Annotated in this window: 41 protein-coding genes and 1 riboswitch; of the genes, 22 read left to right on the top strand and 19 right to left on the bottom strand. The window is 42.3% G+C overall.

Annotation, left to right across the window (positions count from 1 at the left end; all coding sequences use genetic code 11):
* Nucleotides 1–102 precede the first annotated feature (102 nt).
* The 4 genes from F0227_RS17865 to mnmA all read right to left on the bottom strand — a co-directional run bounded on the left by F0227_RS17865 (nt 103) and on the right by mnmA (nt 3,995).
* Entirely contained in the window at nt 103–627 is a 525-nt protein-coding gene (locus F0227_RS17865) for a GNAT family N-acetyltransferase (protein WP_171754604.1), read from the bottom strand.
* Nucleotides 628–832: 205 nt separating this feature from the next.
* Nucleotides 833–2,203: an adenylosuccinate lyase gene (gene purB / locus F0227_RS17860; protein ID WP_171754603.1), complete on the bottom strand. Its 1,371-nt coding sequence runs from the start codon at nt 2,201–2,203 to the stop codon at nt 833–835.
* Between the two features lie 39 nt (nt 2,204–2,242).
* Nucleotides 2,243–2,860 (bottom strand): high frequency lysogenization protein HflD, encoded by a 618-nt coding sequence (hflD, locus tag F0227_RS17855; protein WP_171754602.1) that lies wholly within the window; start codon nt 2,858–2,860, stop codon nt 2,243–2,245.
* Nucleotides 2,861–2,885: 25 nt separating this feature from the next.
* The gene (mnmA, locus tag F0227_RS17850; protein ID WP_171754601.1) at nt 2,886–3,995 is read right to left on the bottom strand and encodes a tRNA 2-thiouridine(34) synthase MnmA; all 1,110 of its coding nucleotides are present in this window, start codon (nt 3,993–3,995) and stop codon (nt 2,886–2,888) included.
* Between the two features lie 190 nt (nt 3,996–4,185).
* Here mnmA and F0227_RS17845 point away from each other — a divergent pair, with 190 nt between their 5' ends.
* Nucleotides 4,186–4,455 (top strand): hypothetical protein, encoded by a 270-nt coding sequence (locus F0227_RS17845; protein WP_171754600.1) that lies wholly within the window; start codon nt 4,186–4,188, stop codon nt 4,453–4,455.
* A gap of 35 nt (nt 4,456–4,490) precedes the next feature.
* On the opposite strand, the gene F0227_RS17840 is transcribed toward F0227_RS17845, so the two are convergent.
* A complete protein-coding gene (locus tag F0227_RS17840; protein WP_171754599.1) occupies nt 4,491–5,165 on the bottom strand; it encodes a pseudouridine synthase in 675 nt (224 codons plus the stop codon).
* 306 nt (nt 5,166–5,471) lie between these two features.
* Between F0227_RS17840 and F0227_RS17835 the strand changes: the two genes are divergently transcribed.
* Nucleotides 5,472–7,694 (top strand): NADP-dependent isocitrate dehydrogenase, encoded by a 2,223-nt coding sequence (locus tag F0227_RS17835; protein ID WP_171754598.1) that lies wholly within the window; start codon nt 5,472–5,474, stop codon nt 7,692–7,694.
* A 144-nt stretch (nt 7,695–7,838) separates the two neighbouring features.
* On the opposite strand, the gene cspD is transcribed toward F0227_RS17835, so the two are convergent.
* Entirely contained in the window at nt 7,839–8,060 is a 222-nt protein-coding gene (cspD, locus tag F0227_RS17830) for a cold shock domain-containing protein CspD (protein WP_171754597.1), read from the bottom strand.
* Between the two features lie 398 nt (nt 8,061–8,458).
* Here cspD and clpS point away from each other — a divergent pair, with 398 nt between their 5' ends.
* Nucleotides 8,459–8,779, top strand: coding sequence for an ATP-dependent Clp protease adapter ClpS (gene clpS, locus F0227_RS17825; protein ID WP_171754596.1), 321 nt, complete (start codon nt 8,459–8,461; stop codon nt 8,777–8,779).
* Nucleotides 8,780–8,828: 49 nt separating this feature from the next.
* Nucleotides 8,829–11,099 (top strand): ATP-dependent Clp protease ATP-binding subunit ClpA, encoded by a 2,271-nt coding sequence (gene clpA, locus F0227_RS17820; RefSeq protein ID WP_171754595.1) that lies wholly within the window; start codon nt 8,829–8,831, stop codon nt 11,097–11,099.
* A 111-nt stretch (nt 11,100–11,210) separates the two neighbouring features.
* Here clpA and infA read toward each other — a convergent pair whose 3' ends face one another.
* The 3 genes from infA to aat form a co-directional block, all read right to left on the bottom strand.
* Nucleotides 11,211–11,429, bottom strand: a complete 219-nt coding sequence (gene infA / locus F0227_RS17815; RefSeq protein WP_001040192.1) for a translation initiation factor IF-1 — start codon at nt 11,427–11,429, stop codon at nt 11,211–11,213.
* A gap of 79 nt (nt 11,430–11,508) precedes the next feature.
* On the bottom strand, nt 11,509–12,213 hold the full coding sequence (locus tag F0227_RS17810) for an arginyltransferase (protein WP_171754594.1): 705 nt from the start codon (nt 12,211–12,213) through the stop codon (nt 11,509–11,511).
* A complete protein-coding gene (gene aat / locus F0227_RS17805; RefSeq protein ID WP_171754607.1) occupies nt 12,214–12,936 on the bottom strand; it encodes a leucyl/phenylalanyl-tRNA--protein transferase in 723 nt (240 codons plus the stop codon). It abuts the gene before it with no gap.
* Between the two features lie 172 nt (nt 12,937–13,108).
* Here aat and aroA point away from each other — a divergent pair, with 172 nt between their 5' ends.
* Complete coding sequence (gene aroA, locus F0227_RS17800; protein ID WP_171754593.1) at nt 13,109–14,389, top strand: 3-phosphoshikimate 1-carboxyvinyltransferase; 1,281 nt, start codon at nt 13,109–13,111, stop codon at nt 14,387–14,389.
* A 37-nt stretch (nt 14,390–14,426) separates the two neighbouring features.
* On the opposite strand, the gene F0227_RS17795 is transcribed toward aroA, so the two are convergent.
* Nucleotides 14,427–14,678, bottom strand: coding sequence for a YciN family protein (locus tag F0227_RS17795; protein WP_171754592.1), 252 nt, complete (start codon nt 14,676–14,678; stop codon nt 14,427–14,429).
* A gap of 391 nt (nt 14,679–15,069) precedes the next feature.
* Between F0227_RS17795 and topA the strand changes: the two genes are divergently transcribed.
* From topA to F0227_RS17770, 5 genes are all read left to right on the top strand, one after another.
* A complete protein-coding gene (gene topA, locus F0227_RS17790; protein WP_171754591.1) occupies nt 15,070–17,694 on the top strand; it encodes a type I DNA topoisomerase in 2,625 nt (874 codons plus the stop codon).
* A 279-nt stretch (nt 17,695–17,973) separates the two neighbouring features.
* Complete coding sequence (gene glgC, locus F0227_RS17785; protein ID WP_171754590.1) at nt 17,974–19,191, top strand: glucose-1-phosphate adenylyltransferase; 1,218 nt, start codon at nt 17,974–17,976, stop codon at nt 19,189–19,191.
* A 1-nt stretch (nt 19,192) separates the two neighbouring features.
* Nucleotides 19,193–20,647, top strand: coding sequence for a glycogen synthase GlgA (glgA, locus tag F0227_RS17780; protein WP_171754589.1), 1,455 nt, complete (start codon nt 19,193–19,195; stop codon nt 20,645–20,647).
* Between the two features lie 4 nt (nt 20,648–20,651).
* On the top strand, nt 20,652–20,804 hold the full coding sequence (locus F0227_RS17775; RefSeq protein ID WP_171754588.1) for a hypothetical protein: 153 nt from the start codon (nt 20,652–20,654) through the stop codon (nt 20,802–20,804).
* Nucleotides 20,805–20,816: 12 nt separating this feature from the next.
* Nucleotides 20,817–21,620: an alpha/beta hydrolase gene (locus tag F0227_RS17770; protein WP_171754587.1), complete on the top strand. Its 804-nt coding sequence runs from the start codon at nt 20,817–20,819 to the stop codon at nt 21,618–21,620.
* Between the two features lie 36 nt (nt 21,621–21,656).
* Here F0227_RS17770 and F0227_RS17765 read toward each other — a convergent pair whose 3' ends face one another.
* The 5 genes from F0227_RS17765 to torD all read right to left on the bottom strand — a co-directional run bounded on the left by F0227_RS17765 (nt 21,657) and on the right by torD (nt 25,657).
* The gene (locus tag F0227_RS17765) at nt 21,657–21,968 is read right to left on the bottom strand and encodes a DUF2007 domain-containing protein (protein WP_171754586.1); all 312 of its coding nucleotides are present in this window, start codon (nt 21,966–21,968) and stop codon (nt 21,657–21,659) included.
* 4 nt (nt 21,969–21,972) lie between these two features.
* Nucleotides 21,973–22,656 carry a TVP38/TMEM64 family protein gene (locus F0227_RS17760; RefSeq protein WP_171754585.1) on the bottom strand — a complete coding sequence of 228 codons (684 nt, stop codon included), beginning with the start codon at nt 22,654–22,656 and terminating at the stop codon, nt 21,973–21,975.
* 155 nt (nt 22,657–22,811) lie between these two features.
* The gene (locus F0227_RS17755; protein WP_171754584.1) at nt 22,812–23,402 is read right to left on the bottom strand and encodes a TfoX/Sxy family DNA transformation protein; all 591 of its coding nucleotides are present in this window, start codon (nt 23,400–23,402) and stop codon (nt 22,812–22,814) included.
* Between the two features lie 119 nt (nt 23,403–23,521).
* A riboswitch (cyclic di-GMP riboswitch) is annotated at nt 23,522–23,604 on the bottom strand.
* 177 nt (nt 23,605–23,781) lie between these two features.
* The gene (locus F0227_RS17750) at nt 23,782–24,798 is read right to left on the bottom strand and encodes a substrate-binding domain-containing protein (protein WP_171754583.1); all 1,017 of its coding nucleotides are present in this window, start codon (nt 24,796–24,798) and stop codon (nt 23,782–23,784) included.
* Between the two features lie 211 nt (nt 24,799–25,009).
* Nucleotides 25,010–25,657: a molecular chaperone TorD gene (gene torD, locus F0227_RS17745; protein ID WP_171754582.1), complete on the bottom strand. Its 648-nt coding sequence runs from the start codon at nt 25,655–25,657 to the stop codon at nt 25,010–25,012.
* 234 nt (nt 25,658–25,891) lie between these two features.
* Between torD and torR the strand changes: the two genes are divergently transcribed.
* Complete coding sequence (gene torR / locus F0227_RS17740) at nt 25,892–26,605, top strand: two-component system response regulator TorR (protein ID WP_171754581.1); 714 nt, start codon at nt 25,892–25,894, stop codon at nt 26,603–26,605.
* Between the two features lie 238 nt (nt 26,606–26,843).
* Here the strand turns inward: torR and elyC are convergent, their stop codons facing one another.
* Nucleotides 26,844–27,653, bottom strand: coding sequence for an envelope biogenesis factor ElyC (elyC, locus tag F0227_RS17735; RefSeq protein ID WP_171754606.1), 810 nt, complete (start codon nt 27,651–27,653; stop codon nt 26,844–26,846).
* 115 nt (nt 27,654–27,768) lie between these two features.
* Here elyC and cmoM point away from each other — a divergent pair, with 115 nt between their 5' ends.
* The 8 genes from cmoM to F0227_RS17695 all read left to right on the top strand — a co-directional run bounded on the left by cmoM (nt 27,769) and on the right by F0227_RS17695 (nt 41,363).
* On the top strand, nt 27,769–28,554 hold the full coding sequence (gene cmoM / locus F0227_RS17730; RefSeq protein ID WP_171754605.1) for a tRNA uridine 5-oxyacetic acid(34) methyltransferase CmoM: 786 nt from the start codon (nt 27,769–27,771) through the stop codon (nt 28,552–28,554).
* A 12-nt stretch (nt 28,555–28,566) separates the two neighbouring features.
* The gene (mukF, locus tag F0227_RS17725) at nt 28,567–29,904 is read left to right on the top strand and encodes a chromosome partition protein MukF (protein ID WP_171754580.1); all 1,338 of its coding nucleotides are present in this window, start codon (nt 28,567–28,569) and stop codon (nt 29,902–29,904) included.
* Entirely contained in the window at nt 29,885–30,577 is a 693-nt protein-coding gene (mukE, locus tag F0227_RS17720; protein ID WP_171754579.1) for a chromosome partition protein MukE, read from the top strand. Before mukF ends, mukE begins: the two co-directional genes overlap by 20 nt.
* Nucleotides 30,574–35,013, top strand: a complete 4,440-nt coding sequence (mukB, locus tag F0227_RS17715) for a chromosome partition protein MukB (RefSeq protein ID WP_171754578.1) — start codon at nt 30,574–30,576, stop codon at nt 35,011–35,013. Before mukE ends, mukB begins: the two co-directional genes overlap by 4 nt.
* 228 nt (nt 35,014–35,241) lie before the next feature.
* Nucleotides 35,242–36,357 (top strand): efflux RND transporter periplasmic adaptor subunit, encoded by a 1,116-nt coding sequence (locus tag F0227_RS17710; protein ID WP_171754577.1) that lies wholly within the window; start codon nt 35,242–35,244, stop codon nt 36,355–36,357.
* Nucleotides 36,354–39,458 carry an efflux RND transporter permease subunit gene (locus F0227_RS17705; RefSeq protein WP_171754576.1) on the top strand — a complete coding sequence of 1,035 codons (3,105 nt, stop codon included), beginning with the start codon at nt 36,354–36,356 and terminating at the stop codon, nt 39,456–39,458. Before F0227_RS17710 ends, F0227_RS17705 begins: the two co-directional genes overlap by 4 nt.
* Nucleotides 39,439–40,110, top strand: a complete 672-nt coding sequence (locus F0227_RS17700; RefSeq protein WP_171754575.1) for a response regulator transcription factor — start codon at nt 39,439–39,441, stop codon at nt 40,108–40,110. Before F0227_RS17705 ends, F0227_RS17700 begins: the two co-directional genes overlap by 20 nt.
* Complete coding sequence (locus tag F0227_RS17695; protein ID WP_171754574.1) at nt 40,107–41,363, top strand: HAMP domain-containing sensor histidine kinase; 1,257 nt, start codon at nt 40,107–40,109, stop codon at nt 41,361–41,363. Before F0227_RS17700 ends, F0227_RS17695 begins: the two co-directional genes overlap by 4 nt.
* Before the next feature lie 192 nt (nt 41,364–41,555).
* Here F0227_RS17695 and F0227_RS17690 read toward each other — a convergent pair whose 3' ends face one another.
* The 3 genes from F0227_RS17690 to F0227_RS17680 all read right to left on the bottom strand — a co-directional run bounded on the left by F0227_RS17690 (nt 41,556) and on the right by F0227_RS17680 (nt 43,613).
* Complete coding sequence (locus F0227_RS17690) at nt 41,556–42,404, bottom strand: NAD-dependent epimerase/dehydratase family protein (RefSeq protein ID WP_171754573.1); 849 nt, start codon at nt 42,402–42,404, stop codon at nt 41,556–41,558.
* A gap of 1 nt (nt 42,405) precedes the next feature.
* A complete protein-coding gene (locus F0227_RS17685; RefSeq protein ID WP_171754572.1) occupies nt 42,406–42,639 on the bottom strand; it encodes a TIGR02647 family protein in 234 nt (77 codons plus the stop codon).
* Between the two features lie 182 nt (nt 42,640–42,821).
* Entirely contained in the window at nt 42,822–43,613 is a 792-nt protein-coding gene (locus F0227_RS17680; RefSeq protein ID WP_171754571.1) for an ABC transporter permease, read from the bottom strand.
* A gap of 498 nt (nt 43,614–44,111) precedes the next feature.
* On the opposite strand from F0227_RS17680, the gene torE reads away from it, so the two are divergent.
* The 3 genes from torE to torA are packed head-to-tail and all read left to right on the top strand — an operon-like array spanning nt 44,112 to nt 47,996.
* Nucleotides 44,112–44,288 (top strand): trimethylamine N-oxide reductase system protein TorE, encoded by a 177-nt coding sequence (gene torE / locus F0227_RS17675; RefSeq protein ID WP_171754570.1) that lies wholly within the window; start codon nt 44,112–44,114, stop codon nt 44,286–44,288.
* Between the two features lie 41 nt (nt 44,289–44,329).
* A complete protein-coding gene (torC, locus tag F0227_RS17670; RefSeq protein WP_171754569.1) occupies nt 44,330–45,514 on the top strand; it encodes a pentaheme c-type cytochrome TorC in 1,185 nt (394 codons plus the stop codon).
* A 19-nt stretch (nt 45,515–45,533) separates the two neighbouring features.
* Nucleotides 45,534–47,996, top strand: a complete 2,463-nt coding sequence (gene torA, locus F0227_RS17665; RefSeq protein ID WP_171754568.1) for a trimethylamine-N-oxide reductase TorA — start codon at nt 45,534–45,536, stop codon at nt 47,994–47,996.
* Nucleotides 47,997–48,309 lie beyond the last annotated feature (313 nt).

Below are 48,309 nucleotides of genomic sequence, written 5' to 3'. Positions count from 1 at the left end.
AAGGAAGAAGAAGAGCGCCAGATGTTGTTAGGGCTCGATAGTTAAATAAGCCCCCTTATAGGGGGCCAGTCAAAGCCACCTGCTCTGCAGGTGGATTATTTACTAAAAGGTTGAACCTTCAAGCTTGACTGGAAAGGTATCCGGCCATGGACGAGTGATCTCTTTTATCATTGCTGGTTCAGGCTGCCAGAGTTCATTAACTGAGGTGGCCTCTTTGACATATAAGTTACTGACTTCGCGGTAGCCACTTGACTGATAAACGAATGTTTCGCCGAACAGTATAGAATAGGACATACCCCGGGATTCGATATCCTGATGTACATGATTGAGCAGTTTTCTGACGCAACCTCTCTGACGATAACTAGGATCAACACACACTTCCGCAATTCCGGCAATTGGAACAGGATTGTTATCAATCAACACTTGTTTATCGTGTACCGCGATATGAGCAATCAGTTCTGAGTGGTTGTTTACAATTAGGTAGCGGTGGGTGGGGACTTCTCGATAATACCGTTGCTGTTTGAAAATGGCTTCATCGCTATTGGTAAAACAGCGACTGAGTAGACGACGAATTTTTTTGTCGAGCAGCTCATCTACCTGATTGTCTTTTATATATTCAATATTCATTACAGCCTCATATGACGTACTCAAGTCATTTTACGGCAAGAATCAGTAACAGAGAGCAGGAGTCAAAATAACTCACTCTTTAAGAGCGCATCTTGAGGTCACTTGAGCATACGAATAGTAACCAAAAAAAAGGTCGCAAACATATTGCGACCTCACAGTTAATCAAGTTGTAGCGCTAAGTTTACTTTAGCTGGCTAAAGAACAATTACAGTTTGTCCGTTAACTCAATCGCTTGTCCGATGTAATTTGCTGGCGTCATCTGTTTTAGACGTTCCTTTTCTACCTCAGGAAGCTCCAGACCATCGATAAACTGACGCATAGCATCGCCATCAACACGCTTGCCACGAGTCAGCTCTTTTAGCTTCTCATATGGCTTTTCAATGCCGTAACGACGCATAACGGTCTGTACGGGTTCTGCCAGTACTTCCCAGTTCTTATCCAGTTCAGCCAATAATGCTTCACGGTTTACTTCTAACTTGCTAATGCCTTTAAGAGTCGAAGTATAAGCGATAATCGCGTAGCCACAACCGACGCCCAAGTTTCGCAGTACAGTAGAGTCAGTTAGGTCTCGCTGCCAGCGAGATACGGGCAGTTTTTGCGCTAAGTGAGCAAATACGGCATTGGCTAAACCTAGGTTACCTTCTGAGTTTTCAAAATCGATAGGATTGACTTTGTGAGGCATGGTAGAAGAGCCAATTTCACCTGCAATGGTTTTTTGCTTAAAGTGACCTAACGCGATGTAACCCCAAACATCACGATCAAAATCAATCAGGATGGTGTTAAAACGAGCAATGGCGTCAAATAGTTCTGCAATGTAATCGTGCGGTTCTATTTGAGTAGTGTAGGGGTTCCAGTTAACACCCAATGAATCGGTAATAAACTCTTCACTAAAAGCGTGCCAGTCTAGTTCAGGGTAAGCCGACAAGTGAGCATTATAGTTACCAACAGCACCGTTGATTTTTGCTAAGATTTCTACATTAGCGATCTGCTTGTATTGGCGTTCCATACGGTAGGCAACATTGGCCATCTCTTTACCCATGGTAGATGGAGATGCAGGTTGTCCGTGTGTACGAGATAGCAAAGGAATATCGCGGTACTCCTCAGCTAACTGACGTATGGCATCGATCACTTCTCTAATCTGCGGAAGAATAACGCTATCCCGTGCTTCTTTTAACATCAGCGCGTGAGAAGTATTGTTGATGTCTTCAGAAGTACAAGCAAAATGAATGAATTCATTTACTGCGTGCAGTTCGGGTATATCTGCCACTTTTTCTTTAAGAAAATACTCCACGGCTTTTACATCGTGGTTAGTGGTGCGTTCGATATCTTTGATTCGTTGCGCATCCGCTTCATTAAACTGATCGGCAATATCGTTTAAGTATTGATTTGCCTTATCACTAAAAGCAGGAACTTCCTTTATTGCATCCGTTGCTGAAAGCTTCTGTAACCAACGGATTTCAACGATAGTGCGATACTTTAGTAAACCATACTCACTAAAGAATGAGCGTAACGCAATCGTTTTACTTCCGTAACGACCGTCTACCGGTGAAACAGCAGTCAATGCTGACAGTTCCATGTTGATTCTCCTGAATTAAATAAATGGGGATTGTTGAGTTTAAAGTCTTGCGAGTAAAATTTGGGCTTGTTCAACCATTTTCTTTCTGCCAAACACCATATGACGACGTTTGCCGCCAACTTGACGCCAAAGCACAGTGCTTCGAATTCCGGATAACAGCAGGGCTCGAACCTTGTGTTGATTGGAGGTTTGTTGCAAAACAGATGGGGTGCCTGTTACTTGAATGCGAGGACCCACTGGGCTAATAACATCTAAATAGATGCTGGCGATATTGCTTATCATCTGCTCATCGAACAAGTCAAAATGTTCCGTTTGGCGTTCTGCCATCTGAATACGATCACCCAATTGAGCCATTGACTCTTTCTTCTCATTTAGTTTTCGTTCCAGAGCCATCAAGCTAATAATGTAGCGAGTGATTTCACTGCCTGATGGGGTGCTGTCTATGCCTTTTACCATACATTCAAGCCCAACTTTGAGGTTGGACTCGTTTCCGTAAACATCTAACGTGCTGCTAGGATTGATATTTAATATGGCGCTAACGGAAGTTTTAAACGCGTCAGTATCACAATAACCGTCTTTTGCTACCTGCTGAACTAAAGCAACCGCTTGGCACATTCCTGCAAAAGCGATAGTACGATCATAAAGTGAATTAGCCACGTAAAGCTCCTATTGAATAATTAAATTAGATTTTGCTTTCGATGATACCGCCACCTAGGCAAACATCATCTTTATAAAATACTGCTGATTGGCCCGGCGTTACTGCAACCTGAGGCTGATCAAAAATGACTTTAATGTTGTCGTCATCAATGGCAATGATTGTACATGGAATATCGGTTTGACGATAACGAGTTTTTACTGTGCATGCCAAAGGTTGAGACACAATGTTACGATCGACCCAATGCAACTGCGAAGCAATAAGACCTTGAGATTTCAATAACGGATGGTCGGCGCCTTGTACTGCGATTAAAACGTTGCGCTCCAGATCTTTTTCTGCCACATACCAAGGTTCTTCATTACCGCCACCACCTTTTTGACCGCCAATGTGCAGCCCTTTACGCTGGCCAAGAGTATGATACATCAATCCTTGGTGTTCGCCGATAACGTCGCCTTGTGGTGTTTCAATTTTGCCCGGTTGCGCAGGTAAATAACGAGATAAAAACTCAGTAAATTTTCTTTCACCAATAAAACAGATTCCGGTAGAGTCTTTTTTCTTTGCGGTAATCAGTCCTTGCTCTTCAGCAATACGTCTTACTTCTGGTTTTTGTAACTCTCCGACAGGAAATAGACTGCGACTAATTTGTTGATGACTCAAAGTATATAAGAAGTAGCTTTGATCTTTGTTAGAGTCGAGGCCTCTCAACATTTGAGGAGGTTTACCGTCAGTAGGAAAACTGCGACGAACATAGTGACCCATAGCGATATAGTCGGCATCGAGCACTTCATCAGCGAATTCTAAAAAGGCTTTGAATTTGATCTCTTTGTTGCAAAGAATATCTGGGTTAGGGGTTCGTCCCGCTTTGTACTCTTCTAAGAAGTACTCGAATACATTATCCCAGTACTCCGCTGCAAAATTGATGGTGTGCAGATAAATACCAAGTTTGTCACAAACAGCTTGTGCGTCAGCGAGATCTTCTGCTGCCGTACAATATTCTTCACCATCATCTTCTTCCCAGTTCTTCATAAAAAGACCTTCAACTTGATAGCCTTGCTGTTGAAGAAGGTAAGCAGATACCGATGAATCAACACCGCCGGACATACCGACAATGACTTTCTTTTGGCTGTTATCAGACATTTGTATTTACCACTAATAGTACACGGGCGCTGATTCTACCAGAAAGATTTTCAAGGATACAGTTCCGCGATGCAGTTCACAGTTTTTGTTTGCGTCGAAGTAGCCAGAGTAAGCGTATTGTTTAATTTACGCTTACATCGGATCAACATTAATGTCATAGTGCGATGCAAATTGAATAGGAACTAATGACATGAGTGAGTCAAACGACATTATTGATGAAGCAGTGCTGATTGAGACGATAGAAAATCAGCTGCAAGACGGTGAACCAAAGCAGGTTAAAGAAACACTGATGCGTTTAATGATGACAGGAACGCCAAGAGAAGATGCTCTGGCGTTAATGGCATGTGCACTTTCTGTGGAAGTGTTTGATGTAATGAAAAATGGTGTTGAGTTTAACCAAAAGCGCTATGCAAACCACCTTAGCCAATTGCCAGACCTTGGATTCATGGAAGGTGAGTAACTAACAGAGAAGCGGCATAACCCAGTAGCGGCTGATTACTCACCTGTAATCAGTTGCCATTCACCGGGTTGAAGAGAGCCTAACGAGAATTCACCAATCGAGTAACGGATAAGCCGTAGGGTAGGGAAACCGATATTGGCGGTCATACGCCTTACTTGGCGATTTCTTCCTTCAGTAATCGTGATTGCAATCCATGTGGTTGGAATTGCAGCACGAAAACGGACGGGTGGATTACGAAGCCAGACATCTGGTTCAGACATTACTTCGACTTTCGCAGGCAAGGTCAGTCCATCCTTCAGTACTACGCCTTTACGCAGTTTATCCAGATCGGACTCCGTTGGCGCACCTTCAACCTGAACCCAATAGGTTTTTGCCGACTTAGCATCGGGCTGGGTGAGTTTGGCTTGAAATACACCATCATTAGTAAGCACCATTAACCCTTCACTGTCTCGGTCTAATCTTCCTGCCGCATAGACTTCCTTAATCGGGATATAATCTGCAAGGGTAGTGCGTCCATCACCATCGGTAAATTGGCTTAGCGTGTCGTAAGGTTTGTTAAATACGATGACTTTTCGTTCACTGGCAGTAATGGTTTTTTTGGTGTGGCGCTTCTTTTCTCTCTGTTTGCTGCTGCTTGTTTTGCGTTTTAAATGTGCCGGTTTTGTTGAGGAAGATTTGCGCGCATGAGTGCCCTGCAAGCGAGATGACATGTTAACTACCTTACAATTATGTAAATAAACTGTTTGTTAAAGTTTGAAAATTTGACGTTTTAAGCTATTATTTTCGCGCCTACAAACCGGAACGAAGTACGTAATGATAAACTAACTGTCTGAGTTTGTTTAATTATACGTGAAAAATATTGCTCAAGGAGAGACTAGTAATACCGTATTGCTAATCAATATAACGAGCAGTCAAGCATAAACATGTGTGAGGATGTTTTAGATTATTGTTTATGTCAAATCAACCAGGCTGTTTTCTCATCCAATATAGCCTGTTAATTTTTATAGGGAAATTTCATGCCTACAGAAAAACCAACAATCATTTATACCATTACAGATGAAGCTCCAGCTTTGGCGACCTACTCATTGTTGCCCATTATAAGAGCCTTTACTGCATCGTCTGGTATTGATGTTGATACTCGTGACATTTCGCTTGCCGGTCGTATTATTGCGAACTTTCCTGAGTATCTAAATGATGAACAAAAAATAAGTGATGCTCTGGCTGAGTTAGGTCAGTTAGCGAAAACTGCAGAAGCAAATATTATCAAACTTCCTAATATTTCTGCTTCTATCCCACAATTAAACACTGCGATTAAAGAACTACAAGCGAAAGGATACGCCTTGCCAGATTACCCTGAAGAAGCGGTAACTGATGAGCAAAAAGCAGTCAAATCAACCTATGACAAAATCAAAGGTAGTGCAGTTAACCCTGTATTACGTGAAGGTAACTCTGATCGCAGAGCGCCTACATCAGTTAAAAACTATGCGAAGAAAAATCCACACTCTATGGGGGCTTGGGCTACAGATTCGCTCTCTCATGTCGCGAGTATGTCTGACAAGGATTTCTTTGGTAGTGAAAAATCGGTCACTATTGGTGGCGAAACAGACGCAACGATTACACTGCATAAAGCCGATGGTTCTACGCAAGTACTAAAAGATAAGCTAGCACTGCAAGACGGTGAAATTATCGATGCTTCTGTACTTAACAAGAAAGCCTTGGTTGCCTTTTTTGAGAAAGAGATAGAAGAAGCGAAAAAGCAAGATATTCTGCTTTCTCTACACTTAAAAGCCACCATGATGAAAGTGTCTGACCCAGTTATATTTGGTCATGCAGTTAAAGTCTACTACAAAGACGTCTTCGCTAAATACGGTGATCTTTTTGAGCAGTTGGGCGTGGATGTTAATAACGGTATTGGTGATGTCTATGCGAAGATTCAATCTCTACCTGCAGATCAGAAAGAAGAGATAGAAGCAGCATTACTGAAGGTATATGACACTCAACCGCCTTTAGCAATGGTAGATTCTGACCGTGGTATTACTAACCTACATGTTCCTAGTGATGTGATTGTTGATGCTTCAATGCCTGCAATGATTCGTGCATCAGGTCAAATGTGGGGACCAGATGGTAAACAGAAAGACACCAAAGCTTTGATTCCAGATCGCTGTTATGCCGGTGTTTATCAAGCAGTAATTGAATTCTGTAAGATAAATGGTGCATTTGACCCTACTACAATGGGCAGTGTACCCAACGTAGGTTTGATGGCTCAAAAAGCGGAAGAGTATGGCTCGCACGATAAAACCTTCATTTTGAAAGATGCGGGTGTTATTAAAGTGACCAATGCATCAGGAGAGGTTCTTCTACAACAAGACGTTGAAGAAGGTGATATTTTCCGTATGTGCCAAGTTAAAGATGCACCAATCCAAGACTGGGTGAAACTGGCTGTTACTCGTGCTCGTGCATCAGGTGCGCCGGCGGTATTCTGGCTTGATGAGAATCGTGCTCATGATGCCGAGCTGATTAAAAAAGTGAATGCTTATCTACCTCAGCATAATACTGATGGATTAGAGATTAAGATTCTATCGCCGATTGAAGCAACGCTGTTCTCACTTGCTCGCATCAAAGAAGGTCTGGATACGATTTCAGTAACAGGCAATGTTCTACGTGACTATCTAACGGATCTTTTCCCGATTTTAGAGTTAGGTACATCTGCGAAAATGCTTTCAATTGTGCCACTAATGAATGGTGGTGGTCTGTTTGAAACAGGCGCAGGTGGCTCTGCACCTAAACACGTTCAACAGGTAGAAAAAGAGAACCATCTTCGTTGGGACTCATTGGGTGAGTTCCTAGCCTTGGCGGCGTCACTTGAGCACTTAAGCGTTGTTAGCGGTAATAACAAAGCTAAGGTATTGGCGGACACGTTAGATGCGGCAACTGGTCAGTTCTTGGATTCTAATAAGTCACCTTCTCGAAAAGTGGGCGAGTTAGATAACCGAGGCAGTCACTACTATCTTGCGAGCTACTGGGCTCAAGCTTTATCAGCACAATCGGATGATGCAGAATTAGCCGCTGAATTTGCGCCTATCGCTGCGAAGTTATCTGAAAATGAAGCTGCGATTGTAGAAGAGTTGAATCAAGCTCAAGGTGTGAAAGGTGAGCTAGGCGGTTACTATGCCCTTGACGATGCTCTAGTGGCTAAGTTAATGCGACCAAGCAAGTTGTTAAACGATATTATCGGTTAGTGACCTTCCGCGATCTGAGTATCGCGGACATAAAATAAGAGCCTGCTATATGCAGGCTCTTTTCGTCTATAGATATTGTTCAATAGATGGTTTTAATCTATGGATGAAAACCTACTTGAACATACTGCTTTATTGGCAGCGTTATTATTTTGCCATTTGCCCTTCGATAGGAACTACTGCACTTGCGTGGTAGCCTTTAGGTCCTTGTTCAACTTCGTAAGATACTTGCTGACCCGCTTTTAATGTACGGTAACCGTCCATTTTAATTGTCGAGTAATGAGCAAAGATGTCACCATCTTCACCTTCTGGGCAAATAAATCCAAATCCTTTGGCGTTGTTGAACCACTTAACTGTACCGGTAGCCATGCTATACATCCCTCATTGCATTTTGTAACTGAAGTTGTTGTCTGAGAATGACGTCGATTCCCAGAGTTGTGTGAAAGATAATTCAGACGCTGCCAAATTTTATTCACTACAGCACACAATTTAGCCAATGAATCGAGACAGTCAATAGCTAAGTGAGATTTTTTGTTACATTAAATGCAACATAAGGCGTATTTTGTTAACATATTTCTAACTTTGTGATCTGTTGTGCAAAGTTGCACATATATAAAACGGCATCTTGTGAGTTTGATTAGCTTTTGAGCAGTTAGCACCTTAAAGCGAAAAGATGGCAAAGTTTTATTTGCAGGGATACAATTGGTGAATTAGTCTCTAAGTTAAAGAAAAGTTATTTTTCAGCTTTTCGAACAATTGTAGTCAGAATGAGCAAACAATATGAATGGGTAACTCCAGACTCAGATTTACTGGAGAAAGAACAGACAAAGGTAAAGCCACCATCGATGTACAACGTTATTTTAAACAATGACGATTATACGCCAATGGACTTTGTTATTGAGATACTCGACAGATTCTTTTCCATGGATTTGGAGAAGGCAACACAAGTAATGCTAAAAGTGCATTATGAAGGGAAAGCAATTTGCGGAACATATTCTGCTGAAATTGCTGAGACAAAAGTGATGCAAGTCACTATGTACTCTAAGGAAAACGAGCATCCGCTGTTATGTACGATGGAAAGGGCGTAACAAATGTATTAACCATTACAACATAGGCTGCTCTTTGAGGGAGGTCCTTATGCTAAATAAAGAACTAGAAACGAGTTTGAACGGTGCGTTTGCCCGTGCTCGAGATAAACGTCATGAGTTTATGACGGTAGAACATTTACTACTTGCCTTATTAGAGAACGAAGCAGCAAGAGAAACACTTAAGGCCTGCCAAGCTGATATTGATGTGTTAAAAACTGAACTCGACGCATTTATTGATCAAACCACTCCCCTTATTCCTGAAAACGACGAAAGCAGAGAAACTCAGCCTACATTGAGTTTTCAACGCGTATTGCAGCGTGCGGTTTTTCATGTGCAATCGTCAGGTCGTAATGAGGTATCCGGTGCCAATGTATTGGTTGCCATTTTTAGTGAACAAGAGTCGCATGCTGCCTATCTATTGAAGAAACATGATGTCAGTCGCCTTGATATCGTCAACTATATTTCTCATGGCATCAGCAAATCTTCAGGCAGTGATGACAGCGCCTCTTCGGACATCTTTGGCAGTGAATCCACGCCAGATGAAACACCAGCCGAAGAGCGATTAGAAGCGTTCGCCTCAAACTTAAATGAAGCGGCGAAGAAAGGTCATATTGACCCATTAATTGGTCGGGACAAAGAGTTAGAACGCACTATCCAAGTGTTGTGTCGCCGAAGAAAAAACAATCCATTGCTGGTTGGTGAGGCCGGAGTGGGTAAAACCGCGATTGCCGAAGGTCTGGCGTGGCGAATCGTTGAAGGGCAAGTGCCTGAGATTATCCAAGACAGTATCATTTATTCATTAGATATTGGTTCGCTACTGGCTGGAACGAAATATCGTGGTGACTTTGAGAAAAGATTTAAAGCCATCTTAAAGCAGTTGGAAAAAGAACAAGACGCTATTTTATTTATTGATGAAATCCATACCATTATTGGTGCAGGTGCTGCGTCTGGTGGACAGGTAGATGCTGCGAATCTAATTAAGCCGCTTTTGAGCAGCGGTAAGTTACGCTGTATTGGTTCAACAACCTATCAAGAATACAGCAATATTTTTGAAAAAGAGCGCGCGCTTTCCAGACGTTTCCAAAAAATTGATGTGATAGAACCATCGTTAGATGACACAACAAAAATATTGATGGGGCTTAAGCCTAAATATGAAGCGCACCATGAAGTTCGTTATACCAACAAGGCATTACGGGCGGCGGTAGAGTTATCAGCTAAGTATATCAATGAGCGTCATCTGCCAGACAAAGCGATTGATGTTATTGATGAAGCCGGTGCTCGCAGTCGATTGGCTCCAGCAAGCAGACGGAAGAAAACCGTTGGTGTAGCGGATATTGAGTCTATGGTGGCTAAAATGGCTCGGATTCCTGAAAAGTCCGTCTCCTCCTCGGATAAAGACATACTCCAGTCCTTGAGCGATAAGATGAAGATGATGGTGTTTGGGCAGGACAACGCCATAGAAGCGCTAAGTGAGGCCATTAAACTGACTCGTGCTGGCTTAGGGGCTGATAATCGTCCAGTCGGTTCATTCTTATTTGCCGGACCAACAGGGGTTGGCAAAACGGAAGTTACCTTGCAGTTAGCGAAAATGCTTGGAATCGAACTATTGCGTTTTGATATGTCTGAGTATGGTGAACGTCATTCAGTGAGCCGTTTAATCGGCGCGCCTCCGGGGTATGTCGGTTATGATCAAGGCGGCTTGCTAACGGATGCGGTGATTAAACATCCTCACGCTGTGGTGCTATTGGATGAGATTGAAAAAGCCCATCCAGATATCTTTAACTTGCTTCTTCAGGTGATGGATAACGGCACGTTGACGGACAATAATGGCCGAAAAGCGGATTTTCGCAATGTGATTTTGGTTATGACCACCAATGCTGGTGTGGCGGAAACCGTGAAGAAATCCATTGGTCTTATCCAACAAGACCATAGCCATGATGCGATGGCTGAGATTAAAAAGGTCTTCACTCCTGAATTTAGAAACAGGTTAGATAACATTATCTGGTTTAACAGCTTGCATGAGAATGTGATTCATCAGGTGGTGGATAAGTTTATCGTTGAGCTGCAAGCACAGTTGGACTTGAGAGGCGTCTCTCTAGAAGTGTCTGAAGACGCTCGCCATTGGTTGTCAAATAAAGGATATGACAAATCGATGGGGGCAAGACCTATGGGTAGAGTGATTCAGGAGAGCTTGAAGAAACCGCTTGCTAATGAACTGCTATTTGGTTCTTTGGTCAATGGTGGTACGGTTAAAGTTGAGCTTGAGAATGAAGAGCTACAGTTTCATTATCTGAATGAACAAGAAGAAGCGGTTCACTAAGGTTAGTGTCGCGATATACTAGGGCGATATTGAAAGATCAACACGCCCTAGATAGGCAAATAAAAAACGGAGCAATTAGCTCCGTTTTTTTAATGGGTTACTCTGAGAGTATTAACGAGCACGGAAAACGATACGTCCTTTAGATAGGTCGTATGGAGTCATCTCTACAGTAACTTTGTCACCAGTCAGAATACGAATGTAGTTTTTACGCATTTTACCTGAGATATGAGCCGTCACAACGTGACCATTTTCTAGCTCAACACGAAACATTGTATTTGGCAGAGTATCAAGGACAGTTCCTTGCATTTCAATTACGTCTTCTTTAGCCATTTAATCCTCTTTAGAAATAAGGCAATAATTCTCGGCATACAGTGCCGAAAAATTTAGAAATATAAAGTTGGGCGGTATTCTACCCTTGCCATCGATGATTTACTAGCCTTTGATGGCGTTGAAAGCGCACTTTATAATTCATCGCTGAGCATTCGTCAATCTGGTAGCCCAAATAGAGCCACTGTTTTTGCTGTTCAACACAGTGTTCTAACTGGTAAAGGATCGCCAATGTGCCTAGAGATAAAGGGAACTCTGGGTCGAAAAAAGTATAAAAAGCACTACCCGAATGGGTCAAATTATCCGTTATGGCGATGGCAACAAGTTTATCTTGTTGGTAGATATGAAGGTAATCTATTTTTAGCCATTCACAGCGAGAAAATTCAGAAAACACCTCTTCTTGTGGAGGAAACATGGTTCCATCTGCGTGTCTGGCAGTAATATAACGGCTGTACAGCTCAAACCATTCGCTATCCATTTCGGTTTTTACTTGCCAGTGAAGAGCTTGTTCTTTTGCTTTCGCAAGGATTCGCTTTTGACTTTTTGACGGCTTAAAGTCGAGGATAGAGACTCGGATAGATTGACAAGCATTACACATCTCACAGTGTGGCGCATAAATCGTCTGTCCGCTACGACGAAAACCGTTAGCAAGCAGCAATTCGTAACCGGATGTTGTATGCATAGCATCGTCTAACGCAACCGCGACGCGTTCTGATCGGCTGCTAATATAGTTACAAGTGGAATTTTTGGACAGGCCTATTTTGATTTGACGCTTGTCTGATGGCACTCAGTTATCTCCATTATTAAATGTGGTCAACCATTGAGGAGTGAAACAGTGTTGGTTGGTTTTACTCTTTTTACAATAGGCGAGTTTTGCCAAATATTCATCTCGAGTTATCTCCTTTGCACCTAAGGAGGCAGTATGGGGATTCAATACCTGACAATCAATAAACTTACCACCATGCGCAACGAAATGCTTTGTGAATGCCCACAAGGCAATCTTTGAAGCATTGGTTTGCCTGCTGAACATAGACTCACCACAAAACATCGAACCGACCAGAACACCGTATAAACCACCGATTAGTTTGTTCTCTTGCCATACTTCTACAGAATGGCATATTCCCTGTTTAGCCAGCTGGCTGTATGCCTGCTGCATTTTATCGTCTAGCCAAGTTTCCTCTTCACTGCGCATTGCTGCACACTGGCGAATGACCTCCTCGCTAGCAAGATTGATACTGACTTTATAATTGGATTTTCGATAGAACTTTCGCAAACTTTTTGCCGCAGAAAACTCGTTCGCAACAAAGATTGCTCGTGGCGAAGGGCTCCACCATAATATGGGTTCATCGGTGGAATACCATGGAAATATACCGTGTTGATAGGCTTTAACCAGGCGTTCAGGGCGTAAGTCTCCTCCCATGGCGAGTAGGCCATTTGGTTCTCGAAGTGCTTCCCTTGGCGAAGGAAAGGAGAGAGAGTAGTGATCAAGCTCAGGCAAATAGATAGTCATGGCGGAAAATCCCGTCACTTCAGATGTAAATCCTGATTTTAGCGTTTTCATTTGCATAAGTGAATGATTGATGTTTTTTGCTAGCGATCACAAAAATTTTTAGATAGTCTGTTGCAACGAAGAATTATTGTTTCGCACCCTTTAGCGAAATCGTTAAGGACGAAAAACCTCAATGGAAAGCCTTACGTTACAACCTATTCACCGGGTTAATGGTGAAGTTAATCTACCCGGTTCAAAAAGTGTATCAAACCGAGCTTTGCTTTTGGCCGCTCTTGCCACTGGAAAAACCACACTAACCAATTTACTAGACAGCGACGACATTCGACATATGTTGACAGCATTAAGCCAGCTTGGTGTTGAGTATCAACTGTCTGACGATAAGACCGTCTGTGAAGTTCAAGGGCTTGGTCGCCCATTTAACTCTGAACACGCGGTGGAACTGTTCCTTGGTAACGCAGGAACGGCGATGAGACCGCTTGCTGCTGCGCTATGCATCGGCAAAGGGGAGTTTGTTCTTACTGGTGAGCCAAGAATGAAGGAACGACCAATTGGCCATCTGGTGGATGCTTTGAGAGCGTCAGGGGCTGATGTCGAATATTTAGAAAATGACAACTATCCACCATTGAAGATCACTGGTACTGGATTACAGTCGGGCAAAGTGACGATTGATGGCTCGATTTCTAGCCAGTTTCTGACGGCATTTCTTATGTCAGCCCCCTTAGCGGATGGCGAAATCACCATTGAGATTGAAGGGGAGTTAGTTTCTAAACCTTATATCGATATTACGCTGCACATAATGAAGCAGTTTGGTGTTGAGGTGATCAATAACAATTACGCGGAATTCGTAATCCCTTCTGGCCAACATTATGTGTCTCCTGGACAGTTTTTGGTAGAAGGTGATGCTTCATCTGCCTCTTACTTTTTAGCCGCCGCTGCAATCAAAGGCGGAGAGATTAAAGTTACCGGTATAGGAAAAAACAGCATTCAAGGCGACATCCAGTTTGCTGATGCTCTAGAGAAAATGGGCGCAGAAATTCATTGGGGTGATGACTATGTAATCTCTCGTTGTGGTCAACTGAAAGCGGTAGACATGGATTTTAACCATATTCCTGATGCTGCAATGACTATCGCCACGACAGCACTGTTCGCTGAAGGTACGACAGCCATTCGCAATGTTTATAACTGGCGGGTAAAAGAGACAGATCGACTGGCTGCTATGGCCACCGAACTTAGAAAGTTAGGTGCTATCGTGGAAGAGGGTGAAGACTATATTGTTATTACGCCTGTCGCATCATTAAAACATGCGGCAATTGATACTTATGATGATCACCGAATGGCGATGTGTTTCTCGTTAGTCGCATTAAGTGATACAGCCGTTACCATTAATGATCCCGGCTGTACTTCTAAAACATTTCCTGATTACTTCAATAAGTTAGAGCAGTTAAGTCAGTAATAGTTAATGACCCTCCTGCGATTGTTCGCAGGGGGGATTATTGATCTGTAATTGTAAATTGATGTGACAGTTGATGAGCGAGGTATTTAAACATATTGAATACCTCCGTTGTTGCTGGAGTTGGTAATCCGTTGTCATCTAGAAAGTAGTTCCCTTTAAATACCAACACTCCCTCTTTTTCCTCGACAGACTCTGCCCGCATTCCTTCAATATAGTTGTCATGGTCTTGTATTAGTTGGTTGGCAATTAACAGTAATTCAAAAGAACTGATGGATTTTTTTTCACTCATTATGGTTTCCTGTTCTAAGCTATTAGTTTAGTTTACACCTTTGCTTGCTTTGGAGACAAAGTTTCCATTGTGGGTAATTGTTAAATTTCGGTGTAATTCATTGTCATACAGAAGAAAAAATGTGAACTACGGCATAGAATTATATTTCTAGTTAGGTAAAGCAATATCAGCTGATTACTATGTGCGCGATTGAGCCATTGTCGATTATTTCCATTTTCGTAACTGGTTATTTGTCGACCAGATAGCAGCAAAATAAAAAAAATTGGTTGATCTTCTTGCTCTCTCGCTCAATAGTAAAAAAAGAACGACTAAATTAGCGCGGTTATTTTTATTGTTAAACCGCATATCGAATATACAGCCATCGCAATGATTGAGGACGTCAGAATCAATTATGGGTAAGTCACTTGTTATAGTGGAGTCACCAGCCAAGGCAAAAACCATCAACAAATATCTTGGTAAAGACTTTATTGTTAAGTCCAGTGTAGGTCACGTTAGAGATCTACCAACGGCAGGCCAGAGTAATGGTCAGAAGGCGGCGGCAATTTCGACAAAGGGTATGAGTCCTGAAGAAAAAGCTCGTATCAAGAAAGAGAAAGAGCAAAAAGCCCTGATTAAAAAGATGGGGATCAATCCTTATCATAATTGGGATGCTAACTATCAAATTCTTCCCGGCAAAGAAAAAGTCGTAGCAGAATTGCAGAAACTCGCCAAAGACGCTGATAACGTATATCTCGCAACCGATTTGGACCGCGAAGGAGAAGCTATCGCATGGCACCTTCGTGAGATCATCGGCGGCGATGAACAGCGATACAAGCGAGTTGTGTTTAACGAAATTACAAAAAATGCTATTCAGCAAGCATTCCAAGCGCCCGGTGAATTAAACATGGATGGCGTGAATGCACAGCAAGCACGTCGTTTTATGGACCGTGTTGTTGGCTTTATGGTTTCTCCGTTACTGTGGAAAAAAGTCGCTCGTGGACTTTCTGCAGGCCGAGTACAATCTGTTGCCGTTAAACTGCTGGTGGAACGTGAAAGAGAGATTAATGCTTTTATTCCTGAAGAGTTTTGGGATATTCACGCAGATACGAAAACAGCCGATAACACCGATTTTCGCCTTATGGTGGCGCAAAAAGCAGGTGTTAGCTTTAAGCCAGTAAACGAAGCGGAAGCAAAAGCAGCCGTTACCGTATTGCAAAACGCCAGCTACGAAGTGTGTAAGCGGGAAGATAGGCCTACCCAAAGTAAGCCATCGGCACCGTATATCACATCTACTTTGCAGCAAGCGGCAAGTACACGACTGGGCTATGGTGTTAAGAAAACCATGATGCTTGCTCAGCGTCTGTATGAAGCGGGTTACATCACCTATATGCGTACCGACTCTACTAACCTAAGTGGAGAAGCGGTTGAGGCTGTTCGCAGCTACATTGCGGATAATTTCGGTAATAACTACCTTCCTGAAAATGCCAAAGTTTATGGCAGCAAAGCAGGTGCTCAAGAAGCGCACGAAGCGATTCGACCTTCTAGCGTTGAAGTTAAAGCGGATGATTTGCAAGGAATGGAAGCGGATGCGCATAAACTCTATGCTTTAATCTGGAATCAATTTGTTGCTTGTCAAATGACGGCGGCAAAATACGATTCAACAACTGTGAGCGTAAAAGCTGATGAGTACACCTTAAAAGCGAAGGGACGTATTCTTAAGTTTGATGGTTGGACGAAAGTTCAGCGCCCTATGGGTAAAAACGAAGACCAAATATTACCTGCGGTTCAGATTGGTGATAGCTTAAATCTAGTGGAGCTGGATCCGAAGCAGCACTTTACCAAGCCGCCAGCGCGTTTTACCGAAGCAGCTTTGGTTAAAGAGTTAGAGAAAAAAGGCATTGGCCGACCATCTACCTACGCTTCTATTATTTCTACCATTCAAGATAGAGGCTACGTTAAAGTTGATCAGCGCCGTTTCTATGCTGAGAAAATGGGTGAGATTGTTACCGATCGCCTAGATGACAGCTTTGACGACTTAATGAACTACGACTTTACTGCAAGAATGGAAGAGAAACTTGACCAGATTGCAGATGGTAAAGCGGGTTGGTTAACGGTGCTTGATGACTTCTTTAGTGATTTCTCAAATCACTTAGGTAAAGCTGAGCTAGACGTTGACGAAGGTGGCATGAGACCAAACAATATCGTTTTAACGGATATTGAGTGTCCAACTTGTAGCCGAGAAATGGGTATTCGTACCGCGTCTACAGGCGTGTTCTTAGGCTGTTCAGGCTATGCCTTGCCACCAAAAGAGCGTTGTAAGACGACGGTTAACTTAGGTGATGAAGATGGCATTATCAATGTTCTAGAAGAAGACGTTGAGACTGCGGCTTTAAGAGCCAAAAAACGTTGTCCTAAGTGTGAAACGGCTATGGATGCTTATCTTATCGATGATAAGCGGAAATTGCATGTTTGTGGTAACAACCCTAACTGTGACGGTTACGTTGTTGAGCATGGTGAGTTTCAGCTAAAAGGCTATGATGGTCCGGTGGTTGAGTGTGACAAGTGTGGAACTGATATGGTGCTTAAAAATGGCCGTTTTGGTAAGTACATGGATTGCACAAGCGAAACATGTAAGAACACACGTAAGATCTTGAGAAACGGTGAAGTGGCTCCTCCAAAAGAAGATCCGGTACATTTCCCTGAGCTTCCATGTCAAAACTCGGATGCCTACTTTGTATTGCGTGATGGGGCGTCAGGTCTGTTTATGGCAGCAAGCAACTTCCCTAAATCACGAGAAACCCGTGCTCCGTTAGTCAGTGAGTTGGTGCAATATAAAGAACGCATCTCTGAAAAGTACGCTTATCTAACCTCTGCACCAACGGAAGACCCAGATGGTCGTCCAACGGTGGTTCGCTTTAGCCGTAAATCTAAAGAGAATTATGTTCGCTCTGAAATCGATGGAAAGCCTTCAGGCTGGACCGCTCTGTATATCGATGGCAAGTGGGAAATAACCGATAAACGCAAAAAGAAAAAGTAGTTTATTGGCAACGCAGTAAACGTTGATAGAGAAGGTGGCCATTGTGCCACCTTTTTTTTTACTGTTTGAATTTTGTGTAATTTCTTCTTTAGCACTATTCTCATAATTGAACTAAAAAATATGTCTAAGATTGATCTCATTCATTCTACTTTTTCGTCCAGCAAACAACTCTTCTTAATGGTAGAAGTGTTGTTATGTTTGTTCTAACTAGATGAAAGAGTGTGGAGAGGAAAGAGAAGAGATCATTCCACTAATTAGTGATTTATATGGGAGAGCAGAATGGCAGGTGTGCTAAGTATGATATTGGCGGGCGGTGAAGGCTCACGGTTGATGCCGTTAACAAGCAGTAGAACGAAACCTGCGGTGCCTTTTGGAGGTAGCTACAGGTTAATCGATTTTGTACTTAATAATTTTGTAAATGCCGATTTAATGAGAATATACGTACTCACGCAATTTAAATCACAGTCGCTGTATCTGCATATGAAAAAGGGCTGGAATTTATCTGGTATTACCGACCGTTTTATTGATACGGTCCCTGCGCAAATGCGAGACGGAAAACGCTGGTATGAAGGAACAGCGGATGCCATTTATCAGAACATCAGCTTTATTGAGTTAGCCGAACCGGAGCAAGTCTGTATTTTCGGCTCTGACCATATTTATAAGATGGACATACGCCAGATGCTCGATTTTCATCGTAGAGTATCTGCCAAGCTTACGGTTTCTGCACTGCGAATGCCTCTTTCTGAAGCGTCTCAGTTTGGCGTGATTGAAGTGGATGATAATGGCCAAATGATCGGCTTTGAAGAGAAGCCCGCTAACCCTAAGTCAATACCGGGTCATCCAGATCTAGCATTAGTATCAATGGGAAATTACATTTTTGATTGCGATCCTTTGTGTAAAGAACTGAGAGAAGATGCTGCAAATACATCATCAAGCCACGACTTTGGTAAAGATATTATCCCGAAGATGTTTAAAGAAGGGGATGTCTATGTTTATGACTTCTCAACGAATCACATCACAGGTGAAAAAGAAGCGACATATTGGCGAGATGTCGGTACGATAGACTCTTATTGGTCAGCACATATGGATTTGCTTGATACAGATCCTCAGTTTTCACTATATAACCGTAAATGGCCATTACATACGTATTTTCCTCCATTGCCGCCTGCAACGTTTGTTGATATGGATAACCATGAAACAAAAGTGACGGATAGCTTAATTGCAGGAGGAAGCTACATACAGGGATCAAGTGTCTATAAATCGGTTTTGGGCTACAGAAGTAATCTTGCTGCAGGAACAGACATTAGTGAATCTATATTGCTTGGTGATGTAAAAATAGGTTCGGAGTGTCGAATTCGTAAAACTATCATTGATAAGCATGTAGAAATTGCCCCTGGAACGGTTATAGGTGAAGATCCAGTTTTGGATGCGCAGAGATTTAGCGTATCTCCAGAAGGGATTGTTGTAATAGCTAAAGGAACAAAAGTTGGGTTCTAGAATGGAACAAATGAAAATTTGGTTTGTGGTATCTGAAGCACAAGGTTTAGTAAAGAGTGGTGGTTTAGCGGATGTGGCGAAAGCCCTTCCTAAAGCGCTACAAAATTTAGGTCATCAAGTTTCAATTGTTATCCCAGGTTATAGCGGATTACCGGGGATTTCGGAAGCAGAGACACTGCTTTCTACAGAGTTGGATTTTTGGCCTCATATTCCCTATAAAATTAAGAAACTTGAGTTAGATGGTGTGGCGGTATACGCCATTGACTGTCCTCAGTATTTTGATCGCCCAGAGCTTTATGCCGAAAACAATGTTGCTTATGCTGATAATGGTGAGCGCTTCTCTTTCTTCTCTTCTGCTTCATTGGATTGCCTTGCTAAGCTTGGCATACAACCGGATGTTGTACATGCCAATGATTGGCATACAGGGTTAGTGCCGTTCTTACTGAAAACGCGTTATCGCTATGATAAACGTTTTGATCATGTACGTAGCGTGCTCACGGTGCACAATGCCATTTTCCAAGGCATATACTCCTATGATGAGTTGAGTATCATTCCAGAGCTTAGATTGGCTGGTATGGAACATCTGCGCTACAGCCATTCTCACGTTGGTATGCTAAGAGCCGGTTTGGCTTATGCAGATAAGATCAACGCTGTCAGCCCTAACTATGCTCAGGAGCTACTGACTCCGTTGGGCTCTCATGGCTTGGTTGATGACTTTAATCGTCGTGCGGATGATCTTTGCGGTATATTGAATGGTTGCGACTATAGTGAATGGAATCCGGAACATGATGAGTTTCTTCCTTTAAGATACTCCAGTGAAGAAAATTCCATGTTAGCGGGTAAGTTATCGGCAAAACATCTTCTGCAACAAGAAACGGATCTGGTTAAATGTGATAAGCCAATGTTTGGTATGGTTTGCCGGCTTACTCACCAGAAAGGTTTTGACTATATCCTGCCTATCTTGCGATCTTTTTTAAGTAATGATGTGCAAGTGGTTATTGTTGGTACCGGTGATCCGGATATCGCTAACGAGCTTGCAGAAATAGCCGCTGATTATCCTGATAAGTTTGCTTTTGTACAAGCATACAGTAATCGCTTGGCTCACCTTGTTGAAGCTGGCGCAGATTTCTTTTTGATGCCGTCAGAGTTTGAAGCGTGCGGTTTAAATCAGATTTATAGCATGGCTTATGGGACATTACCGATTGTTCGCGAAGTGGGTGGCTTGAAAGATACGGTGCTTGATTATGATCGTAACCCACTCAGTGCGACGGGTTTTGGTTTTCACTATCCAGACGCGAAAGACCTGCTCATTACGATGCAAAGAGCGTTGATTTTCTTCTTGCAGGATATCGACACCATGCGTGAAGTGCAGATTAGAGCGATGAGACAAGATTTTAGTTGGGAACGCTCTGCAGTAAGTTACTTAGAAATGTATCAAGCCGCATTAAATAGATAATATAATGTCTGCTGAAGTAAATAAGGGACTTTGTGCCCTTATTTACTTAATTGAAAGCTGTAGTCAACTGAGCATATATCGTATGGCGTTTCGTCAATATGAGTATGGAATAGGCCGCTATAGCTGTGATAAGCTAATTACCATCAATAGCCGATAACACTTGGAAGATATGTCAGAAGCGTTACTATTTCATAAAACTTTTCACCATCCTACCAGCAAAGATTGGGTTGTGTTTGTTCATGGTGCTGGTGGCAGTTCTTCTATCTGGTTTAAGCAGATCAAAGCCTACAAAGCTCATTTTAATCTATTGCTTATAGATTTAAGAGGGCATGGTAAATCCAATAATCTTATTAAGAATTTAATGGTTCATCATTACACGTTTAAGGATGTGACTGTTGATATACTCCAAGTTCTCGATCATCTAAAAATTCAATCTGCCCATTTTGTTGGCATGTCCCTAGGGACGATTATCGTACGTAACCTTGCTGAGTTAGCAGGAAACCGAGTACTCACCATGGTATTGGGTGGTGCTATCACGCGATTGGATGTCCGTTCTCAAGTGCTTGTTCGGCTAGGTAACTCGGCGAAACATATTGTGCCCTATATGTGGTTGTACAGCTTATTTGCCTACATAGTTATGCCACAAAAGAATCAAAAAGAGTCTCGCCATCTGTTTATTCGAGAAGCCAAAAAGCTGTGTCAAAAAGAGTTTAAACGTTGGTTTATAATGGCTGCGGAAGTGAATCCGATGATGAGGTACTTTAAGGATAGAGAGTTAGCGATTCCCACGCTGTACTTAATGGGGGATAGAGACTATATGTTTATCCAACCTGTTAAAGAGATGGTGGCTTTGCACCGTTACAGTTCTCTGCATGAAATTTCCAACTGTGGTCATGTTTGTAATGTGGAGAAAGCGGAAGAATTTAATGAGAAGTCGATAAACTTTATCCAACAGCAAATTCACTCCGCCTAGTATCAAACATAACAGACGTTATCTCAATATCAGCGCCTATTCAGGCGCTGACGTGCCGCAAGACCAGCACAGAGCAAACTGCCCTTCGTTTCGTTCGTTACACTCTTTACACTGCCACTCAGCGGACGTAATTGGCGCTGAGCGGAACTCTTCAATAACTTGGCTCGCTAATTCTGATTTCGATAGGTCCATTAACCAGATATAAGGATCGCTATCGTCCGTTAACGGCAATTCACCTTTTAAGCTAAACACGCCATCGCCACGAACTTCTGCGGCTATGCGCTGCTGCTTTAACAGCTCACATACTATATGCGCTTCAGTGGGGTTGCCGGCAGTATATATTTTCATCGTGCTATTCTGCAGCAGGTTTGCTAGGACGGAGCTTCTTCATAATCCACTTGGCAATCACGGGGAACAAGCCAAGAAGAACAAAGGAAGCCAGAACACTTGGTGAAACAATTCCAGACAAACTGTCTATATTTGCTAACTGTGTACCAGCATTGAGGAAAACAATTGTTCCCGGAAGCATTCCTAGCTGGCTTACTAAATAGTATCGAGCCGTTGATATCGGTGTTAATCCCATAAGTAAGTTAATCAAGAAAAACGGAAACACGGGTATCAGGCGTAGTGAGAAGAGATAGAAGGGGCCGTCTTTCTCCACTCCCTGATTAATGGTCTTGAGTTTATTGCCAAATTTTCCTTGTACCCAGTCGCGCAATAGATAGCGGCTACTTAAAAAGGCCAAGGTAGCACCAATACTACTGGCGAAAGAGACTAAAACTAAGCTGGTTACAAAGCCAAACAGAGCCGCTCCAAGAAGAGTCACTACTGCCGCCCCAGGAATGGAAAATGCGGTAATAAATATATAGGCAAAAAAGTAAATTGCGGAGGCGAGTATAAAGTTGTTCTCAATGTAATCCGCAAGTAACGCTTGCTGCTCTTTGGCATTTTCGAGTGTTAAGTACTGGCCAAATTGTGTGGCTAAAATAGCAATGAGAGCAACAAGTAGTACGCCAATGATGAGTTTTTTATTCATTCTGTTTATCCAAATTATGTTCACTAGCTATTAAGACAGGAGTGACAGCAAAAAACTTTCAACACTATAAGCAAAAGGTTACTTGAGTATATAAAAATACCGCTGAACGAGTCAGCGGTATTTCACTATTTAGCCTAAGTTACAACTGTCTATCGTTAACTCAGCGCCTGCATTAGCTCCGCACGTCTCTCTTGCGAAATAACAGACCAGTGAGTGCCGTTTAAAGCGCCTTCTAAAGCCCACAAAAGTTCTAAATTAACGGTGTCGGGGTGGCTTGATTGAATGGCTTTATAGGCTCCTACCGCACCGACGGTTCTAAGATCGACGACTGATGTAATGCCTGCTTTCTTAAGCATACGTTCTGTACCTAAGCGTAGGTTAGGTAGATCTTTAAGTCTTGTCGGTTTTTCCTCTGCGTGAGAGGATTTTTCGTTTCTTGCATGCTCTAATGCAAACGACGCGATAGTGATTATCTGCTCAGTGTCGTTCCACATTTCATTAGGCAAGGCAAAATATTTAGTAACGACAGGAAAACCACGCTTTTTATAAACATATGGCTTATAGCCAGCTGTTTTAAATTGATCGGTGGTGATGTCATTTGCTCGTATATGAAGGGAATCTTGTACAACGAGAGCAAACATTATCTCGTCTACAAAAATACCAAACCCACCAAACATTGAACGTGATTTGACTTTACCAAATTGTTCAAATAGTTGTAGTGAGTTCTTAAGTACTGGTTTATCCATCTGCTTAGTCTCGGGTTAGAAAGTTGCATCAACCAATTCAGTACCGAGAAATTAACAACGGCAAAGGATGTTCTTGTCAAAAACAAGTAAATAATCCATTTTATCGTCGCCAATTCGTCTTCGGCAACCCCGCTACCTTTCAAAAATGTTAAGGCCGGAGGCTTTGCGTCCCATCTTTTCAAATGGTTTGCCCTGATCGTGACATGTTAAATATAGTCAAAATTTGAACAAAGATCACTTACTGGCTTTCTTAATGTGATCTTACTCTCATTTTGGTTTTTGCTCAATTACCTATTCGTTGCTGTGTAAATAGCACTTGAATTTGTGGTGCGTAAACTCGGCACTGGTGGAATTACTTATCTACAGTGCCTAATTTTTGTTATTTAATGCTTTTAACGCTGTCACGTACGACTAATTCAGGTTGCATTTCGAATACACGTTTTTCATGTTCTTTGTTTTTAATGCGAGCTAACAAAATTTCGAAAGCTGTTTTACCTACGCGACGTTTAGGCTGATGGATAGTCGTTAAAGGTGGAGAAAAATAGGCCGCCAGATCGATATTGTCGTATCCAATGACTGAGATATCTTCTGGAATTCTCATCCCTTCACGTTGCAATCGGCTCATCAAACCTAGTGCCATAGTATCGTTAAAGCAGAATACGGCAGTTGGTTTGTCGTCCATGGCTAAGATTTTGTCTGCGGCCTCAACGGCAGTATCACACTCAAAGTTGCCTTCAAGAATCTTGCTCTGGTCAAATGGAATACCATTCTCTTCTAGTGCACGGCGATAGCCTTGAGAACGTTCAATGCAGAGTTTCTTATCAAAGTGCCCACTTAAACAAGCGATATTGGTGTGACCGTTCTCAATAAGATATTTGGTCGCGATGTATCCGCCTTCTTCTGAGTTGTCGATAATTTTATCGGACACTTCGTTAGATTTTGACTCGCCATGACCCCAGTCCATGACGACTTTTGGGATCGTGCCATGAGCATCCAACATCTCTTGTAACTCATCTGTGAAATCCGAACAGAGAATAAACATGCCATCGACGCGCTTCTCAGCCAGCATGCGTATATAGTCTCTCTGCTTCTCATAAATGCCACCCGTGTTACAAAGAATTAAGGTATAACCTTGGCGGTAACAATAGCTTTCAACACCATCGACAATCTCACCCAAAAATGGGTTTGTTGATTGCGTAACGAGCATGCCAATAGTTCGGGTGGTATTACATTTTAAACTTCTTGCTACTGCACTTGGGGCGTAGTTAAGTTCTTTTACTGCATCCATTACTTTCTGCTGAGTTGTTTCGGCAACAAATCGCGTTTTATTAATTACATGGGATACTGTGGTGGTGGATACACCTGCTATGCGTGCTACGTCTTTAATGGTGGCCATAAGCTTTCCTATTACTCTGATGCTTTAATAAATGTTCAGACAACTATTAAAATCATCAATATTTGCGCTGGAAACACAAAAAACCGCTAGTCAATAGCGGTTTACATTTACATTAGTTCTAATCGTTTGCGTCGATATTTTAGCTGTTTTTCTTGCCAATAACAAAGTATTCACCTTAATTTATTGGTTTTTGATCACATTTGCTTATGGATCATTCACCAGATAGGTAGGCGCAATCGAGTTGACAGAAACTGACTAGTAGTTCTGAAACGCTGGCATAAAAACCAAACTCATCAAACTCAACACATTTTTTACTAAATTGTGGGAACCAGCTTAAAAGATATTTTTCTATAAACTTTTTCTGTTCTAGTAGTGCTTTGTCGATATGTTCCAGTTTTTCTAGTTCATTACTACGGATAATCATATTACCTAAGAAATCCAGTTCAATCGCGATATGATCGGCAGGTTCATTTAAGCCTTTTTTTACATCAACGCCATGATCAAGCATTAGCTGCTGCATCTCTTGTGCCGGTTTATCATTAAGAAGCTTTTGTTCTCCAATATAGATTGAAGCGTAGGGTAGAGCTCCCGTTTTATCTGTGGTTAAAAATAGCCCACAAAAATCAGCGGCTAGTTCTAGTTCAACATCTGGGCGATCTTGAAGTCGGTTTAACGCATCTACCAATTTGTCGATTGACGGTTTAAGAACGTCATTCTCTCCTAAACCGGTTAAGAACGAACGAATTTCAGCCGAGTGGTAAGCTTGAAGATCTTGTTCTGTTAGTTCTTTGGCGAAGATGCTGGAAAGCCACCAATAGATTTCTGCTCTCTTTTCGTTAAACGCCTTTGTCTCTTCCATCTCTTAATTCCTAAATAAATAACCTTGGTATAATTGTATGCAAAAAATATGAATAGAACTAACTTAAATTATGAAAAAATATGATAAAAAATGGGAAATAATTAACACAAGGTCAAATACTTGCTCTCTGTCAACAAAAATCAAAAAACAGCACTAAATTTTTAATCTAAGCTAGAATTGTTAATAAATATAAATAGAATGCATCTTAACGTAGGAATAATAAAAGTCATGGTTATGAGCAGTCACGTATTAGTAGTTGAAGATGATGTAGTTACCCGAAGTAAATTAGTCGGGTATTTCCAAAATGAAGGTTACCATGTAAGTGAAGCTGAAAACGGTGATAGCATGAGAGCGGTTCTACAGGAACACCGTATAGATTTGGTCATGCTTGATATAAACCTGCCTGGAGAAGATGGTTTGATGTTGACGAGAGAGCTTCGCACTCAATCAGACATCGGAATTATTCTTGTTACAGGACGCACCGATAGCATAGATAAAATTGTTGGTTTGGAGATGGGCGCTGACGATTATGTCACGAAACCCTTTGAGTTACGGGAGTTGCTGGTACGAGTTAAGAATCTGTTATGGCGTATTTCTCTTGTTCGTAACCCTCCTTCGGAAGCGGAAAAAGAGGAGAACTCAGAGTTTTTAGTTCATTTCGGTGAGTGGGTCTTTGATATCCAACGTCGAGCTTTAAGCAAAGATGGTATCCCAGTTAAGTTGACTAAGGCAGAGTATGAGTTGTTAGTTGCTCTCTCTTCTAATTCAAACAAAGTGCTCAGTCGTGATCGTATTTTAAATATGATTAGCCATCGTGTCGATGCGCCAAATGATAGAACCATAGATGTATTGATAAGACGTCTTAGAGCCAAAATGGAATATGACCCTAAAAACCCGCAAATATTTGTTACCGTACATGGTGAAGGTTATATGTTTGCAGGAGATTGATAGTAAACATTAATAAATTAATATAATTATTAATAAAAACCGAGGTATTAACCTCGGTTTTTTTGTTTGAAATTGAGAAGTAGAACAGAAATTAAATTTTTACCAGCCACTAAATAGAAAAAAATGAGCAATAGCGAGATAAATTGTGTGACTCAAGTAAAACTCCTACAGCTTATCCGCTAAAAAAACTGCCTATCTTTTGCTGTTCAACAGACCTTAATGCCCTTGTTTAAGACACCTACTCCGGTTGAGTGACCGTTGCTTCCGGTGCTGTAACCGTTGGCGAATCCATAATAGAGTCTCGAATATGGCTCCACCAGACACCAAGCTTTTCGTGCCAGTATCGTTCTGTCTGTTCTAAATATCGAGCTTGTGGGGTGAACTTAACCCAAGGCTGATTTATTTTAGATTGAGCCAGGTAGTTGGTTGGTGCCGGGATGGGTTCTAATCCAGCGGATTCAAACTCCATTAGCGCACGCTTCATGTGGCTAGCCGATGTGACTAAAACCAACTCCCTCTGCTTGATAAAGGCTGCGGCTTGTCTCGCTTCTTCCCAAGTATCTTTTGCGGTTTCTAGCAAGATGATATCTGGTTTAGCGACCCCAAGTGCTAGCGCGACCTTTGCCATCATTTTTGCATGACTAAACTCTGCGCCACCAGCGTAGCCCGATAGAATCAATTTGGCACCGGGAAACATTCTAATAATGCGTATACCTTCTGTTAAACGCATTAACGCTGTCCTACTTAGTTCCGACGTTGGAGGAATCTGGTCATCAACAACATGACCACTGCCCAGTACCATCACATAATCGATGCTTCGATCTGTAGGTAAAAAGGCTGTGTACTCTCGTTCCATTGGCATCAATAGGCGTGTAGAAAGGGGTTGAAATGAAACGAGGAAGATCCCTGTTAAAGAAAGGAATACAAACAGAACACCGAATCGGTGTCTCTGCGTGAACATAATCAATGCTAAGCCTAAAAAACCAACAATTAATAACGCAGGCAGGGGCATTGATAGAGACGATAATATTTTTTTCAGCTCAAACATACTTAAATAGTCCGAAAAACCATCACTTAGTTGTAAAAACTCAGCATAACCCTTTATTCCTGTCATTCCTATGCCAGAATAGGCAACAAAATTGAAAAATGATAACTCAGACAGCGTGATAGAAGACCGTAACTTCGATGACATCGCAGATAAATTCGCCAAGAACATCTATGGATCAGAAAAAGGCGACATTCGCCAGACTATAGTTTGGCAGGATTTAATGGATGCGATACAACAATTTGACCAGAGCAAAATCCCTCTTCACATACTTGATGCGGGGGGAGGTTTAGCTCAGATGTCGCAAAAACTGGCGCTACTTGGTCATCGAGTCACTTTGTGTGACATCTCCTCAGAGATGTTGACGTTAGCAAAGCAAGAGATAGAGAAAAACCAACTGTCTACGCAGTACCGTTTTATCCACTCTCCGGTTCAAGAGTTGCCGACTCAGTTGAGCGACAAAGCTGATATGGTTTTATTTCACGCGGTGATGGAGTGGTTAGCTGAACCAAAACATGCATTGGAGACTGTACTTAATCAGATAAAACCTAATGGCGTAGCGTCGATTATGTTTTATAACCATCATGGCTTAGTTTTCAAAAATGTTATCTGTGGCAACATTCCTCATATTTTACAAGGGATGCCGCATAGAAAACGATTTAAGTTACAACCACAAAAAGGACTGCTTCCGGAACACGTTTATCAATGGATTGAAGACGCCGGATTTGAAATATGTGGTAAATCAGGAATTCGTTCATTTCATGACTATATTGGCAATATGGAATACATGGGCGATTTTCAATTTGAAGATGTATTGGAGCTTGAAAAAAGGCTTTGTAGACAAGAACCATACCTCTCCCTTGGTCGATACATTCACGTGTGGGCGAAGAAAAAAGATAGTTAGATAGGAACAACAGTGAGCAATAAAGAATTTGCTATTACCGATCAACCCATTGATGAAGTGGTGGATTGGGTAAAGCAACATGATTTCTCATTGAATCTCTCTAGTGAACGTTTAGCGTTTTTAATCGCTATTTCGCTTTTAGGGAGCACAAAATTTGATGAAGAACTGGGTGAAGGTGAGCTGCATGACGCGTTCAACATTGTCACCCAAAAGTATAAGCAGGACTCTGAGTTAATTTCATTTAGAGCAAATAACGCCATTAATGAGTTAGTTAGCCAGAGATTGATCAGTCGTTTTACCAGTGAAATCAATTCCGCCGCGAGTATTTACAGGCTTTCTCCTTTAGGAGTAAGCATCACCGACTATTATGTAAGACATCGAGAATTCTCCCAATTAAAGCTTTCAATTCAACTTTCGATGGTTGCCAATGAGATGGCCAAAGTACTTGATGCCGCAAAAGATGGTGAAGACGCGGAGTATTGGAGAAAAAATGTTTATGGAGTACTAAGGTATTCCGTTGGAGAAATTTTTGATCAGATAGATTTAAATCAACGTGTAATGGATGAACAGCAGCAAGAGATAAAAGCGCAAATTGCTCAACTGTTAAATCAAAATTGGCGAGAAGCGATTAGCCAGTGTGAAGTACTGTTAACCGCAACGTCTGATAATTTGGTTGAGCTGCAAAACACGCTTCAAGCTGCCAGTGATCAGTTACAAAGCCAACTGCTTGATGTCCAAGATACGATCTATTTAAGACATGATCTTGAGTTTATTGAACAAGCCCTTTTCTCATTGCAGATGAAGTTAGACCGAATCATACGGTGGGGACAACAAGCGATTGATCTCTGGATTGGTTATGACCGCCATGTACACAAATTTATTCGTACTGCTATTGATATGGACCAAAATCGAGCCTTTAGTCAGCGGTTGAGGCAATCAATAAAAGCCTACTTGCAAGAGCCGTGGTTATTGACCTACGCCAGCGCAGAAAAACTGCATGATCTACGTGATGAAGATATGGTGCTACGTAATGATGAAGTCACCGGATTTGTGCCGCAAGAGGTGGAATTTGAAGACGTTCAACAGGTGCATGATGATCTGTCATTACGAATTGCGGAAATGTTACAGCGCTTCAAGCAACATAAAGAGGATATAGATTTAGCCAAAGTGCTTAAAGAGTACTTGCTTCAACATCCTCATACTCATCATTTTGATTTAGCCAGAATTATTATTGATCAAGCGGTGAAGTTGGGTTACTCCGAATCAGATTACCAAGCGATTCAGCCTAACTGGACAGATATCAACAATTTTGGAGCAAAGGTACAAGCGAATGTCATCGACAGATTTTGATGAATACATGTCAGTGAAACTGGCAAAAGTAATTTCTAACCCTCTTTTTCCGACGCTTGATAGTGCGTTAAGAGCAGGAAGGCATATTTCTAGTGATGATTTAGATAATCACTCACTATTGACCGATTTTGAATCGGAACTGGTTGGATTTTACCAGCGTTACAATACGGAACTGGTTAAAGCGCCAGAAGGCTTCTTCTATTTAAGGCCTCGTAACGCTTCATTAATAGGACGAAGTGTATTAACGGAACTCGACATGTTGGTGGGTAAAGTGTTGTGTTATCTCTATTTAAGCCCAGAACGCCTTGCCAATGAAGGCATTTTTAGCCATCACGATCTCTATGAAGAGTTGTTGTCATTAAGCGACGAGAAAAAACTTATAAAGTTAGTGACTAACAGAGCGACAGGCTCTGACTTGGACAGAGAAAAACTGTTTGAAAAGGTGAGAACGTCATTAAGACGATTAAAGAAAATTGGCATGGTTCACTCAATGGGTGAAGAAGGAAAATTTATTATCAGTGACGCCGTATTCCGCTTTGGCGCAGATGCACGTTTAGGGGATGATCTGCAACAAGCACAAATAAGATTAATTAAAGATGGCGAAGCCGTTGTTGAAAAAAAAGTTGAAAAACAACCTGAACAACCAAGTGATACAGATGAGGCGCTAGCATGATTGAAAGAGGTAAATATCAATCGTTAACCATGATTAACTGGAATGGTTTTTTTGCTAGAACATTTGATATTGATAACTTAGTGACAACCTTATCTGGAGGCAATGGTGCTGGAAAATCCACCACTATGGCGGCATTTATTACCGCTTTAATTCCAGATCAAAGTTTACTGCATTTTAGAAATACTACCGAAGCTGGGAGCTCGCAAGCATCAAAAGACAAAGGTCTGTTTGGTAAGTTGCAACCAGGTGTCTGTTTTTCTGTGTTAGACATTGTTAACTCGCGCCAGCAACGTATTTTGTTTGGTGTTAAGTTGCAGCAGGTCGCAGGAAGAGATAAGAAAGTCGATATAAAACCATTTGTTATTCAAGGGCTGGATAAAGACATTCGGCCAACGGACATTCTGATAGAGTCGCTGTCAGGATCACAAGCAAGAGTGAAAGCGTTACCTGAGATAAAACAGCATATCAGCACTTTGGATCAGGTGAGCTTCAAAGCCTTTAATTCGGTTGCTGAGTATCACTCGCAGATGTTTGATATGGGTGTTTTACCTAAGAAACTTCGTAACAGTGGCGATCGCTCTAAGTTTTATCGTCTTATTGAAGCGTCTCTGTATGGGGGCATTTCAAGTGCGATCACCCGATCTCTGCGCGACTATTTATTGCCTCAAAACGGTGGCGTTAAAAAAGCATTTCAAGACATGGAGTCGGCACTTCGTGAGAATCGCTTAACATTAGAAGCCATCAAAACTACCCAAGCAGATCGTGATCTGTTTAAGCATTTAATTACCGAATCTACCAACTATGTTGCTTCTGATTATATGCGTAATGCCAATGACAGAAAAAACAATATTGACCAGATTCTGTCGCTACGCGGTGAGCTATTTTCGACCAAAAAGCAGATCATTGAACAGAACAACAACTTTAATCAGATAGAGCTGTCGTTAGAGAAATGGGTCGAGAAAGAGTCCACTTTAGAGCAAGAGCAGCAATCAGCATCTGAGTTTTTACAACTCGTACAAAATGCCATTCGACAAAAAGAGAAAATCGATAAGTATCAACAGGATTTAGAACAGTTAAGTGAGAAGGTACAAGAACAAGCGTTAGTTGTAGAAGAGGTCAATGAGCAAGTTGAACAGATTGAAGAGCAGATGCTGCTGGCGGAAAACGATGTGGATAGTTTGCAGTCGCAACTTGCGGATTACCAGCAAGCGTTAGATGTTCAGCAGACACGTGCTCTTCAATATCAACAAGCGATGGAAGCATTAACCAAGGCTATTCAATTAACAGAAGAGCCGCAGCTAGAGGCTGCAAATGCGAAAACTCATTTAGCCCATTACAAACAGCTAGAACAGAGTAAAACGGCGCTGTTACTTGAAGTAAAACATAAGCTTGATGTTGCCTCTGCTCAATCGGAAAAATTTGAAAAAGGCTATGAGTTGCTTTGCTCAATCCAAGGTGACGCCAGCCGTGATAATGCCGCTGATATTGCAAAAGAGTGGTTAGGCAAGCTTAACAAAATGGAAGCTGAGTTGGAGAATGAGTCTGGCTGGAGAGCGATTCAACAGCAACTAAAAAGTGACATTGAAAAGCAAGTCAACGCCAAACGGCTGTGTGAGAAATATCACTCTCTCACGGAGATTGAGTTAACAAACAGTGATGTGGTTGAACAACAAAATAGTCAACATCAACATTCATTAGAGAAAGCGCAACAGACCCATCAGCGCCTTAGAGACAATAAGGCCGAGTTAACTCGAAACATTAACCAGATTGATGAAGAGATTGATCGTTTGGTTTCTATCGCACCTCGGTGGATAGAGGCGAACAGTGCTAGGTTAAAACTAGAAGAGCAGAGCGGACTAGCATTAACCTCCAGCCATGTCGTATTGCAACAGATGCAAAAGCTGATGGAACAGGAAACGACACAAGTCCAACGAAAGGATCAATTGGCGGCTCAACGAGACAGAATCGATGCAGAAATTGAAAAGCTGGCGTTGCCGGGGAACTCAGATGACGCCAGACTCAAAGAGATTGCAGAGACGATTGGTGGGGTACTGTTATCGGAAATTTATGATGATATTGCTGTAGAAGACGCGCCCTATTTTAGTGCTATGTACGGGCCTGCGCGCCACGCGATTGTGGTACCGGATTTAACGGATATCAAAAGCAAGTTGCTGTCTGTCACCGATTGCCCTGAAGATATTTATATTATTCAAGGAGAGCCTGATGCATTTGATGATACCTCTTTTGCGGTAGAAGAGCTGCAAGGGGCGGTATGTGTTCAGTTTAGTGATAGGCAGATGCGCTATTCACGCATTCCTGAAATGTCTCTTTTTGGTCGTGCTGCGCGAGAGCAACGCGTACAACAGCTACGTGACGAACGAGCGGAAATTGTAGAACAGCATGCAAGTGTGGCGTTTGATGCGCAAAAGCTTTCGCGTTTGTATCTTGGCTTTAGCCAGTTTGTAGAAAATCATATTCAAATCGCTTTTGAGCAAGATCCAGACAAAGCGCGTTACGACCGTAGCAATGACAAGAAGCAATTTACTCGACAGTTAGCTGAAATTGAACAGCAAGAGAAACAGCTTGTTTCACAGATGTCGTTAGACAAGCAAGCGTTACATCTTTTGGCCGCTGTTCAGCCAATATATGCCATGCTGGCTAATCAAGCGTTGTCGATTAGCTATTCTGAAAATGAAGAGAAGTTAGCCAGTTTGCAGCAAAGCAGAGGTTTTATCACTCAGCATAAAAGGTCGATTTTAGATCTTAAGCCGCTTATAGCTTCACTTGAAGTTGACCCAGGTCAGTTGGATGGCTTGGATTCCAACTATCAACAACTAGAAGATGAGTTAAAACAGGTTAAAGCACAGATTTTTGCTATCGAAGATGTGTGTAAACGTAGCAGCCATTTTAGCTACTCTGACTCAGCCAATATGTTAGAGACCAGCAGTGAATTAAGCGAACAGCTCACCAAAAAACTGGCAGAAGCAGAACTACTGAGAAGCAAATACCGAGAATCGGCTAAGTCTATTCGTCATCAAGCCAGTCAGTATAACCAAGTGTTTGTCTCATTAAAGAGTGCCTATCAAGCTAAGTCAGAAACCGTCAGCGAGTTTTTAAACGAGTTTAACGAGTTTGGTGTTGCTGTTGAGCATGGTACGGAGCAGAGAGCCAGTGAAAATAAACAGCTACTAACTGAACAGCTACAAGCGTCAAGACAGGAAATCGCCCAACTGGGTAAAGATGCTACCGCGATAGAGTTTACCATTAAAAGTTTAATGAAAAAGCGGAACAAGACAGAGAAAGCATATGTTGAGTTACGTTCATTGGTTGTTGTCGCTAAGTCGGGTTGGTGCAACGTGCTTCATCTTGCTAAAGAGAATGATGTTCAAAGGCGACTTTACCGTCGTGAACTCGCGTATAAGTCAGCAGGAGAGTTAAGATCCATGTCTGATAAATCTCTTGGTGCCTTACGACTCGCGGTTGCGGACAATGAATCTTTAAGAGATGCATTGAGGCTGTCAGAGGACAGTGCTTACCCTGAACGCAAAGTGATGTTCTACATTGCGGTATATCAACATCTAAAAGAGCGTATTCGACAAGACATTATCCATACTGATGATCCGGTAGAAGCGATTGAGGAGATGGAGATAGAGTTAGCACGTTTGGCTGAAGAGTTATCTCAGCGAGAGAGCCGTCTCTCCATCAGTTCTGAATCCGTTGCCAATATCATTAAGAAGACCATTGTCAGAGAGCAGAATCGAATAAGAATGCTAAACCAAGGCTTATCTAATATTAACTTTGGTCAAGTGAAAGGGGTTCGTCTGAATGTCAATATTCGTGAAAGCCACCAGATATTGTTAACTAGCTTAGAACAGCAACAACAACAGCATAAAGATCTGTTTGAGAGCCACCGTCTTACGTTCTCTGAAGCCATGGCGAAAATGTTTAAGCGGGTGAACCCTCATATCGATATGGGACAGCGTTCGCCACAACTTTTGGGTGAGGAGCTATTAGATTATCGTAACTACCTAGAGTTAAGCGTTGAAGTCAATCGTGGTACCGATGGTTGGTTACAAGCTGAGTCAGGTGCTCTCTCTACTGGTGAAGCGATAGGAACCGGACAATCCATTTTGCTGATGGTCACTCAAAGCTGGGAAGAAGAGTCTCGTCGTTTAAGAAGTAAAGATATTATTCCGTGTCGTCTGCTGTTTCTGGATGAAGCTGCACGACTAGATAGTAAATCTATTTCTACCCTGTTTGAGTTGTGTGATCGTCTTGATATGCAGTTATTGATTGCGGCTCCAGAAAATATTAGCCCTGAGAAAGGAACCACCTATAAACTGGTTCGTAAAATCTTTAAAGACCATGAACATGTTCATGTTGTTGGTTTGAGGGGATTTGGACAAGCCGTTGAGCATGATAACCACGCAGCTTAACTTATTTTTGCGGCTAGCTCAGAGAGTTTTGTCTGAATAGACTGTAATTACAACGCCAGTGCAATCGCACTGGCGTTTTTCTCTGCCACTCTTTATTTGTCTTGGTTGCCGCGTTTTATCTGCTGTAGCTCTCTTCTCTACCATAGCCAAAGCCCCTCGTTAACGTGATGTTTACTCCCATTGATATAGACTTTTCGCCAATCTAGTAGGAACGGTTAAGGTCTATAAATGAAGCAAAAAGTGATTGTTTTTATCGTCGCCTCGTTGGTGTTGTCGGCGAGTTATCTCTGGTTTACCTCTCCAGTGGAGTGGCAGGAAGGAGAGAGTAAAGCTCGGGTTCTGCCCACAACTGAAGTGGTGGAGGCCTCATTAGTTACCGCAAGAAAAAAAATGACCCTTTATTCCGAAGTGAAAGCGAAATGGCAAACCGATATTGTTGCTCAAGTTCAAGGCCGAGTTGACTTTATTGACTCTCGTCTGGAGCAAGGAAACAAGGTTAAAAAAGGGGAGCTTCTTGCTTCATTTGAGCCTTCTCGCTATCAATTGAGCGTCGAAGAAGCGAAGGCACGTTTGCTACAAGCGCAGGCCGCGCTAGCTATCGCAGAGAGTAAAATGGCGGCAGCAAAACGGGGCTGGAAATTAGCAGGCAACAAGGGAAAACCAACCTCTTCCATCGTGTTTAAAGAACCACAGGTTGCGCAGGCGAAAGCGGATGTCGCAGCGGCACAGGCAAACCTAGCGAACAAAAAACTGCAACTATCATTTACCAAAGTGTATGCCCCTTATGACGCTATCGTTGCAAAGCGTAGTATTGATCCCGGCGAAGCGATTCAAAACGGACAAGCGTTATTAACGTTATTTAACGCTGGTGTCCGTGAAGTGGCGGTGGCACTGACTGAGAAGCAGTGGCAAGTTCTGCCGGAGCGTTTAATTATTGATGACATTCAAGTTAAGGCTGTATCGGCTAACACTCAACAGCAACCGATCATAAAAGTAACAGGTATCCGAAAAGCGGGCTTTATTGATCCTCTTAGCCGACAGCGGTTTATCTACTTAGAGCTTAGCGACGGTTTACCGGGGATGTTTGTTGAAGTCACTCTACAAGGAAAGCGACGATCTGACGCGGTACAAATACCTAAAACAGCGATGAGTCCATCGGGTCTGGTTTGGTACGTTGATGAGCAAAACAGACTCGGCAATTGGAAGCCACAAATACTGAGCGCGAACGACAGTAGCATCTATGTCACCGCGACCAAGAACTCGTCACTAAGAGTCGTGAAATACAGTCATGATGGCTTGAAAGTAGGCGCAAGAGTAGATGCTATCGAAGGAGCTGCACTATGATGAGTTGGTTCTTGAGAAACCCAGTGGCTGCCAATTTGCTAATGGTGATGATACTGGTATCCGGCTATTTGACGTTAACAGGATTAAGGTCGGAGGCATTTCCTAAGCTTCCAGCAAATAGCATCAGTATCTCTACCTATTTCTCTGGCAGAACAGCGGAGCAGGTTGATCAAGGTTTAACGTCAAAGATAGAAAGGGCACTGGAAGGCATTAATGGGGTAAAAGACATTTTTTCCTCTTCGAGTCGTTCAAATAGTTATGTTCAAGTCGTGAGAACCGACAACTACCCACTAGACAAACTGACCGTCGCTATTCGTCAAAAATTGGATGCGATTGAAAACTGGCCTTCCGCAGCAGAGAAAGCGGTGATAGAGCAGGAAGCCTTTAAATTCTCTGCTTTGATCGTTCAAGTTTATGGTGGCGAAGATATTAATACTCGACAACGAGTATTAAAACAGGTGAAGAAACGCCTTCTCTCTCAGCCGAGTATCAGCAAGGTGAAAAGTTGGGGGGAAGAGCATAGCCGAGTCACACTAGAAGTTGACCCTTTTGCTCTCAAAGCTTACGCACTCACTCTTGCGGATCTATCTGAAGCGGTAAATCGCTTCTCCATTACCGGTAAAAGTGGCTTGTTAAAATTACAATCCGGCAACCTAACTCTAAGTGCCGATCAACAAGGTTACTACGCCAAAGATTATGAAGATGTCATTATTAAAACCACCGAGAATGGTTACGCCGTTCGAATAAAAGATGTTCTAAAATCCGTAGATAACTATGCCGAACATGAAGTAAAAGTTCGTTTTAATGGCAAACCAGCTTTGGGCATAGAAGTCATGGCTGGAGATAAGAGTGATGTTAAAGAGATAAGTGAAGAAGTTAGTGCGGTGCTAGCAAAGATTCAGCCCCAGCTACCTGATGATATTAAAGTCACCGTATGGGCAGATACCAGTCGCTATATTGATCAGCGGTTGGATTTGTTAAAAAGCAATGCGCTGCAAGGGGTATTACTGGTTAGCCTGCTCTTGGCACTGTTTCTTGATACCAAATTGGCTCTTTGGGTGGCTGCTGGCTTGCCTGTCGCCATTGCTGGAACATTTGTTTTTATGGGAGAAAGATTCCTCAACTATACCTTCAATGAAATCACCACCTTTGGTTTTATATTGGTGTTGGGCATCTTGGTTGATGATGCTGTCGTAGTAGGAGAGAGCGTTTATTCAAACAGAATGAAGGCGAAGAAGAGCGGCCTTACTGCGATTCAATCCACCGAACAAGGCGTGAAAATTGTTGCCATACCAACGATATTTGGTATCGCAACTACCATTGCTGCCTTTATGCCAATGACTCAAATAAGCAGTGAGTGGGGCAAACTGTTTTCAGGTTTTGCATGGGTGGTGATCGCCGCTCTATTTATGTCATTAGTTGAATCCAAACTGATCTTACCGGCTCATTTAGCGCATACCCGGGTGGGAGAGCAGAACAGAGTTCAGCGTGTCGCTAATAACACGCTAGAGGCGTTTGGAAAACGGATTTATGCTCCGGTACTTTCTTGGTCAATTAAGCATAGATACTCTGTTATTGTGCTTTTCATTGCCGTATTAATTGGCAGCTTTACCTTAGTACAAAAGAATGTGGTAAGAACGGTGTTCTTCCCTGAGGTTCCCGGCGATTTTGTCTCTATTAATATCGCCCATCATGCCAATACTCCTCTTGAGCTGGTGGAGAAAAATGCCGAGCTGATTCGCAGTGCCGCTGAAACGATAAACAACGAAGCTGGTCAGTCATTAATAGAAAAACTATTGATAATCGTCAGTGATGAAACCATTTCGGTGGAAGCGGAGTTGCTGCCACAAGAGACGAGAACGTTAGGGCCAAAAGCGGTGGTTAATCGTTGGCGGACTCTAGTGGGAGACATTCCTGCCGCGTGGAATGTGAATTTCGGCACCTCGGAGGGGAGCACCACGCCTAACATGCAACTCGTGCTTATTCATAGTGATAGTGACGTGTTACAGAGAGCGAAAACATATCTGATTGAGCAAATTAAACAACAATATGGTGTGCTAGGTGTACGAGACAACTTAAAAAGTACCGTGCCTCAACTTAGCTTCACTCTTAAAGAGCACGCAAAGCAGTTGGGGTTAACCCAGCGGAATCTATCCGATCAACTTAGCAATAAATTTGGTGGTTTAGAGGTGCAGAGAATGCAACGAGGTAATGAAGAAGTTCGTGTGGAAATTCGTTTTCCTAAGAAGTTTCGTGACTCTTTACTGGATCTAAACCTGGTACAGATACGAAACCATAAAGGGCAGGCTTTTCCTCTTAACGCGATTGCCGATGTGAACTTTGAATATAAGCGCAGCGAAATTATTCGTAAAAATGGTAACCAATATTCCAATATCACCATTCAGGTTGATAAAGGGGTAACGTCTGCAGAATATTTATATGACGACCTCTCGCATTCGGCGTTTAAAGAAATGCATCTGCGTTGGCCTGACTTAGTGATTAAACAAGCGGGTGAGCTGGAAGAGAGCAAAAAATCGAAAGAAAATATCAAGAAAGCATTGATCATTTCATTGATCGCTATTTACGCACTGCTGGCAGTACCACTGAAGAGTTATGTTCAACCTATTGTTATCATGTCGGTGATTCCGTTTGGTTTTGTCGGTGCCGTTCTTGGGCATGCAGCTTTGGGGATCCCATTAAGTATGTTGTCATTTCTCGGTATGATGGCGTTAGCCGGAGTTATCGTAAATGATAGCCTAGTATTAATCAGTAGCTTTAATCGACAGCGCAGGGTGGGGCGAAGTAAAGCGTCACTGCACAAGTTATTGGTTGAAACTGGACTCACTCGATTAAGGGCGATATTTTTAACAACCGTAACGACATTTGCAGGCTTATATCCGTTGATGTCAGAGACTTCGGAACAAGCGCAATATCTTATTCCTGCGGCTGTTTCTTTAGCCTATGGTGAACTATTTGGAACCGGTATTACCTTGATACTGATTCCGGTATTGCTGGCGATAGTGGTGGATGTGCAAGATAAGCTCGCGACTAAAGAGCGCAAACAAGAACTGGGGCTAAACGATGCAAGTATTGATCATTGATGACGATAGTGAGTTTTCTGCAGCATTAGCGGATTACTTTGAACTAAAAGGAGTGGAGTGTGACTTCGCCTATAACGGTTCAAGTGGTTTGGCGCTGGCAAAACAAGAGAGTGCTGATGTGATTATTCTTGATGTGAATATGCCAAAGATGGACGGTTATGAAGTCTGTTCTCTGTTGCGAGAAGCGTATATCCAAACGCCGGTACTAATGATGACAGCTTACGATACCATGGAAGATGAGCTTGCAGGGTTTCGCAGTGGGGTAGATGATTTTGTTGTAAAGCCGTGTCCAATGCCAGTGGTGTGGGCACGAATTGAGGCGTTGTTAAAGCGAAGTCGTGCAAGAAATCAACAGACGATCACTATCGCTGACTTAGTACTCGATATTCCTTCTCAAGAGGTACGCCGAGCAGGGGATTTAATTAAGGTGACGCCTGTTGGCTGGCAATTATTGCTCTATCTGGCGAAAGAGAGCCCAAGAGTGGTGCCAAGAAAAGAGTTGGAAGCGTTGATTTGGCCGGAAGGTGATCCCGACTCTAGCAACCTTAAAGTTCAGTTGAGTCGATTAAGAAAAGTGCTGGATAAGCCCTATCAAACCCCACTGCTGCATACGCGCATCAACTCCGGTATTCAGTTGAAGGAACAGCAATGAAAAGAAAAGCGGTATCTTTACAGAAAAGCTTGTCACGCAAGTTGATCATGTTTGGTTCAATATTGGTTGTCTTCATGGTTGGCATTATTACGGTCCAGTACATTTTCGGTATTGATACGGCTGCAGATGTCGATATTCAAATTGAAGCGATCAGCTTATCTCGTCAGTTAGAACAGCAAAATGAACTTACTGATGTAGAGGTGTCTCTGCTGTCTAACTCTAACGTTTATCGTCACTGGGAGAAGTTGCCTGAGTATGTAAAAACAGAATATCAATCCCCCGATACTCTTATTTTGAATAAACCCGAGAGTAAGGAAGCCGAATTAAATGGCGAGCTTATTTACCTTGAGTTGATGAAGCTTCCACTCGCGTCTGGAGAGATAATCTATTGGTTAGGGGAGTACTCTAGTGAGTACTCTGAACGCTACTTTGAGAAGTACATTAAAATAATCGTTATGCAAAGCTTGATAGCCATCGCGGTATTTATGCTGCTTCTTTTTGCGTTGGTTGCCTGGTGGATGAGAAGTTTAGGAAAGCCGTTTGTTCATCTAAAACTGTGGGCGGAAAAACTGGGCACGGAGCAGCAGCAACCAAAGTCTGTTTATGATTATGAGGAGCTGAATGACTTGGCGGAGCAACTGGAGTCAGCTGTTGAGAGGATTAGCGCTTATAATCAGAGAGAAACCCAATTTCTACGTAATGCCAGCCACGAGTTAAGAACGCCACTCGCTATAATGCAGGCCAGTTTGGATACGCTCGATGAACAAATTGGCGAATCCCGGCCTTTAAATAGAGCAAAGCATGCGGTTGAAAATATGACGACTCTCAGTCGAACGATTTTGTGGTTGGCACGAGAATCAAAAGAAGAGTTGGAGGTTGAGTCGGTCTCATTGCGACAAGTGAGCGAGGAGCTAATAACACGACTTGATTATTTAAAGCAGCACAAGCAATTGAGTGTTTCAATTAAAGGTGAGGGGAGTTGCCTCGTTAATCCCGCTTTAATAGAAATCGTGATGAGCAATCTAATCCGTAATGCTTTTCAGTATGCAGAGCAGGGTGAGATCAGTATATTCGTTTCGGATGAGACGGTTACCGTGTCCAACCACAGTTCTTATCAGGGTGACCATTCTAGTGGTTTTGGTTTAGGACTTGAATTGGTCAAACGCATTTGTGCCAAGCAGGGCTGGAGGTTCTGTTACCAAAATTCACAACAAGAGGTGCAGGTTGAGGTGATATTTACAAGAGTCTGTTGAATTTTCGAGAACAGATTTTGTTCCATCTGAAAGCGGTTTGAGCAAGGCATGAGAAGAGCCGCATAGTTACTCTATGTAAACGACTTATCACGCAGTATAAAGCACCTGTTGCAAAAATAGTTTCGAAAGGCCAACAGACCTTAATGAAGAGAGTATCTCGGATGAAGTTGGTACTTATTAAATGATGACACCTTAGCAGTGCTGAAGGCCATCGATAGCGTTAGAGTAAACAAAATGATAGCCAGATTGCTGTAGCTTCTGTGAAGATATTTGCTTGTCTGCTGTTGTTGTTATTTCCGGCATATTAAGAGTGGCATCATACTGCTGGAGTGCCGTTTGATAAAATTCGGATTTATAGACTAATGCAGGAGAAGAGGCATTGATTATCTGATGGGTTACACGAGAGAGTACGAACTGAATAACACCAATGGCGTCTTGTAAATGTAGCATATTGGCAGGTGCTGCACTGCTGATCGATTTTAGTTTACTGACAAACCTTCCCGGATGTCGATTTGGTCCGAATAACCCCGAACAGCGAACAATCATATATCCCAATGTCGACTCTATTAAGGCTTGTTCTGCTGCCAACATGGTACGAGCATTATCGGAGAATAGTGCGTTATTGGCTGCCAGTTGAAGAGTGGCATCTTCCTCTTTGACTGTGCCTGACACCTGTGGATAAACTGTTGTTGAACTGACCATAATCACATTATCTATATTGGCTTGTTTTGCCACTTCAATAAGAGCTTGCCACTGTAATAAGTACTGTTGACCTTGTCCTTTACGAAATCCCGGCGGGAAACTGCCAATAATGGTGGAAACATTTTTTTCTATTAGCGATTGAACAAATTGAGAGGTTTGATCTTGATTGGTGAGTGGCAGTTTGAGCAAGAGGCCATTTAAGCCCGCATGTTGTAGCTCTTTAACACCTTGCTCGCTTGTGCGAGTGACGTATACCGGATGTACTCCTTGCTGCTGTATAGATAAGGCTAAAGGCTGACCGAGCCAGCCTCCACCAACAATGGCTATAGCACCTGACATATTAAGCTGAAATTACGCGTAGCAGTTTATCTGCCAGTTCTGCCATTTCTATTCCTTCGTCAGTAAGATAACCGCCGTCGGGCATGGTACATAGTCCTTTGCTATATAGACTTGCCACAGCACTCTTCATTTCGGCTGCTGCTTCTTGATGAACTTTAATACCTGTTGCAGAACTACTGATATCAAATTGAAGAAGAAGGTTAAGTTCTGCGATGTTTTCTTGGCTATATTTCATGCTGTGTTCTCAAAGTAGTTATTTTCTAACTAAAACCATAAAGCGCTCTATCAAGTGAAACAAGCAACAATCACCAGAATTGTTACCTTTGACTAAAATGGTCAGTTTTAAAACAGTTTATCCACATTATCTGTGGATAAACTCTGCTAAGCTTGATTTTCTCGGGATAGAGAAAGTGCAAGCTATTTTTTAATAAATTTTATCAGTACTTTGCCCTCTTTTGTGATTGTCTGTTTTATGCTCAATTGCAAAGAGACAGTAAGAGAAATACTCATCATAACGAAGATGGCGATCATAATGACCAACTGGTATTTGATCGCGAGCAAGGGGCTTGCTCCTCCAAGAATTTGACCGGTCATCATGCCAGGCAGCGTGACTAACCCTGTGGTTGTCATTGACGCTAGTATGGGCGCAAGGGCTTTTTGCATGGCAGTACGGACAAAAGGTACAGATGCATACTTAACGGACGCTCCCAGTGATAAAGCCGCATGGTATTCGTCTTTTCTCTGTTCAAATGCATCGTATAAGTTTTGTAGAGCAACAATGTTTCCGCTAAGGCTGTTGCCTAACAACATTCCCGATATGGGGATTAAATACTGCGCACTGTACCAAGGACTTGGTTCAATAACATAAAAGCAGAGTAGTAAGATAACGGGGAGAAGACCGATGAAAAGTCCGGATACCACCGGAATCATCAATCGTTTTTTCGGCAAATTGGCCTTGTCGATAATGGCACTTCCACCTATCAAGACCATAATCACCAGCCAAGTAATGTTCAGTGCTACGCTATTTAGCTCGAAAACAAACTGTAAGTAGAGACCCACCAAAGTAAGTTGAACGGCCATTCGCACCGTTGCAATCAATATCTCTCGATTCATTTGTAGCTGATAGTAACGACTTATTGCTAGCGGGATCACGAGTGTGATTGAGAATAAAGCCAGCTGAAGCCAAGTTATATCAATAGCAGACTGCATAGGTCATCTCATGTTTCTAAGTGGTTGTTATTTATCTTAACCCTAAATGCCTCGAACAGGCAGCATTTAAAACGGCATCAATGTCTTGAGTTCATAAACGACATTTGCAGCCAGAGAATCGATATTCCATATGTATGGGGGGGGAGCTCACATTTTACATTTTATTAACGTAAATATTGACTGTTTTTGAGTCAAATTAAAAACTTTTCGCGATGAATAATCGTACCAATATAGTGCAAAGATATACGTGTTAATAACAATTAATACATATTGATAACATTATTAATTTTACACATCTGTTCATGTTTTTTCACATTAAATCTTATTAAAACACATCTCCGTTCCATATCAAAAAACCAGTAAATAAGGGCTCTAAAGCAAGGTTCTTATATTGAACCACACAAATTATGTGGTCTAGAATTTCTGTAAAGAAAGGTAAAGTAATTCAGTGTTTTTCATGTTTAACCGGAATGAACTAATTACATAACAGGTAAATGTATGAGTAATGTTAATAAAAGTAGTGGGCAGGAAGAACGTTCTTTGGAATGGAAATCGTTCTTGCTAATTACTGTTGTTCTTTTTCCAATCTTAAGCGTTGCTTTTGTTGGAGGATACGGATTTCTGATTTGGATAATGCAAATTTTATTTATGGGCCCTCCTGGGACTCATGGTTAATTTTGTACCTATTTTGATTTTAATTTTTTAGAGAAGCGATCATGACATCCATTATCAAAAGTATCTGGACCACGATGACAAAGCCGGCAGTGCACATAAGTTTAGGTGTACTTACTTTAGGCGGCTTTATTGCGGGTGTAATTTTCTGGGGTGGTTTTAACACTGCTTTAGAAGCGACTAACACCGAAGAATTTTGCATTAGCTGCCACACCATGGAAGCCAATGTTTATAAAGAGCTGCAAGAGACTGTGCACTGGAAGAACAACTCTGGAGTACGTGCCACTTGTCCTGACTGCCATGTTCCTCATAACTGGACAGACAAAATAGCTCGTAAGATGCAAGCGTCGAAAGAGGTCTATGCACAAATTTTTGGCAACTACGATGAAGCTGGAAAATTTGAAGAGCGTCGTCTAGAGCTAGCACAACACGAATGGGACCGTTTCAGTGCTAACGGTTCACTAGAGTGTAAAAACTGCCACAACTATAGCTCCATGGATTTCGATACCATGTCCAAAGCGGCGCAAACCGCGATGATTCCTGCTGCAGAAAAAGACCAAAGTTGTGTTGATTGTCATAAAGGCATCGCTCACCAACTGCCGGAAGGTATGAATAGTGCCGGCGCAATGACGCAGAAATTAGCGGAAGAAGCCAAAAATACCGATTACTCAGTTGGTGAAACCATTGTCAGCACCAAATACTTGCCACTGTTTGAAGATGAAAAGATGGAGAAGCCAGCAGGTACTCTAGCACCAGCTTCAGCGGTAAAAGTGATTGCTAACGAAGGTGATATCGTTCAAATCGAAATCGCTGGCTGGCGTAAAGCACGTGGGTTTGCTCGAGTTATTCAAGAAGACTTTGGTATGAACATCCCTACTGCGACATTAGAGAAAAAGACCGCTAAGAACAAAGCCGTTGTCGAGAAGTTTGAGAAGAAAGTGGATGAACTAACGGGTCTTCCTTGGCAGCGTGTTACCGCCAAACTGTGGCTGAAAAAAGCCGATATGCTCAACTCTTTTGACCTAATTTGGGATGAATCAAAAGAAGCATATCAATCAAACTGTTCGACTTGTCATACACAGCCAGAAGAAGGTCACTTTGACACTAATACATGGCCTAGCATGTTTAACGGAATGCTAGCGTTTGTAAACTTTGATAAAGACAGTGAAACACTCATTTTAAAATATTTACAAAAACATTCTTCAGATTTTTCTGAAGGTCATCATTAAGTTAAAGGAGTAGTACCCTATGACTATTACAAGAAGAAGCTTTCTTAAAGGTGCGGCGGCAACAAGTGCTGCATCGGTAATTGGTCCAAGCTTACTTATGTCAGCAACTGCCAATGCAGCAGATGCAGGCGAGTGGAAAACATCTGGTTCACACTGGGGCGCGTTCCGTGCTCGCGTAGTGAATAATAAGGTTGAAGAAATTAAACCTTTAGAACTGGATAAGTATCCAACTGAAATGCTAAACGGTATTAAAGGGATTATCTACAGCCCATCTCGTGTACGTTACCCAATGGTACGTCTAGACTGGCTGAAAAAACACAAATACGCTGCGGATACACGCGGTAACAACCGTTTTGTTCGTGTCACTTGGGATGAAGCACTAGACTTCTTCTATAACGAACTAGAGCGTGTACAAAAAGATTACGGTCCATGGGCGCTTCATGCTGGTCAAACAGGATGGCGTACAACGGGTCAGTTCCACTCAGCTGGTAACCATATGCGTCGCGCTGTTGCAATGCATGGTAACTACATTAAGAAAGTGGGTGACTACTCAACAGGTGCTGGTCAAACAGTACTACCATACGTGTTAGGTTCAACAGAAGTATACGCGCAAGGAACTTCTTGGACTGAAATCTTAGCAAACAGTGACAACATTGTTATGTGGGCTAATGATCCAGTTAAAAACCTTCAAGTTGGTTGGGCATGTGAAACTCACGAATCTTATGAGTACCTAGATCAGCTAAAAGAGAAAGTGGCCAAAGGTGAGATCAATGTTATCTCTATTGACCCAGTTAAAAACAAAACTCAGCGTTTCCTTAACAACGAACACATGTATGTAAACCCGCAAACAGACGTTGCTCTGATGCTGGCACTTGCACACACATTGTATAAAGAAGAGCTTTATGACGAAGATTTCGTTGATACATACTGCCTAGGCTTTGAAGAGTTTATTGCTTATGTAAATGGCGAAACGAAAGATAAAGTAGAGAAGACTCCAGAGTGGGCTGCTGAAATTACAGGTATGAGCGCGGAAGATATTCGCAAACTTGCTCGTACTCTAGTTAAAGGTCGTACACAGCTTCTATTCGGTTGGTGTATCCAACGTCAAGAGCACGGTGAGCAACCATACTGGATGGGTGCTGTACTTGCAGCGATGATCGGTCAAATCGGTCTTCCTGGTGGCGGTGTATCTTATGGTCACCACTACAGCTCTATTGGTGTTCCATCAACTGGTTTTGCTATGCCTGGTGGCTTCCCAAGCAACCCAGACAAAGGCACTACGCCTAAGTGGGACAACAAAGACTTTAACGGCCACAGCTCAACTATCCCTGTAGCTCGCTGGGTCGACTGTTTAGTTGAACCAGGAAAAGAAATTAACTACAACGGTAACAAAGTTAACCTTCCTGGCTACAAAATGATGGTTATCTCTGGTTGTAACCCTTGGCATCACCACCAAGATCGCAACCGCATGAAGAAAGCATTCCAAACGCTACAAACTGTAGTGACTATCGAGTTTGCTTGGACAGCTAGCTGTCGCTTCTCTGATATCGTACTTCCTGCATGTACTCAGTTTGAACGTAATGATATTGATGGTTATGGTTCATACTCTAACCGTGGTGTTATCGCGATGAACAAACTGATTGAGCCTATGTTTGAATCTCGTAGCGACTTCGACATTATGACTGGCCTAACTAAGCGCTTTGGTCGTGATGCAGAATACACTCGCGGTATGAACGAGATGGAATGGGTTCGCAGCCTATACGATAACTGTGTTAAAGCGAACAAAGGCAAATTTGACCTTCCTAAGTTTGATCAGTTCTGGAGCGAAGGTTACTTTGACGCTGGTAAGGGTAAACCTTGGGTTCGTCATGCGGCATTCCGTGATGATCCAGAAACGAATGCACTTGGTACGCCATCTGGCTTTATTGAAATTTCAAGCCGTAAGATCAAAGGCTACGGCTATGATCACTGTCAAGAGCACCCAATGTGGTTTGAAAAATCAGAACGTTCACACGGCGGTCCTGGTTCTAAGAAACACCCATTCTGGTTGCAATCTTGTCACCCAGACAAGCGTCTACACTCACAAATGTGTGAGTCTGAAGAGATGCGTGCAACTTATGCAGTTCAAGGTCGTGAGCCAATCTACATCAACCCTGTAGATGCTAAGTCTAAAGGTATTAAAGACGGTGACCTAGTACGTGTATTCAATGACCGTGGTCAATTACTAGCAGGTGCAGTTGTCACTGATAGTTATGCTCAAGGTGTTGTACGTATTGAAGAAGGCGCATGGTACGGCCCTCTGAATGAGAAGATTGGTGCTATTGATACATATGGCGATCCAAACACATTGACTCAAGATATTCCATCTTCTGAGCTTGCTCAAGCGACATCAGCTAACACTTGTTTGGTTGACTTTGAGAAGTTCAAAGGTGAAGTACCACCAGTGACGGCATTTGGCGGTCCAATGATGGTAACTAAATAACAGTTAGCAGTTATCTGTTAAACAAAAATGCCAGTCTTGTGACTGGCATTTTTTTTGTCGTTTATGCTTTAGCAATATACTCAAGTATGTTTGAGTATAACGGTCAGCCTATCCACTCTGTTCTTGATAAAACAAAGATTGTTGTTTAATCAAAAGCATCTGCCTTGAGAAAGCGTTTGATGGTTAACGAAGCGCTCGTCTCACTAAAGTATACTCAAGTGACCTCAAGATGCAGGATTCAGAGCAACATCAACAAGTTCAGTTCAAGAAAGATAATTGAAGGAATGGCATTCCCTTTCAAGATTATCTGACG

This window comes from Vibrio sp. 99-8-1 (assembly GCF_013114595.1).
Lineage (GTDB): Bacteria > Pseudomonadota > Gammaproteobacteria > Enterobacterales > Vibrionaceae > Vibrio.
This window is presented reverse-complemented; position numbering and strand designations above follow the sequence as displayed.

Coding starts and splice junctions, on each gene's coding strand:
- topA (WP_171754591.1), top strand. CDS start 15,070: ATGGGTAAGTCACTTGTTATAGTGGAGTCACCAGCCAAGGCAAAAACC.
- F0227_RS17770 (WP_171754587.1), top strand. CDS start 20,817: ATGTCAGAAGCGTTACTATTTCATAAAACTTTTCACCATCCTACCAGC.
- torE (WP_171754570.1), top strand. CDS start 44,112: ATGAGTAATGTTAATAAAAGTAGTGGGCAGGAAGAACGTTCTTTGGAA.
- clpS (WP_171754596.1), top strand. CDS start 8,459: ATGAGCAAACAATATGAATGGGTAACTCCAGACTCAGATTTACTGGAG.
- F0227_RS17835 (WP_171754598.1), top strand. CDS start 5,472: ATGCCTACAGAAAAACCAACAATCATTTATACCATTACAGATGAAGCT.
- glgA (WP_171754589.1), top strand. CDS start 19,193: ATGGAACAAATGAAAATTTGGTTTGTGGTATCTGAAGCACAAGGTTTA.
- elyC (WP_171754606.1), bottom strand. CDS start 27,653: ATGTTTGAGCTGAAAAAAATATTATCGTCTCTATCAATGCCCCTGCCT.
- aat (WP_171754607.1), bottom strand. CDS start 12,936: ATGACTATCTATTTGCCTGAGCTTGATCACTACTCTCTCTCCTTTCCT.
- F0227_RS17760 (WP_171754585.1), bottom strand. CDS start 22,656: ATGAATAAAAAACTCATCATTGGCGTACTACTTGTTGCTCTCATTGCT.
- mnmA (WP_171754601.1), bottom strand. CDS start 3,995: ATGTCTGATAACAGCCAAAAGAAAGTCATTGTCGGTATGTCCGGCGGT.
- F0227_RS17680 (WP_171754571.1), bottom strand. CDS start 43,613: ATGCAGTCTGCTATTGATATAACTTGGCTTCAGCTGGCTTTATTCTCA.
- torR (WP_171754581.1), top strand. CDS start 25,892: ATGAGCAGTCACGTATTAGTAGTTGAAGATGATGTAGTTACCCGAAGT.
- F0227_RS17710 (WP_171754577.1), top strand. CDS start 35,242: ATGAAGCAAAAAGTGATTGTTTTTATCGTCGCCTCGTTGGTGTTGTCG.
- torC (WP_171754569.1), top strand. CDS start 44,330: ATGACATCCATTATCAAAAGTATCTGGACCACGATGACAAAGCCGGCA.
- cspD (WP_171754597.1), bottom strand. CDS start 8,060: ATGGCTACCGGTACAGTTAAGTGGTTCAACAACGCCAAAGGATTTGGA.
- F0227_RS17695 (WP_171754574.1), top strand. CDS start 40,107: ATGAAAAGAAAAGCGGTATCTTTACAGAAAAGCTTGTCACGCAAGTTG.
- F0227_RS17750 (WP_171754583.1), bottom strand. CDS start 24,798: ATGGCCACCATTAAAGACGTAGCACGCATAGCAGGTGTATCCACCACC.
- F0227_RS17705 (WP_171754576.1), top strand. CDS start 36,354: ATGATGAGTTGGTTCTTGAGAAACCCAGTGGCTGCCAATTTGCTAATG.
- aroA (WP_171754593.1), top strand. CDS start 13,109: ATGGAAAGCCTTACGTTACAACCTATTCACCGGGTTAATGGTGAAGTT.
- F0227_RS17840 (WP_171754599.1), bottom strand. CDS start 5,165: ATGTCATCTCGCTTGCAGGGCACTCATGCGCGCAAATCTTCCTCAACA.
- purB (WP_171754603.1), bottom strand. CDS start 2,203: ATGGAACTGTCAGCATTGACTGCTGTTTCACCGGTAGACGGTCGTTAC.
- F0227_RS17685 (WP_171754572.1), bottom strand. CDS start 42,639: ATGAAATATAGCCAAGAAAACATCGCAGAACTTAACCTTCTTCTTCAA.
- F0227_RS17765 (WP_171754586.1), bottom strand. CDS start 21,968: ATGAAAATATATACTGCCGGCAACCCCACTGAAGCGCATATAGTATGT.
- F0227_RS17795 (WP_171754592.1), bottom strand. CDS start 14,678: ATGAGTGAAAAAAAATCCATCAGTTCTTTTGAATTACTGTTAATTGCC.
- F0227_RS17845 (WP_171754600.1), top strand. CDS start 4,186: ATGAGTGAGTCAAACGACATTATTGATGAAGCAGTGCTGATTGAGACG.
- glgC (WP_171754590.1), top strand. CDS start 17,974: ATGGCAGGTGTGCTAAGTATGATATTGGCGGGCGGTGAAGGCTCACGG.
- torA (WP_171754568.1), top strand. CDS start 45,534: ATGACTATTACAAGAAGAAGCTTTCTTAAAGGTGCGGCGGCAACAAGT.
- F0227_RS17775 (WP_171754588.1), top strand. CDS start 20,652: ATGTCTGCTGAAGTAAATAAGGGACTTTGTGCCCTTATTTACTTAATT.
- infA (WP_001040192.1), bottom strand. CDS start 11,429: ATGGCTAAAGAAGACGTAATTGAAATGCAAGGAACTGTCCTTGATACT.
- mukE (WP_171754579.1), top strand. CDS start 29,885: ATGTCATCGACAGATTTTGATGAATACATGTCAGTGAAACTGGCAAAA.
- mukB (WP_171754578.1), top strand. CDS start 30,574: ATGATTGAAAGAGGTAAATATCAATCGTTAACCATGATTAACTGGAAT.
- F0227_RS17755 (WP_171754584.1), bottom strand. CDS start 23,402: ATGGATAAACCAGTACTTAAGAACTCACTACAACTATTTGAACAATTT.
- torD (WP_171754582.1), bottom strand. CDS start 25,657: ATGGAAGAGACAAAGGCGTTTAACGAAAAGAGAGCAGAAATCTATTGG.
- clpA (WP_171754595.1), top strand. CDS start 8,829: ATGCTAAATAAAGAACTAGAAACGAGTTTGAACGGTGCGTTTGCCCGT.
- F0227_RS17700 (WP_171754575.1), top strand. CDS start 39,439: ATGCAAGTATTGATCATTGATGACGATAGTGAGTTTTCTGCAGCATTA.
- F0227_RS17690 (WP_171754573.1), bottom strand. CDS start 42,404: ATGTCAGGTGCTATAGCCATTGTTGGTGGAGGCTGGCTCGGTCAGCCT.
- F0227_RS17865 (WP_171754604.1), bottom strand. CDS start 627: ATGAATATTGAATATATAAAAGACAATCAGGTAGATGAGCTGCTCGAC.